We start from the raw sequence: 56693 nt of genomic DNA, 5'->3' as shown, positions 1-56693 counted from the left end.
CACCATGGCGATACTGCTGACGAGGTGGCCGAACCCGAGGAGGAAACTCGCCGCGAACCCGTAGAGCCACTTGTTCGACTGGTCCATGGCGTAACTGGCCGCGACCGGCCACCCGTGGCCCGGTTCGATGCCGTGAGCCACGCCGAGCGCGACGGCCCCGGCGAACAACCCGACTGCGTCACCCGGTATCATCGGTGTCCGGTCGTTGGTGAACCGCCCGTAAACGGGTTGTTATTACCGAATCGGGGTTCGCGTAATACGCCGAGCGAAACTCCTACGGGGGCTACGTGCCCCTCGCCGCGAACGAAATACCCAACCGCCCCGACGACCCACACCACCACATGCGAACCAGCCTCAACGTTCCCGACGACGTCCTCGCGGCCTTCGACGAGACGTGGCAGGCCGAAGGTATCGACTCGCGCTCGCGGGCCGTCCGCGAGGCCATGCGCGAGTACGTCGAGTCCCACGCCGAACTCGAATCCGCCGAGGGCGACGTGATGGCCGTCCTCGCCTACGACTACGAACACGACGCGGTGATTCACGACCTCCACGGCGTCCAGCACGAGTTCGGCGAGGTCATCACCGCGACCAACCACGTCCACCGCGGCGACTGGTGCATGGAGACCGCCTTCTGCGAGGGTCCCGCTTCGGAAGTCCGCGAACTGGTCTACCGCCTCCGGGACTTCGACGCCGTGGCGCGAGTCACGGTGATGGTGCTGCAAGCGGACAGATAGACCACGGGTCCGATAGCATCGTCGGCGGTGACCGCCGACACGCGTTTCCGTGACGTACTCTCCGTCTATTGCGTATCGAAGACGCGGCCGACCGTCTGAGAGACCCAGACGATTCCAGAGGGAGACTCCTACTCCCCCCGCTCGAACAACACCGCGAAGCACAGCACCGCGACCAGCAGGAGCGCCACGGCGAGTCTCGCGCGCCACGCGGGCGGCGTGAGCGGAACCGACCCCATGACGAACGCAGTCAGGCCAGCGAGTGCGACTCCGCCGGTACCGACTAGCAGCGACCCGACCGCGTGGGTCGCCTCACCGGCGCGCGTCTCGGCCTCGGACCCGACCTGTGCGCCGAGTTCCACCGCGTTGGTCCCGAGGTCGTGGACCACCAGCGCCGCGGCGACGCCCGCGAACACCGCCAGCGCCGACCCGCCGCCGTCGGCGACGACCAGCGACGCGACGAACAGCGCCCCGCCGGACACCGCGAACCCGCTCGCCGAGTCGGTGATAGCCCACGGCGCGACCGCCGTGGCGAGGACGTGACGGGCGGCGGCGACGGCGAACAGCGTGGCCGACATCGTTCCGGCGACTGTCGCCGTCAGGCCGACCGCTTTCGCCGTCTCCGCCCACTCCGGCCCAGCGAGACCTGCGAGCGCGTCGGCGGTCTGCGGGAGCGCGACCGCGAACAGGACCGCCGCGACGAGCGTCACGATTCCGCCCGCGGCGTGGGCCACCGACTGCGGCGGGTCGCTCCCCGCCCACGCGACGAACACGCCCTGCAGGCCCCGCGCGAGCAGGACGGAAACGAGGACCCCGAGGACCGCGGCCAGCGGGACGTGCAGGACCCCCGAGAACAGCACCAGCGCGACCCCGTCCCCGAAGACCGACAGCGAGTCGAGGAACGCCCCGAACCAGCGCGGTCCCCACGAACTGAGCGCCAGAATCACCTGCAGGGCGAAGACGGCCCAGTAGGACCGCGGCAGGTCCTCTGCCCGGAAGCCGAACCGCTCTACGGTCGCGGCCCGGAGGTCGCGGTTCTCGGGGAGCCACTGGTCCAGCACGGGCACCGCGACGTGGACTAACTCCACGACCAGTAGTAGTTCGATCTGAAGCACGACCAACAGCGCGAGCGCGCTCGACGCGACGACCGGGACGGCGTCGGTCCCGACGCGGAACAGGGCGCTGAACACGCCCGTGTAGAGCAGCACCGCGAGGACGGTCCCGACCGCCAGCACCGTCGCCGAGCGCCAGACGGCCCTGACGGCGGGGCGTTCGACTCGGTCGTCGAACGAGACGGTCGCGTTGACCGCCACCGCGGCGACTGCCGCGCCGACCAGCGGGGCCACCGCGCCGCCGTCGAGCAGGGCGACACCCGCGAACGCGGCGGTCCCCGCGACGATACCGACGCTCCCGACCGCCTGCCGCGCGTTCGTCTCCGACTGCGCTGCCCGGACCCCGAGCGCGGCCACGATAGCCCCGGCCGCAGTTCCGAGGACCGCATCGAGACTCCCGTCGGCGGTCCCGAGCGCGAGTCCCGCCAGTAGCGCCACCAGCACGGCGAGCGTCCCGCTGAACGGTGCGGCCCGCATCTCCGGGAGCAGTTCGGTCTCGGCGTCGTCCGTCCAGTCGCGCCGCGTCATCCGGACCACCTCGCGGTCGCCGCGGACACGGCGGCACGAATCGGTTCGTCGGGCGACCAATCGACGACTCGCACGCCGCCCCGTAGCCCAGCGAGTCGCTCCTCGCGTTCGATTCGGTCGATGGCTCCGCCCACCGTCCCCGACCCCGTCACGTCCGGACTGACGACCGTCACGGCGTGACCGTACGCCCGGAACCGCTCGGCGACTTCGACGGCGTAGTCGTCGGCCATCGGCGACAGGAAGACGACTTGGGCCGCGTTCGGCATCCGCTTGCGGAGCGTGTCGAACCGGTCCTCGTTGGCGCGGTTCCGACGCCGCTCGGAGAAGATGCCCTCGAGGCGGTCGGTCGGCGGCGCGGTCGATTCGAGTTCCGCCCGGACCCGGGCGACCTGCTCGTCGCCGCCCGCCGGGGCGAGGTACCGCTCGTCCGGACCGAATATCGAGAGACCGACGCGGTCGTTTCGCCGGGCGAACGCCTCCGCGAGTCGTTCGGCGGCGTACTCGGCGAGTTCCACGGCGTCGGGTTCGCCCGCCCGGCGCGCGACGAGGGCGGGCGTCCGGGCGTCCACGACAACCATCACGGTCGCGGCCCGCGTCTCGCGGAAATCGACCGTCGTGAGTTCGCGGCTCTTCGCGTACCGCTTCCAGTCGATTCGGCTCATCGGGTCCGACGACTGGTACTCGCGCGTGGCGTAGAACTCCACGCCCTCGCCGCCCGAGTCGGTCGTGACCTGTCCCGGATGCGACGACGTGTCGGCCGGGAGCGGAACGTCGTCGGCGCGGGTCTCGCAGGTAATCGTCGTGGCGGCGTCGGCCGCATCGCCCGGCGCGCGGGCGTCCCGCTCGGTCCGGCGCTCGGCGCTCCCGCTGACGTTCCGCGCCACGAGGTCGGTCCGGCCGAACTCGTGGGTGCCGCGGCGCGCTCGGACCTCGTAGGTGAACGTCGCCTCCTCGCCGGGACGGAGGCTGGTGCAGTGGCGCGGCGACCCCGAGACGACGCCGAGTCGCTCGGGCACTCCGTCCACGATTCGGAGGTCCGAAATCGGTTTCTCGCCCTCGTTCCGAACCGTCAGGGCGATTTCCACGTCGCTGCTCGGCAGGGGCGACCGCTCGGAGATGGCGCGCTCGACCGACACGTCGAGGTCGGGCGGCCGGGTGCCGTATCGGTAGGCGGCGTAGGCGAACCCGACGACTCCGGCGAGGAACACGGTCGTGTTCTTGGTGAGGATGCCGCCCGCTCCCGCGAGCAGGGCGACGGTGGTGCCGGGGTCCCACTGCGGGCCGATTCTGGTGGCGGACGGAAGACCGTCGGTCGGTTCGTCTTCGCGGCCGTCAGCCGAATCCTCGTGGTCGCCGTGCGCTGTGCCGTCGTCCTCGGCGTCCGTCGGTCGGCGTTCCTGTCGCTCGGATTTGTTGTTGGCGACGCGGAACGCCGCGACGTAGATGCTTCCGAGGATTCCCATCATCAGTACTGCGATGAGAGGAGTATTGCTCATCGCTCGGCCACCTCCAGTCGTGCGTCGCGGTTCCGCTCGCGTCCGTCGCCGTTCGCGGTCGCCGAACCGGGAGACCCGGTCCCGCTATCCGAGCCGGTCGGTTTACTGCGCTCGATGGTCTCTATCTCGGCGACAGCGCGGGTCGCCCATCGCTCGAACCGCTCGCCGCTGGCCCAGTCGCGGATGCGGGTCCGGAGCGGCGCGAGGCGTCGGCCGCCGAGGAAGGCGGCCGCCCGCGGGTCGTCGGTCCACGACCCCGCCGAGATTCGCTCGGCGGCGGTCTCCGAGTCGATGCGCTCGGCGTCGGCGACCACGGAAATCGCGGTCTCGCGGATTCGAGTCCGCACGTTCCGGCGTCGCGCGTAGAGGTCGTCGGTCTCGTCGGGGTTCGCGCCCAGCACCGAATCGACCGTCTCTCCGGTGGTCCGGTGTTCGTCGTAGTAGGCGCGCTCGGGCACTCGGCCCCGCGTTCGGCGGTCGAACCCGACGGCTCGCGGGCCGGACTCGCTGGACTTCCCCGTGGCGCTTTCGCGGAACGCGTTCGCACCGAGTAGTCCCGCGGCGACGCCGAACAGCAGAATCGAGACGGGCGAGGCGACGACGGTCGAAACAGGCCGGACCATCTCGGCCGGGAACAGCCATGGGAGGAAGGCGACGCCCAGCGCGAGCGCCAGCGACGCCCCGCCCACGACTGCGAGGGTCTGGGGCTGTTGGACTCTGGCGCTCGCTCGGCCGAGGAGTCGCGGAATCACTTCTCACCCCTCCAGTAGTCGCGGAGTCGGGAGAGCGCCGACCGGGCCGAGTCGGTCCGGCCGTCTCGGGGCAGGTCGCCGTACCGGACCTCCCGGAAGGCGTCGGTGAGGCGTCGGACCGCCTCGTCGGGGTACCCCCGCCGGGCGGCGGCCCGGGCGACTTCGCCGGGCGTCCGAGCGTCCCGGTTCCGGACCGCGACTCGGTCGCGCATCGTCTGCCACGCCTCCTCGACGGAGGGCGGGGCGGTGTCCTCGGGTTCGTCTCTCGGTGTCCCCCCGGCGTTTCCGCTGTCCTCGTTTCGGCTCCGTCCGCCGAAACTTGGCACGCTGACGTTCCCGAGACTGGTGAGGATGCCCGCTCCGGCACCGAGACCGGCGAGCGCCCGCGGAACCGCGGTGAACGTCACGGCGAGTCCCCGTGCGCCGATTCGGAGGGCGTCTGCGGTTCCGCGTCCGGCGGCCGAGAGGACGGTCCCGAAGCTACGGCCGACCTCACTGGTCAGGGCGGCGGCGTCGTCCAGCAGTCGGGGGACCGACGCCGAGAGACCGACGACCAGCGTCATGGTCCGGGTCGGGATGCCGCCGACCAGTTCGCCGAGCGGGGTGTCGCCGACGACGATTGTGAACGGGAGGATTCCGGCGGCCCCACTCAGCGAGAGCACGCCGGTCCAAAACCCGACGAGGCTGAGGACGCCGACCAGCGCCAGCGGGACGCCGACGAGCGCACCGAAGAGGTCGTCGCCTCCGCCGGTGTCACCGCCGCTGGCGGCGGTCGTGGTCGTCGTGGTCGTCTCGGTCGTCGTGCCACCACCGTCCGCGGAGTCGGCGTCCCGAGTGGTCGTGTCGAGTTGCGGGGTCGATTCGACGGTCGTCTGCTCGTTCGCGTCGGGACCGCCTCCGCCACCGGGCGGCGCGTCGCCGCCGCCGCCACCGACGCCGACGCCAGCGGGGTGATTCCCGAAACCGCTGGCGGGCAGGAGGGTAGCGGCGATGGCGACGGCGAAGACGCAGAGGGCGGCGAGGGCGGCGCGGCGGCGTTCGTGTGCCACGAATGAGGGGAAAACTTTCAGTCAAATATATCTTCCTCTCCGTCATAGCCCCAACCAGTCAGCCCTCCATGTCACGACACTCCGCATCGAACGACGGTCCGCCCGACGACTCAGCCCTCACGTACCGAATCGCGGTCACGTTGGCACTGGTGCTGGCCGCCGACGCGCTGTTCGTCGCGGTCGTCGCGTACCTCCTCAGGCCGTGGCTCCTCCCGCTATTCGGCGGTCGGTCGGCCGCCGGGCAGTCGCTCGGCGGACTGCCCGTCGCGTGGGTCGCGCTCGTCGCACCCGCCACGCTCGCGCTCGCGTGGGCGCAACTCCGGTACACGCGTCGAGAGGCGCTCGCGGCGGCCGACGCCCGACCCGTGGGCGAATCGGCGTACCCCGACCTCCACGCTCGCCTGCGCCGTCTCGCCCAGTCCGCCGACGTGACGCCGCCGACGCTCGCGGTCGCGGAGACCGACGCGGCGAATAGTTTCACGGTCGGCGACCTCCGCGGCGGGACCGTCGCGGTCTCGACCGGCCTGTTAGCCGCGCTCTCCGACGACGAACTCGACGCCGTGCTGGCCCACGAACTCGCGCACCTCCAGAATCGCGACGCCGCGGTGATGACGCTGGCGACGTTCCTCCCGGCGCTCGCCAACGACGAGTACTCCCTGTTCGAGGCGGTCTCCGCTCCCGTCCGGACGCTCGCGCTCGGCGTCGCCCTCGTCGGGGGGTACGCGGTCAGCACCGCACTGGTCGCCGCCCCGCCGTTCGGTGTCGAATCGCTCCTCGCGTTCGCCGGATTCGTCGCCTTCACGGTCCTGTTCGGCGGCGTCGCGCTCGGCCTGCTGGCGCTCCCGGTGGCCGTTCTGAGCGGCCGCCTCTCCCGGTACCGGGAGTTCGCCGCAGACCGGGCCGGGGCGCTGCTCGCGGGCGACCCCGCGGCGATGGCCAGCGCACTGGAGACGCTGGCAGACGACGCTCCCTCGCGGCCGACCGACGACGCGAGAGCGAGCGACGTTCGGTCTCCCGGCGCTCGGTCCGGCGTCCGGGAACTCTGCTTTCTCCCTCACGGTATCGCGGACGCGGACGCCGAGGACGGGGACGCTCCGCTCGCGGACCTGCCGGTCGAAGTGGAGACGCATCCGCCGACTGACGAGCGAATCGCACGCCTGCGCGACCTCGCGGCGGAGGGACCGGAGAGGTATCGGTAGGTCGTCGTCCCGTTTACGAGGTTACGCGGTCTGAATCGACCGGTGCCACGTCCGGCAGTTGCCGAGTTCACGCAGGAATACGCTGGCAGTGACGAGTTACGTACCGGGGTCCTGCTGGGAGAGGAGTCCGGTCGCCATCAGTCGTCGCGTGATGACGACGAGTCCGTTCTCGAACCCGCGTCCGAAAATCGCCCGTTCGGTCCGCGCTTCCTCGTTCATCGAACTCAGGAGAATCGTACTCTCGTCGACCAACAGCATCCGGCCGATAGCGGTGTCGTCACCGGCCGTGCCGTGGAGCCAATCGAGTTCGGACACGAACACCTCCGCGTCCGGGATGGCGTTCCGGAGTTCGCCGCTTTGGCCCGGCACGGCCGTCCCGATCAGCACGTCGAGGCCCCGCTCGGTCGCGTCGTTGAGTTTCTCCACGATGTCGTCGGTGACGATGGACGGCGAACTCACGACGAAGATGACCTCCTCCTCGGCGTCGTCGAGGAGTTGTAACATTCGGCTGGTGATGCCTTCGGTGCCCGACAGCGACCACACCTCGTGGGTCACCTTGCTGTCACTCTCGTTCGCCGGTTCGATGTCGTCGAGAATCTCCTGCAGTTCGTCAACGCGGGACTCGTACTGTCGTCGGAGGGTCTGGGTGGCCTCTTCGAGGGGGACTGCCCGGTACTGGCGCGGGTTCGTGTGCTGGATTTCGACCAGTCCCTGCGCTTCCAACACTCGAATCGCGTCGTAGACTCGCGTCCGGGGAACGTCCGCGATTTCGCTTATCTGTTTGGCCGTCGCCGTCTCTTTCCGCGTCAGGGCGACGAAACACTTCGCCTCGTACTCTTTCAGGCCGAGTTGCTGGAGCAGTCCAGCGGCCTGCGCTTGTTTGTCGGTATCGACCATGGTGTCCCAACCACCACCGGGTGAACCCCGGAGATACCTCCATTTCGTGTTCCTGTCCTTTAGTCATTGTCGTACAGTTCTCACACCAACTCCGCTCTCTGTAGCCTTTCACCTGTTCTACCACTGTCTTTCGTCCGTCGGCACTCCGCCGATAGTCTTCACTCACTTAATCACACAAACTATATAGGACGTGATATCGAAAACGAAAGTGGCACGCAGTCTGTAGTGTCCCAACCACTCGTCAACTGCGTGCTACGTCCTGCCACCTCGTGGCAGGATTCTAGTGAGAAGTGGTCAGTGTTCTCCGAGAGACGCTGGCCGTCGCGACGGATTTCGAGAGCCAATTATGGCTGGCTCTGTTGTGAGGAATCGGGTGACTGGTGCTTACAGACGTTTCAGACTCTTTTGCGCGGACGTGGGAGATTACACTCTCGAACGTGACGCCTGTGTGAATTCGGAATAACGGCGGACTAATCCGTCTTCCGACCATCCGTCATCGTATCAACTATCGACGACAGGACACGCTACAATGAACGACGAACCAGAGCAAATCGACCGCATTCTGAAGGTCCTCCGGAACAAGGAGCGTCGGAAGATAGTCGAACACTTCGCCAACAGCGATACCGACACCGCTTCGATGGAAGCACTCGCTGACCAACTCGCTCGGCTATCGGTCGAGACGGACGGGAGCGCGGAGTCGCCCACGGACGCGACCCGGACTCAACTCCACCACGTTCACCTCCCGAAACTGGAGGACCACGGCGTCGTCGAGTACGATTCGCGGACGGGCGACGTGCGATATCACTCCGACGAACGAGTCGAATCCATCGTGTCGTCTCTCGCGGACCTGTAGCGCGAACGCTTCTCCGGTAGCCGAGCAGTGTGGAAGTGTGAACCGAGTATCCGCGACGATGGACGCGTGAGTTCGACGGTCGTAGTACAGTGGCGAGCAAACAGTGAGATGTGGCGAGCGAATAGAGCGAACCGCCGACCGAACAACCGAATCACGTTACCGTCCGCGGAGGTCCCTGTCGGGGTCGCGCCCGAACAGGACCAGCGCGAACGCTATCGGCGACAGCAGACCGAGCAGGACGCTTCCGCCGACCGCGTACTCGTCTGCCGACAGCGAGAAGCCGCTCGACTCCCCGCCCGAGGCGGCCCCCGATGCTGCCTCGGAGCCGACGACGACAGCGCCCTTCATGCCCATCGCCTTGTGGGGCACACAGGCGTACTTGACGACGCCCGTCTCCTCGAACGTCTGGCTGAAGGTGTGGCCCTGCGAGTCGGTCATCTCGCTCTCGAAGGACCCGTCCTCGGCGGCGACGTTGTGGCTACCGCCCTTACCGGTCCACTTCCAGACCACTTTCGTGCCGGGGTCCACCCGGACGGCGGCCGGGCCGAACGCGAAGTTACCGTTGTTCCCTTTCGCGCCCACCTCAATCGTCACCTCGGATTTGCCGGTCTCGTCCACCACGCCGTCGTAGTTCGACACGCCGTCCAACCAAGACGACAGGCCGCTCTGAGCGGCGGCGGACCCGGGGAGTCCGGCCGCGGCGGCCGTCCCCGCGGCGGCACCTCTCATCACGTCGCGTCGCGTGCATCGTTGCGTCATGGCTTATCCCTCGTATCCGGCGTACTCCATCAGTTGCGCGAAGATGTCGGTGTCCATCGCCGACTCGTAGACGACGCCGTTGAGCATCCCGCCGGGGTAGCTCCGGCCGTTCATCACGTGGTTGACCTTGTGACAGTGCATCAGGTAGATGCCGGGTTCGGCGTCGGCCGTGAACTCGATGGTGTGGCGCTCGGCGGGCGCGATGTTGGTCACGTCCATGTCGTGGCGCGCGGCCTCCGGGACGACCCCGCCGTCCTTCTCGACCCGCTGGAACCTGTGATTGTGGATGTGCATCGGGTGAGACATGTACCCGCCGTTGACTATGTGGAGGCGGACCGACTCGCCCTGCTTGACGATTATCGGCGACCCGTCCTCGGGGTGGAGCGTCCGGGGCGCGGACTTGCCGTTGACGGTGAACACGTCGGGGTTACGCTTGCGCGGGTTGTAACTCGCGCTCTCGCCCGCCATCATCCGGGAGAGCGAGGAGTCCCACTCCTTGACCGTCATGAAGTACTCCCTGTCGGCGGGTTCGTACCCCTTGGGGTCCACGCGGAAGATTCCGAACATCCCCATCTCGATGTGTCGCGGGGTCTGGAAGTGGCAGTGGTAGAGGTGGGTACCGGGCACGTTGGCGGGTATCTGGTAGGTGTGCTTCTCGCCCGGTTCGACCGTGATACCCGTCGTCGTGGGCACGCCGTCGTTCTTCCACGTCTTCTGGACGCCGTGGAAGTGGACGGTGTGGGGCCGCTTCCCGCCGGTGTTGTCCAGCGTGACCTCCATGTCGTCGCCCTCGGTCGTCCGCAGGATGGGACCGGGGACGCTCGGGTCCCGGTCGTCGGCCTGAAACGCCCAGACTCTGGGGAGTTCGACCGGGCCGCCCATCGTGTCGAGCGGGTGGACTTCGTGCTTCGCGGGTTGGGTCTTGAGGGTCACTTTGCCGCCCTGCTCGTTCACGTTCACTACTTCCGGGGGACTCGTCGTGGGAAGGGAGTTCTGGGATTGCATGGCTCGCTGTCGGGTCGTCTGTTGGTCGCGTCCGCTCGGTGCCGTACATCCCGCCGCGGCGGCCAGACCGCCAGCGCCGGTCGCTTTCAGAAAGTCGCGTCGAGACGGACCGTCTCCGGGTGCTCCGATGTCGGTCATTGGTACACTTGCGACTTAGAGGGGCTACTTAAAGAGCGGCGGCGGTGATTCTCAGCGGCTGGGACGGAACTCGAACATGTTCGGCCCTGATAGAAACAATCGCAGTTGTGCTTAGAACCATAATAAATGTGTTAATTTCATAGGATTATAGATGGAAACCATGGCCAGAAATGTAGTCTAAGTAATAACATGGGCAAGACTACTACACCACAATACATGGGGGGATTATCCAAATTATTTTTAGCTCATACAAGTATAAAAATATATGTCGTAGAGGTATCTACTGGAGACTGAGGATGAAAGAAAAACCTCACTTCAATCGACGGAAAACGCTGAAAGCTATAGGTGCATCGACGATAGGACTGACGCAGTTGAGCAATTCTGTTTCAGCAAATACTAGTGGGAAATATGTCGGTTGGGCATACGACCCGCAGACGTTTGAGCATCTCGGAGAGGCGTCGGCGCAGTTCTCCGCCCGAAATGATCAACTCCATGGACTCCTTCGCGTTGGAGACAAAAAGTACAACCTATCTCAGGAGAGGAAAACGTACGAACGCCAAGCCGGAAAAGACGTTCTTCGGAGTTTTATAAAAAAGAAGCCCACACCCAACGCTCACAAGAAAGGACTGGCTTCCGCGGAGACAATTGAGGTACAAACGCTCTCGAAGGGAGGGATCACCGGCCGAATTAAGGATTCTTCCTTTGAGACGATCGCTTTCACTCTTGTCCCACAACGAACTGGGGCGAAATCTAGCCTTCGTGGTTTCATGAAAGATACTGAGCCGCGTGTGACAAACAAAACATCATATAGTGGAGTGACACCTGAAAGCAAATCGGGTACAACGTCGTCCCCTACGGCCACTTCTGGTTCAGTTTCTACTTCCAGTACCAGTAATTGCGTTGATGGAAGTGGCGAATACTCTGAACCGACAAATGTGAAGGTCCAAGATATGGAGAAGGCGGAAGGCACGGTTAAGTACGACTCGGATGGCTGGCATTACGTTAGCCACCTATCACCGGATAACCAGAACGAGACCCACTCATACTACGAAATCCCTAAAGGTGGGTCAAATAGATGGCATTTCAACTCCTACTTCGAGAAAGGTCTTCAATTTGACCAGAACTATCCTACGAGCCATGAGGAGTATTACTACGGGGCTCTCCCTGGGATGGTTAATTACCACATTGAACCATCCCAAAGCAACGAGGGTAACAATAGCGAAATTTGGTTCAATAACGAGGCTCCCAAAGAAGATGATGCCGGAAGTTGGGGTGGATTCGAAATTTACGCCGAGGCATCAATGGGCCCACTTTCTACCGGTATAAAAGCCGGTGTGCCCATTGGAGATAGCGGTGGAGTTATTTTTGACGAAAAGAACTACTACTACTCTGATTGGGAGATCGACGCAACAGCTCTCACGGAGTCCTGTGAAGGCGGTGTCTTCTTCGACGTAAATAGCACCGGTGGATCAACCGGCTGGGAGTACATGCAGGGACACTCAAAGGTACCAATAAGTTACTACCGACAGCACACAAATGATCCGGGTAGTGAGGTTTACTACTCGGAGACTGTGCAGGTTGATCACTACTTCAATGCCTACGTAGTTTAATTCCACTGTACTTTTTTGTTCTCCACACTATACCGGTATTCAAATGAAGTGCTATAGTCGCCGACGGTTGCTTACATCTATGAGTGTACCGATTAGCTCTTTCGGTGTTGGCTGTCTGTCGTTTCTATCAGATGCCAAAGTAGATGTCATAGTAATTAATGATAGCGGTAATGAACGAGATGTTAGAATTGCAGTTACAACAGAAGACGGAAATGAGGTCTTTGACCGAACAATCACCGTGGGACCTGATACTCACAAGAAAATCGAATCTGCTTTCAAAGGAGGAGAATATCGAGCGCGGGTTCAGGTGAATAATTCTGTAACACGAACAACACCGATAACGATGAATGGTTGTACTACCCAGAGATTCGTTGTTTCCCTTAGTCCTCAACAGGTGAGTCTCTCTCTTGATGACTGTTAACTGAACGGCCGTAAAACCGAGACGAGAGCCTGTTCTAAGTCGAACCAATTATGTATCGCCTTTGGAAACCATCGGTTAGATGGTTCGAGATCCGGTGGGCGTGGAGGACGCGCCCGACCTGCAGGCTATCCTCGATGCCCTCGACGACCCGGACTGCCGGGCCATCGTCAAGCAACTCGACGAACCCATGACAGCGAGCGAAATCTCGGACGCGACCGACATCCCGCTCTCGACGGTCTACCGGAAACTCGACGCGCTGACCGAGGCGTCCCTACTTTCGGAACTGACCGAAGTCCGGAGCGACGGCCACCACACGACGCGCTACGACTTGGACTTCGACGAGGTGTCGTTCTCGTTGACCGAGGACAAGGAGTTCGACGTATCGGTCTCGCGACCGTCGCGCACGGCCGAGGAACGACTCGCGGACATGTGGTCGGAGGTGCGCAAGGAGACATGAACGCGGACCTCGTCAGCGTCACGTCGCTCGTCGTGGCGCTCAAGACCATCACCCTCACGCTCGGCGGTCTCATCACCTACTTCACCTACCGGGCCTACCGGCGTACCGACTCGCCCGCGCTCCGGGCGCTCGCGCTCGGATTCGGCGTCGTCACGCTCGGCGCGTTCCTCGCGGGCATCGCCGACCAGATAGTCGGCGTGGACCGAACGACCGTCCTCGTCATCGAGAGCACGCTGACCGCGGCCGGATTCGGCGTCATCACCTACTCGGTGTACGTGGAGTGAGGTCGGCCGCCGTCACCCCGGACTCGACTCCCGGACGAAGAGGTAGACCGCGAGTCCGAGGAAGGTGGTGCTTATCGCGCCCGGGACGAGACCGACGCGCTCGTACTCCATCCCGCCCAGTAGCCAGAGGACTCCCAGCGTCGCGACGTAGACCGCCGCGAGCAGGTAGACCGTCGCGCGCCAGTACTCCGTGAAGAACAGCAGGATGCCCACGACGAACACTCCTGCGACGACGAAGAACTGCCGTTCGTCGGCGACGACGCCCAAGTAGACGTGAATTCCGGCGAGAGCGACCGCGAGAAGTAGGACTAGCCAATCGAACACGGTCTCGGTCTCGCCGTGAGTCCCACGCCCGATGCTCATGCGTCCGTCGTACGTGACGTGCCGCCAAATTCCTGTTCACGGGGTCTCGATCTGTTCGTGAGTCCGCTCTCGCTCGGGGAGTCACACCGTGGTGCTCCGTTCGGCGACGACGACAGTCTCGCCGTTCTTCACCGCGAGGACCGTCACCGTCACGCGGTCGCCGTCCGAAATCGTCGGTGACTTCCACTGCCCGACCGACCCGGAACTCACGGTCACGCCGTCGCCGTCCACCACGACCCGGTCTCCCACGCCGTCGAGTCCGACGACCCGGCGCTCGTCGCCGACCAGAATCTCGACTTTCAGTTCCTCCGCCCCGGCGGTCGCCAACCACGTCACCGCCACGCGGTCTTCGCTCGGCGAGTAATCGACCGTCGCGCTGGCGAACGTTCCCTGTTGGCTTCCGGCGAGACCGAACAACTGACTCCCCGCCGCAGTCGCCAGCAGTACCGTGATACCCACCAGCAGCACCGCGCCGATGGTGGGTGAGGTGGCGCGGTCCGCGGACAGCACGTCGGCGAGTCGGTTCCGTCTCATGGTGTCGTTCGTCTCTCGGGAGGAGGACCGAGTGTCACTTTGTTATGCACGAACTGTCGAGAGACAGCGTACGTCTGTCAGGACTCGACCTAGACTCGTTCGGAAGTACGCCGCCCGTACCCGCTCGTTCGCTACCGATTCCCGCGACCTCTCTTCTGTTCGAGAAGTTCCGGTCAAACACGCGACAGAAGCCTTCGTTTTACCAACCTCCCGCGTACCACATTATAAATAATTAACTACATATGCGATAGCGTGGTCCATCTATTCGCATGTCCGAGAAATCCAACATGTCACGGCGGTCGTTCCTCAAAGCGACCGGTGGGGCGGCATCGGCTAGCGTAATTGCGGGTACCGCGGCCGGGCAGGAGACGACCACGCAACAGGGCGGGGGCGGCGGCGGTTCTGGTGGGACGCTCAACCTCATCAATACCGGGACGATGAGTACGCTCGACCCCATCAAGGCGACCGACACCGCCTCCGGGCGAGTCATCCAGCAGATGTTCGACGCGCTGATGAACTATCCCGACGGAGCGATTGAAGTCCAGACGCAACTCGCGACGGGGTACGAGCGGTCCGACGACTTCACGACCTACACGTTCAACCTCAAAGAGGGCGCGCCGTTCCACGGCGACTTCGGCGAGGTCACGGCGCAGGACTTCATCTACTCGTGGGAGCGGTTGGCCGCCTCGGACAACTCCCGACGAGCGTACTTCATCCTCGACTCCATCGGGATCCAGCACGAGACCGACAGCGAGGGCAACTACAAGCCGGGAACGCTCGCCGTGGAGGCGGTAGACGACTATACGCTCCGGGTCACGCTGGAAGAACCGTTCCACGCCACGCTTCCGATACTGGCGTACACTTCGTTCGCGGCGCTCCCGGAGGGCATCCTCGGCGACATTCAGGGGTACGACGGTGAGATGGAGTACCAGACGTTCGCCACCCAGAACCCGATCGGGGCCGGTCCGTTCCAGTTCGAAACGTGGCAGTCCAACGACGAGGCCGAGGTCTCGCGGTTCCCGAACTACCACGGAGAGACCGCACAGGTCGAGGCCGTCAACTGGCGCATCATCGAAGACGACAACGCCATCTACACCTACGCGATGAATCGGAACGCGGACTACTTCCCGATTCCGACGCCGTTCTACGACCCGAACAAGGTCTCCGTGGAGAACACCGACGACAAGGGGCGCGAGACCGGGACGTACGGACCGGTCCGGAACGGTGCGACGGTGAACTATCTGGGCGTCGCCACTATCAACGCCTTCTACATCGGGTTCAACACGAACCGGGTCGAGAAACCCGCGCGGCAGGCCGCGGCGTACGCGATGAACCAACAGCAGGTCATCGAGCAGATATTCAAGGGCCGCGGACAGGCCGCCTACCACTTCACGCCGCCGAACATCTACCCTGGCGGCCCGGACGCCTACACCCAACACGCCGAGCAGAACTACCCGTACGGCTACAACCAGACCCAGATTCAGCAGGCCCGGCAGGTGATGGAGGACGCCGGTTACGGCCCGAACAACCAGTACGAGTTCACCTTCACCATCTACTCCGGGTCGGACACGTGGAACCAGACGGCCCAACTCCTGCGCGACCAGTTGGCCAGTGCGCATATCTCGATGAACATCGAGAGCGCGCCGTTCTCGACGCTCCTCCAGCGCGGCCGCGAGGGGAACCTGCAGGCGTACTCGCTGGGGTGGGTCATGGACTGGCCCGCGCCCGACAACTTCCTGCAGTTGCTCAACCCCCCGCAGACCGACACCTCGCAGGACGCGCCCATCTCGTACGTCAACTGGTCGGGTACTCCTGCGGCCAATCGGGCGGCCAGCGCCTACGAGCAGATAGAGGACAATCCCGCCCCGACCGACGAGGCCGAGGCGGCCCGTAACGAATCGTACGTCCAAATGGAGGAGGCCAACTGGGAGGACGTGGTGTTCCTGCCGGTCTATCACGAGACCGACGAGCGCTTCTGGTACCAGAACGTGGATATCTCGAAGTTCGGTGCCGCAGGGCCGAGTCGCCAGATGTACAACACGACCTCGATAAACTGACCCGACCCGCCGTTACCCGTTTTTTCGACGCGACGCTGACTCCTTCGGTCGAGCGATAGCTCGATTCTCCAGTCGGGTTAGAGTCGCCGAAACGGCACTCTACTCGACCGGCAACGACTCGACTGAGTGAGGAGAAAGCGGCGACGAATCGACCGACGGCACGGTGCGACCGACGTGACTCGAACGGGGGGCGACGGACCGACTCGGGCGGTGCGGATTACAGCGGTGTCCACTCGGTCGTGATATCCCGACCCGGGACGTGCCACCGTTGTTGGGCGTCGTGCCCTTGGTCGCCGGGGTCCACCGCTCGGAGTTCGATGATGGCGTCGGCCTGCGCGCCGAGCGACTGCACCCGGTCGCTCTCGTAGGCGTCCGGGAGCACGTAGTGGGCCATCCCGCGGTGGTCGCGGACGTGCCCGCCGACCATCTCCAGACACCGCCGGACGACGTCTACGCCGTGATGTTCGAGCAGCGGGACGAGCGAATCGACGCCGACCCGGAGGTCGGCCGGGGAGAGCACGTCGGCCGAGTCGGCGCTGTCTTCGATGGCCTCCACGAGCGCGGACTGCAGGCCGCGGAGTTCGGGGTCGGCGATACAGGTCTCCTGAATCCCGGCGAGTTCGGGGACGGTCGTCGCGTCGGCCGCGGCCGTAATCGACCGCGGCGCGCTCGCGTGATTCAGCAGTCGGGTCGTCTCGCCCAACGGACGCGGGGTCACGTCCGAGTCCGGAAGCCTGTCGGCGACGCTCTCCGGCGTGGCGTCGGTGACGGCCAGAACACGGTGGCGAAGCACCTCCGAGTCGCCGAGGAGTTGGGCGCTCGCGCGGGCGAACAACTCCCGCGGCGCGTCGCCGACGACCAGCAGATTACAGCCGGTCGCCTTGAGTTCGTTCAACAGACCCAGAAACGTCGTGAAGTCGTCCTCCGAGGGCGAGTCGTCCGGCGGCCCTCGTGGGGTGTATTCGTCCGTCGCCATGGTTTTGTTTATCACGTGTTCCACCCGTTGGGTTATAAATTTTCCCACCGAGAGTAGAATATATAAATTGGAGACGGCGATATTTACCGTTCTCCTGCGTCGGTCTAGCGGTTTGCGTCGGGGAAATTAGGTCGGAATGCGGCAGTTTAAATCGTCGTGGTGGACCGACAGTGGGGTTAGTTCTGATTTCGATTAATTTCCCTTTCCGATTCGAACCACCCACGTCAGAATCTGTACTCTGAGACCGTGGAACTAAGTATCTCCAAAACGACCACAATTCTGTAATTGTAGCTTACAGCCTTCGTATTTGTATATTACTATAGGTAAAATATAGAAAGTTAGATACTAAGGGCGGTTGAAGATAGGGGTGCAATGTCGAAAATGTCAGAGGTAACAGATTGGCTCGCAGCGAATCCGAAATTGATGGGTGCGCTATGGATGGCCACGCTCTTGCTCGCAGAAGCAGGACCTGTTGTCGCTAGCGGTGATGTAAAAATGGGTCCTTAATTATCTAGCAAGGCATCGGTCCACGTCAGTTCACCGTCCACAATCAATGGTTCTGAGATAGGCTGGAACTCCTTCTGAAGCCTGTCGAGTGTTACTTTCCACTGCTCCCCTGCTCCAACTGCAACGTGATGATGCGTAACTTCCGGAAGGTGTGTCCGGAAAGTGGCTCCGATACTGCAATTACGAATCGGATACGAATGAACTTCGACGACCATTTCATCGGTCTCAAAACAGTGTTCTGAGTCTTGACTGATGTGATACATACACGGAAGCATATTCTCACACTGCGCGAGTGTCACACCGGGGTCGCCAACTACCACGTAGTCCTTCCCGAGAGATGTATGCTCTCGCACGATTGTCATCGCGTGGCCGATGCTAAAGCCATGGAAGAACAACTCCGCCAACGTCTCGCCGACTTCTATCGCGCCCTCGTTCCACAGGTCGCCGAGACTCACCACGGCGGCGCTCGCGCCCGCCCGGACGAGTTCGACACCTTGGTCGTGGGACCGACAGCCGTTGAGTAGCACCGTCTTGGCGTTCGTCTCGTCGAGCGTCGCGGCGTCGAGGATTCCGTCCGAACACTGGAAGCCCAGTCCGTCGATGTGGCCGACGAAGTGGAACATGTCGCTCTCCTCGGCGAGCAGGTCGCGGAGTTCGTCGGTGGTGACGTCGAACTCGCTGCTAACGTCCGCACGCAGGTCGTCTCGGTCGTCGTAGATTTCGGCGGCCGACTCCAACTCCGCGCGCATCTCCGCGTCGTTGCAGACCACCGTTATCTCGACGCTCCCGTCCTCGGAATCGGGCGTCTCGTGCTCGAACGCTTCCTTCAGCAACTTCGTCCCCTCGACCGGCGTCCGGTCGCCTATCCACGCCTGTTCGAGCGCGTCCACGTCCGGGAGCGGCATGTAACCGCCTTCGCCCGGAACGCCGCGGGCGGCGTTCTCGTCACGGGCCGCGGTCCCGCTACCGAGCGGCGTGCCCTCCTCACCGTCCCCCTCGTTCTCGCGGGCCGACTCGGGGGTCTCCACCCCGTCGTTGCGGCGGACCGAACGCCGGAGGCTCGCCGACCGCAGGAAGTCCTCCTCGCCGTCCGCCGGTGTCGGATTCCGGACGAACGATTCCAACGCCTCGCCGGTCTGTCGCTGGGACTCCGTCGGCGACCACTGCTCGTCGCTGGACTGCTTCACGCGGACCAGCGACAGGTCGTTGACGACGTACGGCAAGAGTTCGACCGCGTCAGGGCCGGGGTCTTCCTCGACGTGCGTGATTCGGTGCCACGGCGATTCGACGGTCGCAATCGCCTCGTCTGACACCGCGAGGTACGCCCCGAGACGGTCGGCGGGCGGGGCGTCGTACAGCGCGCCGAAATCGAGGTCCGTGTGGGTCTCCAGCACGTCGCGCTCGTGGAGGTCGTCCGGATACAACCCTTCGGTTCTGGTCACGCAGTCCAGCAGTAAGACGCGCTTGAGTATCTCCTCGACCGATTCGCCGACCGACGCCACGTCGTCGCCGAGGTGTCGAATCTCTTCGGAGTCGGCCGTGAGTCTCGCGGTCTCGCCGGGGACGACCTCCGCGCCGAGATAGTAGGCCAGCGGAGCGACGGTGTAGACGTACCCGTACTCCGGCGGTACGGCAATCGTGATGCCGGTGTCCGGCACGTCCAACTCGTCGGGGATTACCAGTTCGTCCCCGCGCTCGACGCGCGGCGGGTGCCCCCGCAGGGTCGGCCACGCGCGCTCGGGCGAGGTCGTCTTGAGTGCGGAGGGGAACGCCGACACGGCCTCCATCATCGCTTCCGGGTCGTCCGGAACGGTAATGGTCGCGGCGGGGGAACTGTGGTAGGACCGCGCGCCGACCGTCACGGTCGTCTCGTCGCCTAACTCGATGACGACGCCGTCGTCGGTGGCGTCGATGCTCATCGCGCCGTCTATACGGAGGTAGATTTTTATCGGCGAGTGAAGTTCCAGCAGATACTCGTCCGCCGGGAACTCGGTCTTCATCGGGAGGTCGATGGAGGATCGGTGGTCGCCCTCGGGCGTCCGAACGTCCATCGGAACCGCGTAGGAGAACGAGAGTCGCCCGGTCCGAATCCGGCAGGCGGTGGCGACGGGGAACGCGAACTCGTCGGGGTCGGTCTCGGAGGGACTCACCGGCGAGTCCGTGCGCAACGAGAAGTGCCGTGTCTCTATCGGGTCGATGACGTCGAGGCCAGTCGCACCGGTGAGCGGACGGAACCTCGGATGCGTGGACATAGCTTGGCGGCCCCCTGAACTGTACGAGTAAACTCAGCCATCCCCTAAAAATCCTCGGTCACATTTCACGTCTCGTCGGGTCCGTTTCGTTCAGTCCGTTTACGTTTCGATTCCGTCAGCGACGCGTCGTCGTTATCGCGCGTTTCGTCCGTCTCGACGCGCTCTATCTCGTGGGTTCCGGCCGGAACTCGATATCGGCGCAAGAGGCGTTCGCTCGCGTCGGCCGAGTCTACGCTCCGGTCCACGGCGTAGGCCGAGTAGACGAGTCGGTCCCGCTCGACTTCCACGACCGCGTACCCCCAGTGACTGCTGTCGAACCACTCGACGTGAGGGTTCTGGGCCTCCAACGCCGACGCGATGGTCTCCGTCGAGGAGTCCGAGAGCGAACCCATCGCTTCGAGATTGTCACTGCTGACAGCGGGGGCCATGAACTCGACGCCCGCACGCTCGCCCGCTTCGGAGTCCGGCCCGTCTCCCGCGGCCGCAGTCAGGCGATACTCGGTCAGCAGGTAGGCCGCGAGGTAACTGTGCATGTCGCCGGTCAGCGCGACCACGTTCTCCACGTCGGCCTCCGCGAGGTGCGAGAGGACTCGCTCGCGTTCGGTCGCGTAGCCGTCCCACGCGTCGGCGTTGACCGTCACGCCGTCGCCGTCTACGAATCGGAAGGCGGCCGCCAGCACCTCGTTCGCCCAGAGCCTCCAGCGGGCGTCGGAGCCGGTCATCCCGTCGAGGAGCCACTCCCGTTGGTCGGCACCGAGCATCGTCCGACCGGGGTTCTCCGCGGCGACGTCGGCGGAGACCGTCGGGCCGGGACCGTCGGTGTCCGGCGGCCTCGAACGATACAGGCGCTCGTCGGTCACGAACAGGTCTACGAGGTCCCCGAACCGGAACGACCGATAGAGCCTGAACCCCTCCCGAATCTCGTCGGGTGCGAGTTCGCGCCCGTCTTCGCCGGAGGGGTCGTACTCGGCGCGCACCGGGACGTACTCGGTGTAGGCCCGGATACCGGCGACGTACAACCGGCGCATGAACTCGGGGTCGTGGCCCCGCGGATGACTGTTCGTCTGCGGGGCGTCGGCCTCGTAACTCCACCACCGGTCGTTGACGATTTCGTGGTCGTCCCACGTGTGAATCAGGGTGTGACGCCGGAGGGCGCGCCGGAGGAGTTCGTCCGAGCGGTACGTCCGGTAGAGGTGTCGGTAGTCGGCCAGTCCGGCGGCCTTCTGGCGTCCGCTCGGCAGGTCGATGGAGCGGTCGCCCGGCCCGTCACCGGCGTACTCGTAGATGAAGTCCCCGAGGTGGACGAGGAAATCGACCTCCGACTCGGCGATGCGACCGAACGCGCCGAAGTACCCGTGGAGGTAGTTGTTGCACGAGGCCACCGCGAACTCGACCGAGTCGGGACTCGCGTCGGGGGTCGGCAGGGTGCGACACCGTCCGACTTCGCTGGCGTCGCCGCCGTAGACGAAGCGGTAGAAGTACCGACTGTCGGGGCCTAACTCGCCGTCTACGTCCACGGTCACGGTGTAGTCGGACTCCTTCCCGAACTTGCTCGCCGGGACGATTCCCTCGTAGACGGTGCGGTCGAACCCCTCGTCTTCGGCAACCTCGACGACCAGCGGCGTCTCGCCGTCGTTCGCGTCGGGGTCGATGCGCGTCCAGAGCAGGACGCCGCTCGGAGTGGGACCGCCGCTCGCGACCGACTGGGGAAAGACCGACGTTGCTCGTTCGCGTTCGACCTCGAAGCGCTCGCCCGCCGCGACCGACTCCGGGACGACTCTGGCGGCGGCCGCGTTCGACGCGGAGAGCGCCGATAACGTCCCGCCGAGCGTCGCGGCACCGGCCGCCTCTAGCACGTCTCGGCGCGTCGGTTCTCGTTCTGGCACGGACCCGGTAACGACGCACGACGGTAAATAGGTGGTGAACAACTACCACGCCACTGACCCGACGCCCGAACCCGTGCTAATACTTATTATATAATCGGGTTATTTATCTACCCGTCCCTTCATGCCCCTTATATGGAACGCGCACTCGCCGTCGTCGACGCCGAAGAGTCCACCAAGGCCCTCGTGCGGGAGGCGGGCGAACTCGCCGCCGCGGTAGACGCCTCGCTGGTGTTGCTCCACGTCACGACGGACGACGAGTACGAGGAGAAGCGCCAGACGATGGAGTCGATTCCCAACGACGCGGTGGGCTACTCGGAGGAGAAGGCCCGCGAAGGGGCCGAGGCGTTCGCCGCCGACATCGGCCGCGAGGCGCTGGACGGCATCGACGTGTCGTGGGAGGCGGTGGGTGCGCTCGGAAACGAACAGACAGAAATCCTCGACGCCGCCGAACGCTACGACTGCGACCACCTGTTCATCGCCGGGAAGAAGCGTTCGCCCGCGGGGAAGGCGCTGTTCGGCGACCTCACGCAGTCCATCATCCTCAACTTCGACGGGCCGGTAACCGTGGTGACGGAGTAAGCCTCTTCCGCGGATTCCGGCGGTTCGGTGTTGGCGTCGCAGACTTTACTGCCAGAGTTAGACGATACGTATCTGCGGACAGACCACCGCGACAGTCACACCACTCCTGCACGTCTGCGGAGGTGACGCCAGCGTGTGGGGCCAACGATTTTCCGCCCCGGGGTCCTTTGACCCTGCATGAGCCTCTACGAGCGAGTCGCCGACCTGCCGCTCTCGGTCGACTCCGTCGAGTACGAGCGCCGGGAGCGAGAGACGAAGCGGTTCACGCGGGCCACGACCGTGGTCTCGCTCGCCGGGGACGGCGAGGTCGGGAAGGGCGAGGACGTGACCTACGACGCCGACCGCCACCCGATTCCGGACCGCTTCGACCTCTCGGGCGAGTTCACGCTCGACTCGTTCTCCGCGTCGCTGGCCGACCGCGACCTCTTTCCGGACGCCGAACAGGAGGTGGACGACCACTTCCGTCACTACCGGCAGTGGGCCTTCGAGAGCGCGGCGCTCGACCTCGCGCTCAGGCAGGCCGACACCCACCTCGGGGCGGAACTGGACCGCGAGTACGACTCCGTGAACTTCGTCGCCAGTCCCGTCCTCGGCGACCCTGCCAGCGCCGACCCGATTCGGCAGTGGCGCGAGCGCGACCCCGAACTGGAGTTCAAACTGGACGCCGACGACGACTGGACCGACGACCTCGTCTCGGACCTCGCGGACGCGGGCGTTCGCGTGGTGGACTTCAAGGCGCTCTACGAGGACGCCGACGTGGCCGGGAGCGCCGACCCGGCCCTCTACCGCCGGGTGGTCGAGGCGTTCCCAGACGCGATTCTGGAGGACCCCGCGTGGACCGACGACACCGAGTCCGCGCTCGACCCGGCCCGCGAGCGGGTGTCGTGGGACTATCCGATTACCGGCGTCGAGAGCGTGCGTGACCTCCCCTTCGAACCGTCGTGGCTCAACGTGAAGCCCTCGCGGTTCGGGTCAGTCGAGTCGGTGTTAGATACCGTCGAACACTGCGAGGAGCGAGGGATTCGGATGTACGGCGGCGGCCAGTTCGAACTCGACGTGGGTCGACGCCACCTCCACCTGCTCGCGTCGCTGTTCTACCCCGACTCGCCCAACGACGTCGCTCCCTCGGCCTACAACGACCCCGACCCGCCCGCGGACCTCCCCACGAGTCCCCTGCCGATTTCCGAGGTCCGCGGCTTCCGATAGGGTTACGCCGTCGAAATCTCGAACCGGGCACCGCCCTCGTCGCTCTCGCCGACAGAGACGGTCCACCCGTGTGCGTCCGCGATGCTACTGACGATGGAGAGTCCCAGCCCCGACCCATCGTCGGCCGTGGTGTGGCCGTGTTCGAAGTCCTTCTCGCGCTCCTCGGGCGGGATTCCCGGCCCGTCGTCCTCGACGTAGAATCCGTCGCTGGCGGTGAACGCCCCGGTTTCGTCGTCGTCACCGCTCGACTCCGACCCTTCGCGGGTGCTCTCGCTCCCGTCTACCGCGCCGACGCGGACGGTTACGTCGCCGCCGTGTTCCACCGCGTTCCGGAACAGGTTCTCGAACAGTTCCTGTAAGCGACCGGTGTCGGCTTCGACCTCGTCCAGTTCGTCCGTGACGTGGAGGGTCGCACTCCCCGTCGAGACAGTGGACCACGCGCGTCTGATGACGGTTTCGAGGTCTACATCCACGGTGTCGTTGGCGGCCTGCCCCTGTCGGGCGAGTGCGAGCAGGTCCCCGATGAGCGACTCCATCCGACCCAGCGCGGACGCCGTCTTCTCGAAGTGGCGGTCGTCGCCGGTCTCACGGGCGAGTTCGAGGTGCCCTTGTGCGACGTTGAGGGGGTTTCGCAGGTCGTGACTGACCACGCTGGCGAACTCCTTGAGACGGTCGTTCTGGCGCTCCAGTTTCTGTTTGCGCCTCCTTCGCTGGGTCACGTCGCGGGCCGACCCGAGGTGGCCGACTTCGCCGTTGTACGAGATGCCTTGCACGCTGAGTTCGACGTAGCGGACGTCGCCCGACTTCGTCCGGATGCGCAACTGGTAGTGGTTGCTCTCGTCGTCGGTGTCCCGTTCCTCGACGAGCGCCCTGACGCGCTCGCGGTCCTCCTCGTGGACGACTTCCCATATCGACGTTCCCAGCAGTTCCTCGCGGCTGTACCCCGTGAGTTCGCCGACGCGGTCGTTGACGAACTGGAACGTCTCCTCGCTGTGGATGAAGATGGCGTCGTGGCTCCCCTCCACGAGCGTTCGATACTTCTCCTCGCTCTCGCGGAGCGCCGACTGGGAGTCGATTCGAGAGATGACCTCTGTGACGTGGCTCGTCAGCAACTCCGCGAGTTCGAGGTCGTCCTCGTCGAACGCGTTGGCCTCGCGCGACCCGGCCTGAAACACGCCGTAGTCGCCGAGGGGGACGCTGAGGATGGACCGGTACTGCTGTTGAATCGGTTCGGCCTCCTCCATCGTGCGCACGTCTGGAATCAAGAACGACTCCCCGTTCTGGTACGTGCGACCAGCGAGTCCCTCGTCGGCCCCGAGCGCGTCGTAACCGTCGTTCGGCATCTCCGTCGAGGTCGCTTGGGGGACGAGGAACCCGTTCTCCGCCACGTCGATACCGCAGATGTCGAACTCCAGAATCCCCTCTGCGGCGTCCACGCCCAGACGATACACTTCCGCTTTGTCGTGGCAGGCCTCCATCTCGGAGGCGACCTCGTGTAGCTCTTCTATCTTCCGTTTCTCTTCGCGTAACTGTTCGCTCATGGTCGTGTTCGGGTCTGTTTGGACTGATGACGCTCCCGACCGGAGTCGTCGAATCCGCCCGGGTCGGCGGTCCGCGGCGGGACCCGGTTCGGATTGTCCGCTCGTTCGGCGACCGTCGTAGAGGCGTCTCCCGTCACGTCGCTGTCGGGGAGGCCTCGGCGACTCGTCGATTCGGAACTCGGCCAGCCGTCCCTCTGGGTCCACGCTGGACGACGCCTCGGTAAAGCGAGACCGGGTCGGGTTACCGGACCGACGGTACCGATCGACTCCACGACGATTGCCAAACGCGTCGAACTCATACCGTTATCTCGTCAACCTGATGTTACACTCCACGGTTAAAAAATAGGCGGTATCTACTGTCAAACTACGTCTATGAACCCGCTGTTACGTCGTCCGCGACGGCTCGGACCGTCTCGAACTCCTCGTCGGAGTACGCGACGAACCGCACGTCGGTCAACGATTCGGGGTCGAACGCCGCGAGTTCCTCACAGATGATTCGCGCGCCCTCCCGGAGTTCGAATCCGGCGACGCCGCACCCGAGCGCCGGTATCACGAGCGACCTCGCACCGCGCTCGTCGGCCGCTTCGAGGCTGTTGCGAGTCGCGTCGCGGATGCTTTCGGCGGTCGCCAGTCCGTCGCCGTAGTGGGGCATGGCCGCCGCGTGGACCACGTAGTCGGCGTCGAGACCGTAGGCGTCGGTGACGGCCACCTCTCCGAGGTCTATCGGGCCGTTCGCTCTGGCCGCCTCGTCGAGTTCGTCGCCCGCTCTCCGGCGGAGCGCGCCCGCTACACCGCTCCCCATACGGAGACTCGTCCCCGCGGCGTTGACCAGCACGTCCGCCTGCTGTTCGGCGATGTCGCCCCGAATCACGGTGAACTCCATGCTCGTGCGGTTCGTCCTCTGACACCAAGGAATTGCCGATGGCACCGTTCTGGAGTCGTGTCCCCCTGTGTCGTGACCGCCCGTCAGATAGATGTTACGGATTAGTTTACCGACGCCGTCTGCCGGAAAGAGGACAAAACCCATATATCCCGGCTGGATGTAACCGGTTGTATGCTGAACGAGTGGAAGACGCGACTCTCACGGCCGTGGGTAGTCCGCGCCGTGGTGTTGCTGGTCATCGTGTCGCTGCTTGCCCCCTCCGCGGTTTCCGCCCTCACGTACGAACCCTCCGATACGGACCTCCAGCGGGGGACCATCGAGTCCCCGGCCGAGGGAACGACCGTCATCTCGATTCAGGGGTTCAAGTTCAAAGGGCAGGCCAACGGGAAGAAACCCGCCCGCCTCGTCGGCGTCGGGCCGCGCGGCGACGTGAAGTGGATTCACGAGGGTGCCGACCTCGACGTGACGTGGTTCTACGACGTGGACCCCGTCAACGGGAGTAACCTCCTCGTCAGCGGGACCCGCAAGGGCGGCACCACCATCTACGAGTACAACCCGCAGACCGACGAAATCGTCTGGCGCGAGCGGTTCGACGATATTCACGACACGCACGACGCGGACCTCATCAACGGCGACCAACTCCTCGTCGCCAACATGCGCAACTACAACACCGAGAAACAGGTCAACGAGGACCGCATCTTCATCTACGACCGCAGTAAGGACGAGACCGTCTGGGAGTGGCAGTTCCGCAACCACACCGACTGGGCCAAGAGTCAGGGCGGCCAGTACGCCTCCGAAGACGGTAGCGGCGACGACTGGACGCACGTCAACGACGTGGACAAGATAGCCGAGGGCCAGTACCTCATGTCGCCCCGGAACATGGACCAAGTCATGGTCGTCAATCGCTCCACGAAGAACATCGACATGCGCCTCGGGAGCGACAACAACTACGAGGTGATGAACGAACAGCACAACCCGACCTACATGGAGAGCCAGAACGGGACGCCGACCATCCTCGTCGCCGACAGTCACGGCGACCGAGTCGTCGAGTACGCCAAGCGCGGCGGCGACTGGAAGCGCACGTGGGAAGTCGGGTCGCGCCAGAGTTTCAACTGGCCGCGGGACGCCGACAGACTCCCGAACGGGAACACCCTCATCGTGGACTCGAACAACCACCGCGTCGTCGAAGTGAACTCACAGGGCGAAATCGTCTGGGAGTTCTACGCACCGTGGGCACCCTACGACGCCGAGCGCATCACCTACGGTGACGAAGCCACCGCGGCCGAGAACCGGCCGACCATCGCCGACCAGAACGCCGAGGGGAAGTATCGCCTCACCGGAAGCGCAGGTCTCACCCCCGGCACCGGCCAGAAGTTGACCTTCTCGCAGTGGCTCTCGGCGGCGTTCGCCGGGACGCCCATCAGCGACCCCGTCGCGGAGTTCGCCAACCAGTGGTCGAAGATAGCGCCGTGGGTCCGTCCGGTCTGGATGGGTCCGTGGGACTTCGTCGGTGCCGTGGTCGCCGGACTCCTGCTCGTCGGATGGCTGTTCGGCGAACTCGTCTACAACCGCAAGCGCATCTCTAGCGGCGTGCGACGACGCATCGCCTGAAAACCGACCTCGGCTTTTCGTTACCGGGCCACGCTCGGATATCGGCTCAATCGCTGTCTCATTCTCCGGCGTCGCGTTCTCGCCGCCACCGCTGGCGGCAGTCGTCGCTACAGAAGTGGTAGGTCCGAGCGACCACGTCGCCGACCTCCGAGACGTCCTCGTCGCGGAACATCGGGTGCGGGTCGAAGAGGTCGAGGAGGTCGCCGCAGACGACGCAAGCGACGTACTGCGTCTCGGCGTCGCCCTCGTACTCGCCGTAGATTTCTGGCATGGACGAGGGTACGCCGCCGAGGTGTGTAGGTATACCGCCTCGTTACGTGGTTCTGAGACGTTTTCGAGGCGACGGTCGCAGTCGCCGTGCGGCAGGTGGCGATTCGCGGAACCGATTCTCGACCGGCCGATGGCTTGAGTGGCCGGTCGGTCGTACGCCCGCCATGAAGGCCATCACGGTGTCCGGCGAGCGAATCGAGTGCGACCAACTCGACGAGGGCCGCGAGGGATTGCTCCTCTACCACGGCGAGCGCGTCGTCGGCTACGTCCCCTACGAGCGACTGGAGTGCGTCACCGAGACCAGAAGCCCCGTGGCGTCGAGTTCCATCCGGTCCATCGGCTACGACGACGAGGACGAGACGCTCGAAATCGAGTTCCAGAGCGGCGGGGTCTATCGCTACGACGACGTGTCCCGCGAGACGTACGAGTCGTTCCTCGGGGCGCGCTCTCACGGGACGTACTTCCACGAGAACGTCCGCGGCCAGTACGACTACCACCGAATCCGGTGACCGCGGGGAGTCGGGAATGTCGAGAAGAGCGACGAGCGGCTATTCGGGTCCGGAACGCTCCGCTCCGGACGACACCGGTCCGGGATACTCGGTTCCCGGAGCGCTCAGCACGGGCGCATCCTTCGAGTCGCCGTCCTCGATTTCGACCGGGAAGCCGAACTCGGTCACGAGGTCCGCGCCGGTCCGGACGTGGTCGGTCACCTCGGGAATCGCGACCCGGCCGCCTGCCAGCGCGAGGAAGGCGACGAGTTGGTCGGCGGTGTGAGCGTCCACCGCGCCGCCTCGGTCGTCCTCGCGGAACGCCAGCGCCGACTCGGCCGCTCCCGAACCCACCTCCTCGGCCGGTTTCCCGCGCTCGCCGAGGGCGTCGAACCCCGCGGTCGTCTCCTCGTAGTCGAGGGCCACCGCGAGCGCCGACCCCGGCGAGTCGGTCTCGACGGACGAGACGGTCCGCTCGGTGACCGACACCCCGTCGTCCAAACCCTCCCGCAGGCGCTCGGCGGCGGTCGTCGCCTGTCGCTCGGCCACCTCTCCCTCCGCGAGGTCAGTCGACGCCTTCGAGTAGACGCGCACGCCTTCGAGCGACCCGCGGTCGGTCAGGTCGAGCGCGGACGGCGAGGAGGGGGCGAGCCACAGGGTCGCCCGGCCGCCGCCCACCGGGTAGAAACCGGACCGAGGGCAGTCCGCTGCCGCGAAGACGCCCGCTCGCCGGAGTAGCGGGAGTTTCACCCGACGGTAGTACGTCATCGTCGGCGACCACTTCACGTCGGTCCCGCCGGTCACGGTGACCGAGAGCGGTCGGCCGAGTCGGAGCGCGACCGGGAGGAGCGCGTCGAACAGCAGGGTCACGCTTCCGGCGGTCCCCACGTCGATTTCGACGTTCCCGCCGGTCGGCGTCCCGGGCCGGAACTCCAGTTGTTCGGCCCCCTGCTCCGCGCCCTCCACCGTGGCGTCGCAGACCGCCGCCGCGGCCCTGACCGCCGCGAGGTGCTGGGGCTTGAGCCCCGGCGTCGGCCGGTCGCCCCTGACGTTCTCCATCCGAAACGGCCGGTCGGCCACCATCGAGAGCGCGAGCGCGGTCCGGAGCAGTTGGCCGCCGCCCGCCGACCCGTCGAGTTCGAGCAGTTCGTCGTCGGTCATCGCTTCCTCGTTCGCGGAGGATACGCCGACCCGCGGCAAAGTCCTTTCCTCGAACGGGCGACAGAGTGGTCCGCCGTCCCAGCGTCCCGTGTCGACTCCCACCGGACTAACGTCCCGGTCTGTCCGTTTCGAAGGCCGTCCGTGACCTCCCCGATAGATTGCAGATGTGGGAACTGTTAGGACCGCTGAGCGCGTAATGAGACGGTGAGAGTACCATGACGAACGAACGCGTCCGAGAGCGTCCTGCCCGACGGCGAGTGAACCGAGTGCGCGAACTGGAGCGACGGATCGAGCGCCTCGAAGCGGAAGTTCGGTGGCTCCGCCGGGCGGTCGTCGCGACCGGGAAACGAACCGGCGCGATGCCGGTCGGGCCGTGCCCGGACTGCGGGCGCGGAGTCCTCCTGCGTCGCGAGAGCGAACTGGTCTGTTCGGCCTGCGAGTACTGTCGATACCTCTGAAGCGGGGGCGGTCGAACGCCGCGGGTTCCTCACGCTGGAAGACGGGCGGGGCGACTTCCGGCGTCAGCGTACGGCTTCGAGCGATTCTGCCTTCGACCTCGCACGCTCGGCCACGGACTCGGCCGCCGTGAACTCGATTCTCACCTCGCCGCCGCGATACGTCACGTCCGAGACGGACGCGCGGTCGTAGAGCCACGACACGAGGCTCATCGCGTCGCCGTCGTTCGGCAGGACGAGTTCGAAGTCGCGGCGGTCGGAGAGGCACCCGGCGATTCGCTCGCGGAGCGCGTCGAGGTTCCGGCCCTCGGTCGCGCTGACCGGGACGGGGGCCGCCGAGTCGGTCCCGAACTCCTCGGCGACCGCCGCCACGACCGCCTTGCGCTCGGCGAGTTCGTCGCCGTCGAGCACGTCGGCCTTGTTCAGGGCGGGGAGGAGTTCGCCTTCGGTATCCGCCAGTAGCTCGAAACTGGTTTCCAGCTTTTCGCGGAGTTCCGCGGGCGGGTCGCTGGCGTCGGCGACCAGCACCAGGCAGTCGGCGGATTCGGTCTCGGAGAGCGTGCCGTGGAACGACGCCACGAGTTCGTGGGAGAGGTCGCCGACGAATCCCACCGTGTCGGTGACGAGTGTCCGGTGACCGTCGATGGTCGCCCGCCGGGTGGTCGTCTCGAGCGTCTCGAACAGTCGGTCCTCGATTTCGGCGGTCGCGTCGAGGTCCGAGTGGTCGGCCCCGCTGGTCTCGTAGTCGAGGTCGTCGGCCAGACGGTGCAAGAGCGTCGATTTCCCGGCGTTGGTGTACCCCGCGAGGGCGACGAACTCGAACCCCTCCTCGCGGCGTCGCTCGCGCCGGGCCGTCGCTTCGTCGGCGAGCGACGAGAGTTTGCGGTCCAACTCGTCGATGCGGTCCAGCACGTCGTAGTACCGAGTCCCGGACTCGGTGAACTTGTTCATCGCCTGCTCCTCGGTTCGCTCCTTGATGCGGGGCAGGGTCCACGCTAACGTGGCGCGCTCGACCTGTAGTTCCGCGCGCTTGCTCCCGGCTTGCTCCTCGAAGATGGCGAGGACGAGGCGGTGTCTGTCGAGGATTTCGGTTCCCGCCGGACACGTCTCGGCGAGTTCGACCGTCTGTGTCGGCGTGAGTTCGTTGTCGAACACGACGACTCCGGCGCCGGTCTCGGCGACCGTCTCGGCCAACTCCTCGGCCTTGCCGCGACCGAACTGGAGCGAGGAGTCCGGCGGGCGAGTCTGGGTCAGTTCGGCGACGACCTCGTAGCCCGCGGCCGCTGCTAACTCCCGTATCTCCCCGGTGTCCGGACTGTCGTCTGCTGTGCGCTTGGCGATAACTGCGTCCTGAGATGGCATGGCGATTGAGTGGGTCTGGTGGTGGCGTTCGTCCGTCGCTTCCCCGACTGCTCTCGGTACGACGTACGAGAGGCGAGACGACCCGCACTCTCGGTCGCGGCGTTGGCTCGAATAGAGGTTGAACGGCCTCGTAGCGACTGAATCACGGACCGAACCGGGACCACGCCCTGCGGAGTCGCTGGCGGCGATTACGAACTCGGCGACGCGAGGCTACGGAATCTCGCGTGACGACTCGGCCGCGGACGTTCGTCCGGTCAGCGGCGAAGGAGAGAGAGCTTCATTCGACTGTCGAATTAGTTGTCCGGCACATATCATAAGTGTTCGGGTCGGGAGGGTACTGCAACGGTCGGTACTCGGGAACTCGGCAATGGAACCTATGGGGAACTACGTCGTACGTCGGACTCATGAACACCGCAGAGGTCCTCGTGGCCGGACTCGAAGCGGAAGGAGTCGAGTACGTGTTCGGGCTTCCGGGCGAGGAGAACGAGGCGACGATGTTCGCGCTCCGGGACTCCGAAGTCACCTTCGTCCCGGTGCGCCACGAACAGGGCGCGGCCTTCATGGCCGACGTGTGGGGGCGACTGACCGGCGACGCGGGGGTCTGCCTCTCGACGCTCGGACCGGGAGCGACCAACCTCCTGACCGGCGTCGCCGACGCCAACCTCGACAAGGCCCCGCTGGTGGCGATTACCGGGCAGGGCGGACTGGAGAGCCTCCACGTCGAGAGCCACCAGACACTCGACGTGGTGGACATGTTCGCGCCCGTGACCAAGTGGAACGCCCAGATTTCCGACCCCGGAATCGTCCACGAGTCGGTCCGGAAGGCGTTCAAGACCGCCGAGTACGAGAAACCCGGCGCGACCCACCTCGAACTCCCCGAAGACGTGGCCTACGAGGACTGCGAAGTCCGACCGATGGCCGAGCGGAGTCGCGTGCGGCGACCGGAACCCGACGCGCCCTCGCTCGACAGAGTGCGGGAACTGCTGGCCGACGCCGAGCGTCCCATCGTCATCGCGGGCAACGGCGCGGTCCGGACCGACGCCAGCGAGGAGTTGCGCGCGTTCGTCAGCGACTACGACCTGCCGGTGGCGGCGACCTACATGGGGAAGGGTGCGGTCTCCGACGACGACGACCACTCCCTGCTCACGCTCGACTCCGGCGACCACGAGGAGGCGTCCGACGCCATCGCGTCGGCCGACCTCGTGATAACCGTGGGGTACGACATCGCCGAGCACGACCCGGCGGACTGGAACCCGAGCCTCGATACCACTATCGTCCACGTGGACAGCGAACCGGCGGAGGTGTACGAACACTACAACCCGGACGTGGAGGTGGTCTCGGACATCCCGGCCGCGGTTCGGCAGTTGAGCGCCTGCTGTGGGGAAATCGACGCCGACTTCGAGACCGACTGGTACGACGACCTGCGCGACAACATCGTCGCGGACGTGACGCCCGACCACGAGGCGGGCGACCCCTTCACCGTCGAGACGGTCCTGCCGGTCCTCCGGGACGCGATGGACGCCGAGGACGTCCTGCTCTCGGACGTGGGGAGCCACAAGATGGCCATCGCGCAGAACTTCGTGACCTACGAACCCAACACCTGCATCATCTCGAACGGTCTCGCGTCGATGGGTGTCTCGGTGCCGGGCGGTCTCGCGGCCGACCTCGCAGTCGATTCGAACGTCGTCGCCGCGACGGGTGACGGCGGGTTCCTGATGAACGCCGCCGAAATCGAGACCGGGACCCGAATCGGGTGCGGGTACACGATTCTGCTCTTCCGCGACGACGAGTACCGACTCATCACCGAGGAACAGGTCGAACACCACGGGGAACACTTCGGCACGGAACTGGGGAATCCGGACTTCCAGACGTTCGCCGAGAGCTTCGGTATCGAGGCGTACCGCCCGGACGACTGGCAGGAGTTAGCCGACGCGCTCGGGGCGGCGATTCCCAGCGACGAACTGTCGCTGGTCGAGGTCGTGTTAGAGTAGCGAACGGTCGAACTCGCCGCCGAGCCAGCGGGCGGACGCCGGGAGACGTTCCGGGCCGAGACAACGGACTCATTACTGTGCGCGGTCCACTGGTAACCAGTGCAGTCCCCGGGATACGTGCGCAATCTCACGCCGCAGTCACAGGTCCTCTACGTCGGAGACGGGAGGCACGCCGCCGCGCGAGCGATTGCGGACCTCCGGGAGCGGACGACGTTCGAGGTGACTTCGGTGACGACCGCGACCGCGGTACTCGACCACCTCGAAGCGGGACCGGTATCGTGTATCGTCTGTGCGACCCCGCTCGCCGACGTGGACGTTCTCACGCTACTCGACGGAGTCCGAGACGTTTCGCCGGACGTCCCCTTCGTCGTCGTGAGCGAAACCGACGACCCCGACGTAGCGTCGGCGGTGCTGGCGTACGACGACACGGATTTCGTCCACTGGGGCGGGGAGTCGTATCGACCCCGCCAACTAGCCCGGCGCGTCGAGAACGCCGTCGACCGCTACCGAGCGAACCGGACGGCGAACTGGACGACCGCCTACTTCGACGCGCTGGTCAATCAGGCACCGGACGCGGTTCTGACCATCGACGCCGCGAACAGAATCGTGTTCGCCAACCCCGCGGTCGAGTCGGTGTTCGGGTACGCGCCCGGGGAACTCCTCGGCGAACCCCTGACGACGCTCGTCCCCGACCACCTCCGCCAGTCCCATATCGACGCCTTCCGACGCTATCAGGAGACCGGCGAGCGGACCATCGACTGGGACTACGTCGAACTGCCCGGGCGTCACCGCGAGGGCCACGAGGTCCCGCTGGCGCTCTCGTTCCGAGAGGTGGCCTCCGAGGGTCGGCGGTTGTACTCCGCCATCGTCCGCGACGTGACCGAGCGCAAGCGCGCCGAGGACGAGCGCCGCCTCCTCCACGCGACGACTCGCTCGGTCGCCGCGGCCGACACGTTCCTCGACGGTCTCGAAGCGACGATTGCGGAGGTGTGCGACGCGACGGAGTGGGCGTACGGCGAGGCGTGGGTCCCCTCGCAGGACCGGACGCACCTCGAACGAACCGACGCGGCCTACGCCGTCTCGGAGGCCTACGAACCGTTCAAGCGAGTCTCGAAACGGGCCTCGTTCACCGCGGGGGAGGGTCTCCCGGGGCGCGTCTGGGAGCGCAGCGACCCCGTCTGGATGGAGAACGTGGCCGCCCTCGCGCCGGACGTGTTCCCCCGAACGAACGAGGCCGAGGAAGTCGGATTGAAGGCCGCGCTCGGCGTGCCCGTCCTCGACGGAGACGACATCGTCGCCGTCCTCGCGTTCTACACGCCCGAGGCCAAGCCGACCGACGACCGACTCGTCGATATCGTCACCACCGTCGCGACGGAACTGGGCGAACTGATGGTCCGGAAGCGGGCCGAGGACGAACTCAAGCGCGAGAAGGAGTTCACCGAGAGCGCCCTCGACGCCCTCCCGGACATCTTCTTCACGCTCGGTCTCGACGGTCGGATAGTCCGCTGGAACGAGGAAGCGAAGACGGTGACGGGGTACGGCGACGACGAACTCGACGGTCTGGCCCCGACCGAACTGTTCACCGAGGACGGGGGCCAGCGCATCACCGACGCCGTCGAACGCGTCTCCGAGACCGGTTCCGCGCGGGTCGAGGCCGACCTCCGGACCAAAGACGGTCGCGAAATCGCCTACGAGTTCACCGCCGCGCTGCTTCGGGACGACGAGGGCGACCCGCTCGGCATCGCCGGAACCGGTCGAGACGTGACCGACCGGAAACGCCGGGAAACCGAACTCGAAGCGTCGCGGGAGAAGTACCGTAAACTGGTCGAAACCCACCCGACGCGGTCTTCCTCGTGGACGCGGAGACCGGGACGATTATCGACACGAACGACGCCGCGGAACGACTTCTCGGCAAGTCCCGGGAGGACATCGTGGGGATGCACCAGACGGCCCTCCACCCGCCGGAAGAGACCGATAGGTACCGCCGACTCTTCGATGCGCACGTCGAATCGGGCGGCGTGCTTCGGGAGTACGAGGACTACTACGTCGTGCGCGACGACGGCACCGAGGTACCGGTCGAAATCAGCGCCAGCATCGCGGACATCGGGGGCCGGACGATAAATCAGGCGGTGTTCCGGGACGTCACCCGCCGGAAGCAGTACGAGGAGACGCTGGCGGGACTTCGGGCGGTCACCCGCGACCTGATGGCCGCCGAGACCAAGACCGAAATCTGCGACGTGGCGGTCTCGACGGTTCGCGACATCCTCGACCTGAACGTCTGTGGCGTTCACCTCCTCGACGGCGACGAACGCGTGCTTCGTCCCGTCGAGACGACGGCCGAGGCCGAGGAACTGTTCGACGGCGTCCCCTGTTTCGAGGAGGGAGAAGGACTCGCGTGGCGCGTCTACGGGTCCCAGAGGCCGGAACTCTACGACACCGTCCCCGAGCAGACCGACGTTTACAACGCCGAGACGCCGGTCCAAACCGAGATGATTCTCCCGCTGGGCGAACACGGCGTTCTCACGGCGGGGTCGACCACGACCGAGGAGATAACCGAGGCGAAACTCGACCTCGCCAAGATACTGGCGGCGAACACGGAGGCCGCCCTCGACAGGGCCGACCGCCAACAGACCATCGAGCGCCAGCGCGACCAGTTACAGGCGGAACTGGAGGAGGTGTTCGAGCGCATCGACGACGGGTTCTTCGCGCTGGACGAGGCGTGGCGGTTCACGTACGTCAACGAACAGGCCGAACGACTGCTCGGCGCGGACCGGGCGGACCTGTTCAGCGGCACGATTTGGGAGGTCCTCCCCGAGATTCGGGAGACGGAAACCTACGACGCGTTCCACCGGGCGGTCGAGACCCAGAACAACGTCTCCCACGAGGAGTACGTCGCGGCGCTCGACGCGTGGTTCGAGTACCACGCGTACCCCTCCGAGAGCGGACTGTCGGTCTACGTCAGGGACATTTCCGACCGGAAGCGCCGGGAGCAGCAACTCGAACAGCAGAACGAGCGACTCGAATCGTTCGCCAGCATGCTCGCCCACGAACTCCGCAACCCACTCTCCATCGCCCAGATTTACCTCCCGACGGCCGGAGACGAGGACGAGACGGCGCTCGAACGGGTCGCCGACGCCCTCGACCGGATGGAGGACATGATAGACGTCCTGCTGGTGATGACTCGCGGTGTCGAGGCGTCCATCGACCCGGAAATAGTCTCTCTGCGCGAGGCCGCGAGCGAGGCGTGGGCGGACGTCGCCGCCGAGGGCGGCCGACTCGACGTGGAGACTGACGTCCGGGTCGAGGTAGAACGCCACCACCTCCAACACCTGCTCCAGAACCTGCTCCAAAATGCAGTGGAACACGGTTCGAAGGACGATTCGGCGGCGGACGACGGCGTGACGATTCGCATCGGCGCTCTGGAGGACGGGTTCTACGTGGAGGACGACGGGGAGGGAATCCCGGAAGCCGACAGGGAGCGAGTCTTCGAGGCCGGGTACACGACCGACGAGGTCGGAATCGGTCTCGGACTGACGTTCATCACGCAACTCGCCGAGATTTACGACTGGGAGTGTACCCTGACGGAGAGCGACGAGGGCGGCGCTCGGTTCGAGTTCTCGAACGTGACCCTCGCCCCGGCCGCGGACTCGTAGCCCCGTTTTCACTCTCTGGGAACGAGAGGGGGTTTATATCGTCCTCTCCGCGGAACCTCTAATTACGATGAACTCCGATGTTTCCTGCTCAGGTGGCGCAGTGGACCGACGAACGTTCCTGAAGGGTGCGGCGGGCGTCGCGGGCGTGACGGCCGCGGGCATCGGCGCGAGCGCGCCCGTGGCGGCCCAGTCGACCTTCGACGGGTGGTTGGACGGCGTGTCGAACTACGACGGCGTGGTGGACGAGACCGGCAAATCCGAGGTGACGGTCGAGGTGGGCGCGAAGGGGAACAACGGTAACTTCGCGTTCGGCCCGGCCGCCGTCCGGGTGGACCCCGGCGCGAAGGTAGTCTGGAAGTGGACCGGCAAAGGCGGTAGCCACAACGTCGTCGCCGAAGACGGGTCGTTCGAGAGTAAAATGACCGACTCGCAGGGTCACACCTTCAGCCAGACGTTCGATTCGAAGGGTGTGGTCAAGTACGCCTGCGTGCCCCACAAGGCCATGGGCATGAAGGGCGCTGTCGTCGTCGGTGACGTGGAGGTCGGCAGTTCCGGCGGCGGGTCCGGCGCGAGTGGTTCGAGCGAACCCAGCGCGACCGGCGGGTCGAACGCGTCTGCTGGGTCCGGCGGGTCGGGCCTCGCGGACACCCTCACGCTCGGGTTCGGCGGGGCGCTGGTCGTCGGCCTGCTCGGTCTCCCGCTGGCCGAGATTCGGAACCGGCGACGGGAGTAGTCCGCTACTCTATCGTCACGTCCACGTCTTCCTCGTTCCCGTCGGCGTCCTGCACCCACACCGTCTTCTTGTTCACGAACTCCTCGATGCCGTGGACGGCCAACTCGCGGCCGTACCCCGAGTCCTTCACGCCGCCGAAGGGGACTCTGGGGTCGGACTTGACGAGTTCGTTGACGAAGGTCATCCCCGCGTCGATGCGGTGGGCGACCTCCTCTCCCCTGTCCAAGTCCCGCGTCCATATCGACGCGCCGAGTCCGAGGTGGTGGTCGTTGGCGACTTCGACGGCCTCCCGTTCGTCCTCGACTTCGAAGACGGCCGCGGCGGGACCGAACACCTCCTCGGTGGCCGCCACCGAGTCGCGGGGCACGTCCGTCAGCACGGTCGGCGGGTAGTAGAACCCGTCTCGGTCGAGCGGTTCGCCCCCGAGTTCGAGGGTCGCGCCCTCCTCGACCGTCTGCTGGACCTGCTCGTGAACGTCCTCCATCAGGTCCTCGCGGGCCTGCGGACCGATGTCCGTCTCCTCGTCGGTGGGGTCGCCCACTGTCACGTCGTCCATCGCCGAGACGAACTTGTCGAGGAACTCGTCGTAGACGTCCGTGTGGACGACGAACCGCTTGGCGGCGATGCAGGACTGGCCAGCGTTGAGGGTTCGGGCCTGTGCTCCGGTCTCCGCGGCGGCGTCGAGGTCCGCGTCGTCCAGCACGACGAAGGGATCCGAACCGCCGAGTTCGAGGACGCTCTTCTTGAGGTTCTCGCCCGCGGTCTTGGCCACGGAGCGCCCCGCGCGGGCGCTCCCGGTGAGTGTGACCGCCTGCACGCGGTCGTCCTCGATGACTGACTCGGCCTCGTCCGAGTGGACGACGAGCGACTGGAAGACGCCCTCCGGGTAGCCCGCTTCCTCGAAGACTTCCTGAATCGCCTGCGCACACCCCGGAACGTTCGAGGCGTGTTTCAGCAGGCCGACGTTGCCCGCGGTGAGGTGCGGGGCCGCGAAGCGGAACACCTGCCAGAACGGGAAGTTCCACGGCATGACCGCCAGAATCGGACCGAGCGGTTCGTAGGAGACGGAGGCCTCGACGTGGGCCGGGCCGGGTCGGCGCTCGGTCTGGAGGTGTTCGGCCGCGTTCTCGGCGTAGTAGTCGCATACCCACGCGCACTTCTCGACCTCCGAGACGGCCGCCGAGAGCGGTTTCCCCATCTCTCTCGTCATCAGTTCGCCGTACTCCTGCTTGTTCTCGCGGAGGACGTCTCCGGCGTTCGCGAGGAGCTGCTGGCGCTTCGTGACGGGAACGTCTTTCCACGTCGCGAAGGTCTCAGTGGCGGTATCGAGCGCGGCGTCTACCTCCTCCTCGGAGTCGTCCGGTATCGGTTCGAGCGACTCCCCGGTCGCGGGATTGGTGCGGTCCATGACGGGCGAAGTACGCCCGCCAACAGGTTGTAGCTTCGGGCGAGTTCACTCCTCGGTGAGACGCCACGCGAGTCCGATCCACGCGACGAACATCCCGGCACCGACAGTCTCCGGAACCGCGAGTCCCGGGCCGACTCGCAGGCCCGCGGCCCAGACGACCCACGACGTGACGTGGGCGACGCCGAGCCAGATTGCCGCGAGTCCCGCGTTCGTCGCCCCGGCACGGACCCGTCCCGACCCGTAGAGGAACAGGCCGTAGGTCACGAAGAGATAGAGCGAGATGGCCGACGGGAAGTGGTAGGCGTGGCCCTCGGGGAACACGCCGACGAGACCCATCGAGACGGCCGCGAGACCGAACGCCGCGACTCCGGCCCGAGTCAGGTGTCGCCGGGCACCGAGACCGACTCGCGCGACGAAGGGGAGCGCGAGTAGCGCCCCGAGGACCAACCCGCCGTTGAAAATCGCCGCGGTCGGTGCGCCGGGTCGCCCGAGGTCCGAGAGGGCGCTCGACGCCCACGAGAACGACGGCGAGACGAGCGTTGCGACCAGAATCGCACCGAGCGTGACGAGCGGTGCGGCGACTCCGCAAGCCCGCGAGAGCGTATCGAAACGTGTCACGTCGTCCGATTCGAAGCACCGACAGTTAAAATGGCTCGGAGTTCGCCGCGAGCGTGGAGTCCTGCTGTCGTGGCGACGGTTCTCGACGCCGTTAGTTACTGCGTAACCCGCAGTGGTACGCACTGGACTCCAACTGCCACAGCACTGTGACGGCAACCGTGACCTGTCGTCCGACGGTCGCTGCTGGCGAGCCAATTAGGCTCAGACAGCACACTACAGGCCCGTAGGCGCCCGGGGTCTTCACGTTGTTTCGACTCGCCCGGCCGCTGGACGCTTCGGCGCATTTCGAGACGACGACAGTTCGGCGTCGCCGGGGACGGAGGCGTCCCGCGGTCCGGTTCCATTGTCGGGAGTTCGCCGGGCTAGGCAGTCTTTGTTCGGACCCAAAGCCGACCCTACCGTCACAAGATACTTATCGGATTTCGCCGAATTCCCCACGAGACCCGCACGACGGTCGAGTCTGCGGGGGGGGAGATGGGGAACTCATGACACGAACACGTACGAGTGTAGTACTGATAGCACTGCTCGTCGTCAGCGCGACGACGGCGGGCGTGACCGGAGCGGCGATGACCAGTGCGAAGAGCACGTCTCAGGCCCAAGACCAAGGACTGGACGAGGTACCGGCCGACTCGGGCGAGGTGTTCTGGCAGGGGCAGTTCCTGCGGTTCACCGCCGGTGAGGGGAACACCAGCGAAGTCTGGTCGATACGCCGGGTCCAGAACGGACAGGTCGGTGAACTCGCCACCGAGGTGTTGCTCGGCGGCAACGGGACGGCGGTGTTCGCCACGAGCAACCTCGACGGTCGGTACGTCGTCGTCGACGAGAACGGGCAACCGGTCGTCATCCAGGACGGCAACGTCGTGGGCGTCGGCAGCGTCGGCGAGGCGAGCTTCGAAATCGCCCAGCAGTCGCTCAACGCGACCTTCGGCGACACGGTGGTACAGAACGACGACAGTCCCGAGTCCCAGACCGACCTCCGAGTCCAATCGAACCGGGCGGGATACGGTCTCACGCTCCTCTCGGAGCAACTGAGCGCGTCCCAGTTGGCGGACGTGTTCCAATCTGTCGAGGTCCGGGACGGGAGCGCGGTCGTCACTCGTAACGTGAGCGGTGACGACGTGCTCGACGCCAACTTCACCGGCGTCGAACCCGGGACGTACAACGTCACGTTGATAACCGACGACGGAACGGCGCGCGCCGAAACCGCGATAACCGTGGTCGAACCCGTCGACGGAACCGCGTCGCTCTCGAACCGGACCGTCACCGAGCAGCGGGGTGACGTGGCCCGGTTCAACGTCACGTTCGACGGGGCCGACCGAGCGACGGTGACGATAGGCTCTCGGCAGGTCGGCTACCTCTCGCGGTTCACGGTCGTCGACGCGAACGGTGACGGCGTCGCGACCGTGGCGCTCGACACCTTCCGCGCCGGTATCGCGCCCAACGGGACCGGGGTCTCGGTGGTCGGCGAGGACGAGTTGACCGACTTCCAGATGGTGACCGACCCGACCCCCGGCCGACTCGACGCCGCGACGTACCCGGTCGAAGTGTTCGTCGGGGCGACGCGGAGCGACGTGGGGTCGATACGAGTGACCGAGCGCTCGACGCAGGGCATTCAGATCTGGACCGCGCCCGACCGCGCGAACGTCGGGTCCGCGGCGCAGATCGCCGAGGTCGCCACGCAGAACCAGACCGTGGCGAATCAGGACTGGGCCATCGTGCAGGTGCAGGCGTCGGGTCTCTACAGCTACGTCCAGAACATCTCGGACCTCAACAACGAGACGACGGGCCTGTCGATGAACCTGACCCGCGTCGGCGAGATAAACCAACCGGCTCAGGATGTCCCGCTCGAAGAGGCCAGACTCATCGTTGACGAGTCGGGCAACCAGTTCTTCCTGGTGCTCGATTCGAACACCTTGGAAGCTAACAGGACCTACCGAGCGAACTTCACGATTTCGGCGGCGAACCCCTACGTCTCGGCCGGGAACCAGACCTCGCTCGTGGCGAACTTCACGGTCGTGGAGCGCGACCTCTCGTTCGACCGGCCGATAGAGGTCCCCTCGGCGAGCGGTGCGACCATCTCGGGCACCAGCACCGCCGCGCCGGGCACGGAACTGACCCTCGAGGTCGCCAACACCGACCAGAACCCGTTCCTCAAGCGCCAGACTGTGACTATCTCCGAGGGCGGGACGTGGGAGGCGACGTTCGACTTCTCGGACGTGCCCGCGGGCACCAACTTCACGGTCTCGACGAACGACCCCGAGTCCAACGCGACCGGCGTCGTCGTCGGCGGCGGCGCGGCCGAGGCACAGGCCACTACGACGACCACTACCGAGGCCGAGGAAGAGACGACTCCGGTCGGTGAGGAGACGACGGAGGCCACCGGCGAAACTGACGCCGCGACCGGCGGCGACGAGACCACGACCGAGGCCGGTGGTGCGACGGGCGCGGAGACCGAGACGCCCGCGGCCGAGGGCGACACGACGACCACGACGACCGAGGAGACGACGGTCGAGGCGAGTGCGCCCGCGCCCGGGTTCGGGCCGGTGTCGGCGCTGGCCGGACTCGTCGCTCTGCTCGCGGGCGGTGCGTTCGTGGCCCGGCGGCGCTGACGCCCAGCCTTCGGCCCGACGCACTTCCTTCGACCCGACGAACTGATGTCACAATGACACGTATATTTCGCTCGAAGCACCGATTTCGGTGTCGCGCGCAGTCTCCGACGGCCCTCTCGGGCGCGCGTAATCCGACCTTACCACCGTCGCGTCCGACTGAACGCACGGTCCGTTTTTTGCCGGGGAGCGTCGCACCCCCGCCTATGACAACGACCGCCGCCATCGCCGACTTCGCGCTCGGTCTCGACTTCGAGGACCTGAGCGACGACACCGTGGACGAACTCCAGAAACGCGTCCTCGACTCCATCGGCATCGCCGTCGCCGCGATGGAGGAGGAACCGGTCGGCGTCGTCGGCGACACGGTCGCCGAGTTCGGCGGCGAGGGCTGTTCGCTCTGGGGCGGCGGCGACTCCGCTCCGGACGACACGACCGCGTCGCCGCCGGACGCGACGATGTACAACACCGCCCTCGTGCGCTACCTCGACTACATGGACTCGTTTCTCGCGCCGGGCGAGACGCCCCATCCGAGCGACAACATCGCCGGTATCGTGGCCTGCGGAGAGTACGCCGACGCGTCGGGCGAAGAGCTACTGACCGCCATTGGGGTGGCCTACGAAGTGCAGGCCGCGCTGGCGTGGAACGCGCCGGTCCGCGAACGCGGGTGGGACCACGTCACCCACACCGTGATTTCCGCTGCTACCGGGGCGGGCAAGATTCTCGGACTGGACCGCGAACAGTTGCGCTCGGCCGTCGGCATCGCGGGCACCGCGCACAACGCGCTCCGCGTGACCCGAACCGAGGGCATCTCGGAGTGGAAGGGCATCGCGTCGGCCAACGCCGCCCGAAACGCGGTCTACTCCGCGTTCCTCGCCAAGAACGGGATGGGCGGTCCCAAGAACCTCTTCGAGGGCCAGAAGGGGTGGAAGCAGACGGTCTCCGGCGAGTTCGAGGCCGAGTTCACGCCCGCCGAGCGCGTCCACGACGTGATGACCAAGAAGTACGTCGCCGAGACGTACGCCCAGTCGGCGGTCGAGGGCGTCGTCGAACTCGCCGAGCGCGAGGACATCGACCACGAATCGGTCGAGAAGATACGCCTCGACACCTTCGCGGGGGCGAAACTCATCATCGGCGGCGGCGAGGGGAGTCGCTACGAGGTCGAGACCAAGGCGCAGGCCGACCACTCGCTGCCGTACATGCTCGCGGCCGCGCTCGTGGACCGCGAGATGACCAACGATCAGTACGCCCCCGAGCGCATCCGGCGCGACGACGTGCAGGAACTCCTCCGAAAGGTGGAGGTCTCGGAGGACCCCGAACTCACGACGCGGTTCGAGAACGGCGAGATGCCCGCGGTCGTGGCGGTCGAGATGGCCGACGGCACGACGTACCTCGTCGAGAAAGACGAGTTCGAGGGCCACCCCAACGACCCGATGTCGTGGGAACAGATACGCCGGAAGTTCCACGAGACCGCGGGAGAGCGGTACGACGAAGCGAAGCGCGAGCAGATAATCGAGGCGGTGACTGAGTTAGAGGACCGCGACGTCGCGGAGTTGGTCGGACTGCTCGATTGAACCGGGTGGGACTCCCGCGGAAACATAACCTCCGAACACGTTCGGGACAACCCCTTCGCACGACAGCGCCCTCCGTTCGAACATGGGAACAACTAGTGACGACCGCGAACACGACGTGGACTTGGACCGGGACGTGGAACCGATAACGGACCGTGTCCACGACAACTCGTGGTCGGCGAACCTCGAAAAGCCCCACCACGCCGAGAGCCGGGACCTCGTGGTCGAACAGGCCGAGACCGCGGTCGAACACACCGCGGGCGGGAACCACGTCAACCTCGTGACCCACGGCGACCACGGCCACCCGGAGGCGTACCTCTACGACGCGCTCGACGCGGCCTTCGGCGACGACATCTCGTGGGAGTACGTCGAGCAGTGTGGCTGCGGCGGGCACGTCACCCGCGTCCACGTCGAATAGCGTCGGCCGCCGCGCTTCTCCTCGCCTCTCTTCGCTCCGTCCGTCCCCCGCTCGTGCTACTGCCGGACGTACAGCATCGCGACGCCCGCGACGAGGAAGAGGACGCCCCACCACAGCGAGTCCCCGGGCAGGGCCTTCAACAGGAGCGTGATGATACCGGACGTGACGAGCGACCAGCCCATCGTGGTTTGATAGGTCACGGGTGACGTACGGCACTGAGACGGATAGGTTCGTGGGTGGGTCACTCCATCTTCTCGCCGAGCGCCTTCGCCGCGAGGAGGACCGGGTCCCAGACCGGGCCGAACGGCGGCGCGTAGCCGAAGTCGAGGCTCCCGACTTCCCGGACCGTCAGTCGCGCGTGGAGCGCCGCGGCGACCGAGTTGATGCGGTGGGCCGCCCCTTCCGCGCCGACCATGCTCGCGCCGAGGAGTCTGCCCGAGTCGGCGTCGGCCGTGGCGTGGACGACGATGCGCGACCACCCAGGATAGTAGTGAGCGCGCGTGATGGTCGTGATGGTGGTCGAGACGGGGTCGAATCCGGCCTCGCGGGCCTGCTCGTCGTCGAGACCCGTTCGCGAGACTTCGCGGTCGAAGGCCTTCATCACGTTCGTTCCGACGATGCCGCCCGTCGGCGTCGGTGTGCCCGCGACCGTTCGCCCGACCGCGCGGCCCGCGCGATTGGCCGCGAGCGCGTACGGCCAGTGGACGCGTTCGCCCGTGAGCAGGTGGCGGGTCTCGGCGCAGTCGCCCGCGGCGTAGACGCGGTCTGCGTCGGTCCGACCGAACTCGTCGGTGCGAACCGCGTCGTTCGCGCCGAGTTCCAGTCCCGCCGACGCCGCGAGTTCGGTGTCGGGTTCGACGCCCACGTCGCTGAGAACCGCGTCGACTGCGGTTCGTTCGTCGTTCGTCTCCACCGCCGCGACCCGGCCCTCCTCGCCGTCGAGTCGTTCGACGGTGGTGTCGAGGTGGAGCGTCACGCCCCGCTCGCGGAGGTGGTCGGCCACGACGCCCGCCACGTCAGGCCCGAACACCGGGAGGACGTGGGGACCCGCCTCGAAGACGTGGACCTCGAACCCGCGGGCGACGAACGCCTCGGCCATCTCCAGTCCGATCTTGTTGGCTCCGACGACCGCGACGACTTCGGTGTCGTCCTCGGAGATGTGCGCACGGAACGCCGCGCCGTACTCCGATTCGACGGCCGGGACCGTCGCCGTTTCGCCCCCGTCTTCGTGGAGGACGTAACTCCGAAGCGCCCGGCCCGCTTCGAGATTCCGCACCGCGAAGACGCCGTCGAGGTCCGTCCCGGGGGCGTCCGGGAGCGCGGCCCGCCCGCCGGTGGCCAGCAACAGGTCGTCGTACGCTTCCTCGTACCGCTCGCCGTCGTATTCGACGGTGACGGTCCGACGGTCGGGGTCGATTCCGACCACCTCTTGCTGGCGACGCAGGTCGATGCCGCGTTCCTCCACGAGTTTCCGCGGTTCGACCACGACGAGGTCGCTGACGTCGGCTATCTCGCCCTTGACGTAGTAGGGGAGACCGCAGGCCCCGTAGGATACCCAGTCGCCGCGCTCGAACACCACGACCTCTCGGTCCGGGTCGTCCCGCTTGGCCTTCCCGGCCGCGCTCATGCCCGCGGCGTCCCCACCGACGACGAGGAATCTGTCGCTCATTAGTTGCGGAGGCTTCCACGGCGCAACACATATCCGTTTGCCCGGTCCGAAACTGTTGACGCAGAGTGTCGTCCGGGACAGGGCCATCCTATCGAACCGGATCTGCGAGCGTGACCGATTCGACGTCGTCGCGTCGCTGGCGAACAGTAAAGTGGCGGTTCGTCGTACCTTTCTCGGGGGGTTCGATGGACAGAGCATTCGACTTTCTGCACGTCAACGAACGGGAACCGAAACCGCGCGAGAAGGGTATCACCGAGATTCGAGGCCCGTACTACGACCCGATGGGGCCGCGCGAGTTGCGCGACATCCTCGACACGATGGGCGAGTACGTGGACATCTACAAGTTCTCCGGCGGGTCGTTCGCCCTGATGCCCGAGGACGCCGTGACCGAACTCGTCGAGACCTGCCACGAGTACGACGTGCAGGTCTCGACGGGCGGATTTATCGAGAACGTCCTCGTGAAGGACCACGACGAGGTCGAGCAGTACGTCGAGGAGGCCGGGAATCTGGGGTTCGACATCGTGGAGATATCGTCGGGGTTCATCGCCATCGACACCGACGACCTCGTGGCGCTAACCGAACTGGTGCAGGACCACGGCCTGAAGCCCAAACCGGAGATAAACGTCCAGTTCGGGGCGGGCGGCGCGTCGTCGGTCGAGGAGTTGGAGAGCGAGGAGGCCATCGACCCGGCGAGCGCGGTCCGAGAGGCCCAGCGCCACCTCGACGCTGGCGCGTACAAGATTATGGTCGAGTCGGAGGGAATCACCGAGCGAGTCCGGGAGTGGCGCACCGACGTGGCCTTCGAGATAGCCAACGAGGTCGGCATCGAGAACTGCGTGTTCGAGGCGGCCGACCCGGCGGTGTTCGAGTGGTACATCAAGAACTTCGGCCCGGAGGTCAACCTGTTCGTGGACAACTCTCAGATCGTCGAACTGGAGTGCATGCGCTCGGGTCTCTGGGGGAAGAAGAGTTCGTGGGGTCGGGTCACGTCTTACGACCGGGAGACCTGAGACCGACCTCGGGGCGCAGAACCCGCGGTCCAGAATTCATCTCTCATTGACAGTAGTCACCAGTTAACAAAGCGTTTAGGTTCCCCCGGTCCGTGTCTAAAGACATGTTCCGCGTCGGGACGGCGAGCGTCGGAGGCGGGTTCCGCCACAGATGAGACTCAGCTATCAGCACGCGAACCCGTCTACCGGCGGCGGTTCCTACCTCCTCCGATTTCGAGACGCGACCCGCGAACGGACGGCCTGCGTCCTCGTCGACTCGGGCGTCGGCGTCGATATCGACTCGCTGTTGGCCGACGACGAGTATCTGGTGGCGGTTCTCCTCACCCACGCTCACCTCGACCACTACGCGTCGCTCGCCGACTCGCTTCGCGACGGTGCCCGGGTGTACGCCGCCGAACCGACGGCGAACGTCCTCGAACACGTGTTGACCGAAGGCGAGAAGAACTACGAAATCGGGACCACCGACGGCGTTCTCGACGCCGTCGAACCACTCGACGGGTGGGAGACGCTCGTGGCGGACGTGGAGGTGTCCCCGGTTCCCGCGGGCCACGCGCCCGGCGGGTCCGGGTTCGTCGTGCGATTCGGCGACGGGTCGCGGACCAACCACCTCCTGTTCACGGGCGACTTCACGACGCGACGCGTCGCGGGCTACCCCGGTTTCCGGACCGACCTGCCGGTCGATATCGACGCGCTGTTCGTCAACGTCTCGACCACCGACGACTTCGAAGAGACGCTCTCGGAGTCGCTGTACACCCTCGTAGAGCGCGCGCAAGCCGGGTCGTCGGTCCTCGCGACCGCCAGCGCGCTGACGGCGGTCCACTACGCCTACCTGCTCGGCCACCTCGGCGAGCGGTTGGGCGACCCGATTCCGGTCACGCTCGCGGGCCAGTGCGCCAAACTCTACGCCGACCTCGGCTACGACGTGCCGACCGTCGAGGCGGTCCCGGTGTTCGACTCGGCCAGCGACCTGCTCGAACGCGGCACCGTCACCTTCGCGGGACCGGAGGTTCCCACCGAAGGGAGCGCCCGCCGCCTGTTCGGCGTCGTCGAAGACGACTCGGCGGCGACGGTCGTCCAACTGACCGGCGGGGCGACCACCCCGGTAGACACGGCGACCTGCACGGTCTACGACTTCGAGGTTGTCAACCACCCACCGCTCCCGGCCATCGACGAACTGGTCGAGGAGTTCGACCCCATTCACGTCGTCGCGGGGCACGGCCCGCGCCGCGCCCTCCGGAACTTCAGGGGGCGCTACGACGAGCGATTCGTCTGGGCCAGCGACGACGAACGCGAGCAAGTCCTCTACGAGGACGGCCGGTGGTCGCCGCCGCCGTGGCTGAGCGAGACCGCGGTCCAGTCCATCCGCGCCCGCGACTGGCGGGCGAACGGCGCTCGGTTCGGCGAACTGGTGGAGCGCGAGGAGTCGCTCCCCGCCGTGGTTCGAGTCGCCGACCCCGACCTCGGGGCCGAAGGCGTCGAAGTCGAGCGGTTCGAGGACCGGTTCGGAGAGCGCGACGACGCGACGCACTCGACGGAAACCGGAACGGATGGTGCCGCGTCGAAAGCGGTGGACACCGAAACGTGCGGGCGACGAGCGGACGGGTCGAACGCGGGCGAACCGGAGGCGACCGAACCGGAGACGGCCGAGTCAGGGCTATCAGATTCGGCGGTCCCGGACGCGGCCGTCACCGAGACCGAGCGGTTCCGACGCGAGGTTCTCGGCCGACTCGACGACCTCGAACCGACGGTCAGCGGCGCGCGCCTCCGCGCTCGCGTCGTGGACGGCGGCGACGACGTTACGCTGCTGCGCCTGCTGGACGACGCCGACCTCGAACACGGCGAGGAGGTCGCGCTGGTCCTCACCGAGAGCGAGCGCGAGTGAACGACGCGGTGGCGCGCAGGGCCTCGGACGCGGACGGACGCCGTTCCGCGAACGGTCCGCGGACGCGGAACGGCCGCACGAATGAAGAGACCCCTCGTGGTTGGGACGTACAGGGATGTCTCAGGCCGAGAAACTCAGGGTCGGCGTCATCGGCGGCGGCTACATCGGAACCACGGTCGGACGGCTCTTCGAACAGGACCCGCGCTCGACGGTGACGGCGCTGGCGGACCTCAGTCAGGAGACCCGTCGAACCGCGGGCGAGACGCTCTACGTCGGAGACGGCTCCCAGTACGAGGACTACCGCGAGATGCTCGACGCGGAGTCCCTCGACGCGGTTCTCGTCGGGACGCCCCACACCCTCCACTACGAGATGGTGACGGCGGCGCTCGACCGAGACCTCCACGTCTTCTGCGACAAACCGCTCACGACCGACCTCGGCGAGGCCCGGGACCTCGCCGACCGCGCCGAGTCGAGCGATCAGGTGTTGATGGTGGGCTACCAGCGCCACCTGAACCCGGCGTTCCAGACCGCCCGCGAGCGCTGGGAGGGCGACCTCTCGCCGGACTTCCTCAGCGCCGAAATCACCCAGAACTGGATATCGCGGTTCGAGGGCACGTGGCGGACCGACCCCGACCTCTCGGGCGGCGGGAACCTCTACGACACGGGCAGCCACCTCATCGACGCGGTGCTGTGGACTACGGGTCTCGTCCCCGAGGAGGTCAGCGCCGAGATGGTGTTCGCCGACGAGGAGGGCCGCGTGGACCAGCGCGCCATCCTCACCGTGGAGTTCGCCGACGGCGCGCACGGCACCATCTCGGTCCACAGCGACGCGCCGTGCGTCCGCGAACATATCCACATCTGGGACCGCGAGGGCGCGGTCTACCTCGAAGGTCGCCAGTGGGAGGAGCGCGAACTGGAGGAAATCGAGTCCGACTCCACGACGGTCATCCCCTTCATCGACCGGAGTAAACAGCGCAACAAGGCCGAAGCGTTCGTCAACTGCGTGGAGACCGGCGAGCGACCGCCCGCGACGGCGAGGGACGCGCTGGCGGTGACCGCGCTCACCGAGGCGGCCTACGAGGCGGCGCGGAGCGGCGAGCGGGTGGCGGTGGAGTTGGAGTAACTCGGGCTACGAACGTCGCATTCTCTAACTTTCGATTCTCACTGGAAGATCGTCCGGATGGAACGCGTCCATAACGCATCTGCACTAAATGATAGATATACTAAGTAACTCCGAAGTGTTCTCGGGATGACTACTCAGTCTGATGAACGAACGGGAACGAGACAGTTTACTCGACCGTATTCACCAGTCGAGCGGCACCATCGGTCGCTCGATGCCCGAGACGGTCACGCTAGACGGCGAATCAATTCCGCTCCGGAAGTTCTACATCGAGGTGTCAGGTCGGGAGGAGTTGCGAGGGGAGGACCGCGAGTCCGTCGAGGAGGTCCTCTCATACTTACGTCGGGAGCGGTCGGTCCGCATCAAGCGAATTCGAAACCGGGAGGTCGATTACGAGACGGGGAAGGCGCTGGTCCCGGAGATACAGGACCTCGACCGGGCCATCAACGCGTTCGAATCCCTCGAGGACCCGTCGTACGAGGAACAGGTCCGGCGGGAGAAAATCGAGTCCGCGCGGGAACTGGTCGAACTCATGCGCGACCTCGGCAAACTGTGAGCCGTCAGTCTACAGAGAGTTCCTCTGTGACCTCCCGCACCGCCCGTTTCGCCTCGACCTTCCCGTCGTAGCGCGCGCGCTCCGGCGCGACGTCCACCACGTCGTCGCGGACCTCGCCGTCCATCTCCGCGGGCACCGGCACGTCCAGCAGCGAGCAGGCCGTGGGCGCGAAGTCCGTGAGGTCCACCGTGACGCTGGTCTCTTGCTTCACCGGGCCGCCCCACGCATAGAAGATGCCGTGCATCTCGTTCATCGAGGTGTGCGACCCGGTCTTGGGCGGGTCGGCGAACACGCGCTTGGTCTTCATCGTCTGGGGGTACTGGATCTGATAGCCCGGAGCGGGCATGCAGACGAGGTCCGGGCGGGTGTCGGCGTACTCGTCGCCGTACACGTCCTCGCCGTAGAGGACCGAGTCGATGACTCGCTCCCCGCGCTCGGGGTGTTCGACGGCGAGCAGTCGCTCGCGGAGGCGCTCGCGCACCTCGTCGTACTTGTGGTCGGGGATGGCTCCCTCGTCGTGGTCGTCGGTGTTGAGGTATATCTGGCCCCCGCTGGCGACCGTGAAGGCCGCGGTCCGACTCCAGTCGATGTCCTTCCGGGAGATGGTGAGCAGTTCCGCGAGGTCCGGTCCCGACCCGTCGCCGTTGGTCCGGGCCACCCCCATCTTGAGCTTCGAGAACAGGTTGAGTTCGCTCATCACCGTCTCCACGGCGTCGTAGACGTGGTTGTAGCCGAACTGCTTCAGGCGCGTCCACGGTCGGGACTCCAGTTCGAGGTAGCCCGCCTGATGGAGCCACGAGTTGAGGTTGATGGTCTTGTAGACCGGCCCGTGACCGTGGTCCGACAGCACCATGAGGGTGTCCTCGTCGTCCATTCGCTCCATCACCCACCCGAGGAACTCGTCGTAGAGTTCCAGCAGTTCGAGGGGCTTGTCGTCGTACTTGCGCGCCACTTCGGGGTCGTGCTTGGGGTGGGTCTCGTCCAGCACGTGGCCGAGGACGTGGAGGACGTTGTCCGGTCCCGAGAACACCAGCGAGTGGAAGTCGCAGGGGTACTCCTCGACGAGGAGTTTGGCGACCTCGACGCGGTTCTTCTCGATTTCGAAGAAGTTGTCCAACAGTCCTTGCAGGTTCGCCTCGTCGGTGCCGTCGTCGTACCCCTCGTAGGGGTCCACGTCGTACTCGCCGACGCGCTCCTCGATGTCGGCCTGCAACTCGTCGGGGAAGGCGTACGACCCCGAGGAGGGCGTCGTGATGTTGTCCGAGATGTGGAACCCGGAGGTCCGCGAGGGCGGGTAGCCCGGCATGACGTTCATCACGCCCGACCGGTGGCCCTCGGCGTCGAGGTACTCCCAGACGGGCACCGACTGCTCGCGGAGGGTCTCGGCGTTGACGAAGTCGGTGGCGTACCCGCCCTCCTCCTTGAGCATGAAGTTGTAGACGCCGTGGTTGCCGGGGTTGCGGCCCGTGGCGAACGAACTCCACGCTATCATCGACAGCGGCGGCACCGTCGAGCGCGTCGTCCCGTCGGTGCCCTCGGCGCGCATCCGTCCGAAGTTGGGGAGCCGTCCGGCGTCGATGCCCCTATCGACGAGTTCGGGCGGGACGCCGTCCAACCCGAACACGTAGACTGAGCCGTCGCTCATCGTCACTTTTCGAGGTACCCCAGTTGTTCGAGGCGGTCCTCCACCACGTCGTCGTCGGCGCTGTCCGCGCCGCCGTCGGCCACGTCGCCGCGCTCGATTTCGGCGGCGGTCGATTCGAGGACGTAGGCGGCGAGTTCGTCGGCGTCGTCGAAGCCGTCGAGTCGGTCGGCGAGCAGTTCGTAGCGGTCGCTGAGGTCGGTCGGTAGCTGTATCGTTGACATAGTTATCTGTTCCTGCTTGAGAACGAAGGTATCGGTCGACGTCGTTTCAGGAGGCGAACGAGGAAGAGCACGACCGCGAGTCCGTGCTTCACGGGGTTGTGGGTCTGCCCTTCGAGGTTTTCGTACCGGGCGTCGATGGCCCGTTCGGTGATGGTCAGTCCTTCGTTGGTCGCCGAATCTATCATCTCGCTCTCGACGCCCATCCCGTCGGTCGTGATGGAGAGTCGTTCGAGCGACTCGGGGGAGAACGCCCGGTACCCGCTCTGGGTGTCGGTGAGGTCCGACCCGGTCACGCGCGAGGTGCAGTAGTCGAGGACCAACTGGCCGACCCTGCGATAGGCGGGCGTCTCGTCGCGAGCGTCGTCGGCGAGGTAGCGACTCCCGATGACCATGTCGGCGTCGCCTTCGACCACCGGTTCGGCGAGCGTGGGGATGTCCGTCGGGTCGTGCTGCCCGTCGGCGTCGAGCACGACGAGCGCGTCGCAGTCGGTCCGCCGGGTGTGTGCGAAGAGGGTGCGGACCGCGGCCCCTTTCCCCCGGTTGGACTCGTGGCGCAACACGGTCACGTCCGCCTGCGCCAGAATCGCGGGAGTCCGGTCGGTGCTCCCGTCGTCCACGACCACCACTTCGTCGGCCCACCGCTGGACGCCGAGGACGGTACTCCCGATGGCGCTCTCCTCGTTGTACGCCGGAATGCCCACGACGAGGTGAGCGTTGCCGAGTGACTCCGCGACGGTCCGGGCGGTTCGACCGCCCTCCGCGACCTGTAAACTCATGATTCCTTCGGCGTATCCATCCGTTTCCCGGCACTTTGTTGTCCAGCGACTATACCGGGATAGTGGGTATCTTCCCGAGTATAAGTCGGCCGTACGGCGGTTCGTGTGATTACCGATTGGTACTGGTTGCCTAGGCTATCGGAAACCGAGTGTTTCCCGCCCGTCGGTCGGGGGACCCTACGAACTCGCGAACTCACAGTAACGCAGGCACCGTCGAAACCCCTCCACTAGTTCGAGGAAATCAGCGGTCGGGATGCGACTCGGTAATTTCAGGATACCGAGCCATCGTGCCACCGTCGGTCAGACGACAGACTCGTAGACGCCTTCGATACGCTCGGCCATCCGGTCGAGGCTGAGGTGCCGGACGGTCTCCCGACCGTTCGACCGACGGGGGTCAGCGAGAACGTCCGCCAGTGCCTCGACGAGTTCGTCGTCGTCCTCCGAGACCGCGGACGGCGAGACGCCGTCGAGTCGGTCGGCCACGTCGCCGACGTCGGTCGAGACGACCGGGAGGTTACAGCTCAGCGCCTCCTTGACGGAGTTGGGCGACCCCTCTCGCTTCGAGGTCAGCACGAGCGCGTCGGCGGCGTTCATGTACGTGGCCACTTCGGCGTGGGGGACGCCGTAGACGACCTGCAACTCCACGTCGGTCTCGACTCGCTCGCTCGCTCGCTCGACGATTCGACGCGCGCGGGAGTGGTTCTTCACGTCCTGCGAGGGCGGATACGGGAACAGGACGTGGCGCGCGTCCGGGTCCCACCCTACCTCGGCGCGGGACTCGTCCTTCGGCCGGGGCGCGAATCGGTCCATGTCGATACCGTGCGGGACGACGTGGCAGGGTTCGCCGAGTTCGCGCGCCATCTCGTCGGACATCACGATGACGGCGTCGCAGTAGCGCGCGCACTGTTTGGACAACCACCCGTACTCGCCCATCAGGTCGGTTCCCCACAGCGAGAGGACCACCGGGAGTCGGACCTGCGCGAGCGCGGCCGGGGCGGTCAGACCGTAGTTGGCGTGGACCACGTCGTACCCCTCCAGCGACTCGTTGATGACCTGCGGGACGAACCGGAGGTAGTCGCCGACCGACCGCTCGGTCACGTCCTCGCGGGCGACGTGGTCGCCGGGCGGTTTCATCGTGGCGCAGTTCACGCCGCGGCGCTCCAGCACCTTCGTCTGTTGCTGGAAGAACCGGGCGTCCTCGTTCGAGACCAGATTGAGGACGTTCACCGTCTCCCTCCCTCGGTCCGAGCGCCGTCGTCTCGCTGTCCGACGGTTCGTTCCGCGTCGTCGTCGCCCCGGCCGCCGTCGCTCCGAAGCGTCTCCGTCCCCAGCGCCACCGCGCGGTCGGGGCTGGAACCGCGGGGAACGACGCCGTCGACTCCGGCGATGCTACCGGACGAGGCTCCGCCGGTCGCACCGACCGTCTCGGCCACGTCGAGGACCACCTCGGTGAGGTTCACCTTGTCGTCGAGGTAGTCGTCGCGCAGGGTCCGCCAGCGCTCGTCGGCACCGTCGTCGGCGAGGATGTCGGTCGCGGCGTCGAGCACCGCGTCGAACGCTTCGAGGTTGTATATCAGCCCCGCGCGTTCGAGGTCGAGGAAGTTGCCCATGTCGTCGTCGCCGACGAAGGAGTTCGAGCGAATCGCGGGGGTGCCGAGGAGCGCGGCCTCCGTCACCATCGTCTGTGTGTCGGCGACCAGCAGGGAGGCCTCGGCCAGCGCGTCGTGGAGCAACGCCGGATGGAGGTCGAAGGACCGGGCGGGAGCGTCGTCGAGGTCCATGTCGCCGCCCTCGTCGGAGACGAAGACGGTCGCGTACTCGGCGAGGCGCTCGACGAGTTCCCGGCGCTTCTCGGGCGTGAACCCGGCCTCGCCCACGTCGTGGTGGGATCCGAAGGCGTTGAGTCGGACGATGGCGAACGTCTCGTCCGGGCCGACGCCCAACTCCTCGCGCACGTCGGTCTGCGGTTCCCACTCCTCGGGGTGGAGGTAGGCGCACTCCTTGAACCCCCGAAACTCGTAGTGTTCGTCGCCGAGGTCCTTCTCGAAGGTGTGGGGCGTCAGCACCGCGTCGGCCAACGGGACGGAGATAGCGTGGTCGAGGTCGGTGTTGTCCGAGTCGTCCACCAGCACGACCGGAACGCGGGCGACGGTCCCCGCCAGCGCGGCGTAGGCCCCGCGGCCGAAGACGCAATCCGGGTCGTAGCGGAGGGTCCGCTGGACGATGTTGACGGCGTGCTTCGGCAGTTCGCGCACCAGCGAGAACTTCTCGGTCTCGCATCGACCGTAGCGTTCGTACGACACCTCGTAGTAGTCGAGCAACGCCTCGGTGCAACCGTAGTCGCGCGCGAGTACGAGCGTCTCGTGGCCGCGTTCCTCCAGTTTCGAGACCGCGCGCCTGTACTGGTGAACCTGTGCTGGCGTGTTGGTGAAGAACAGATACTTCATGGTAATCTCGTTCCGGCGGAGACCCGCGCGTGGCTCCGGGGTCAGTAGTGAGACGTTGCGCTCGAACGGCCATTGTTATACGGAGCCTGAAGCCGCCTGACCGACGGTCGCAGTTCGGTTCGGGTCGGTGAACGGACCGGTCGGACCTAGTGTATCGGTGTGCTCTACGCCCCGATTTCGAACGAATCTGAATTTACCGGCCATCAAGCTTATAATTACAGAGAAGCTATCGACTTTCGTAAGTCATGCACGACCTGACTGGTTTCCAGCGGGACTTGTTGTACGTCATCGCGGGGAAGGACGAACCGCACGGCCTCGCAATCAAGGACGAACTCGAATCGTACTACGAGAAGGAGATTCACCACGGCCGACTCTACCCGAACCTCGACACGCTCGTCGACAAAGGGCTGGTAGACAAGGGCCAGCGCGACCGGCGAACCAACTACTACGCGCTCACCGACCGCGGTAGCCGCGAAATCGAGGCCCGCCGCGAGTGGGAGACGAGCCACCTCGGCGAGAAGTCTTCGATAACCGCGTAGTCCCGCGTCAGCGACTCCCTTTTCGGCGCCCTTCACTCGCTCGTGCGACTGGCAGTTATTCTCGCGTCGGTCGAACCGCGAACGTCTCGACAGTCCCGACTTCGGGTCGCTCCGACGCCGAACAGGTTGAGCGTCGGAGCTGTCATCAGACGCAACTTTCTGAGCCTCGACTGATGGGTCCACCGGTATGTCGGGTTCGAATCGTCTCCGAAACACTGACGCGAGGCCATTCGAATCCCCGAGTCCTCGATTCCGCCGAGTCGGCAACAACGCACTTCCTGCCGGACGCCCTCCATCCGGACATGGCAACTATCGTCGGCGTCGAGGGTGACGGTGGAGTCGTGCTCGCGGGGGACCGCCGACTCACGCGCGGCGGAACGGTGTCGAGCGAGCGCAAGCGCCACGTCTTCG

Annotated in this window: 53 protein-coding genes and 1 pseudogene (2 of these 54 only partly in view); 27 read left to right on the top strand and 27 right to left on the bottom strand. The window is 65.8% G+C overall.

Annotated features, from left to right (window positions below):
- Positions 1-192, bottom strand: partial view of a hypothetical protein gene (locus NGM06_RS19790; protein WP_254270133.1) — the 5' end (the start) only. The gene continues 768 nt to the left of window position 1, outside the view; 192 of the gene's 960 nt are visible here — the first part of the coding sequence; the start codon lies at positions 190-192; its stop codon lies beyond the left edge, outside the window.
- A 149-nt stretch (positions 193-341) separates the two neighbouring features.
- Between NGM06_RS19790 and NGM06_RS19785 the strand changes: the two genes are divergently transcribed.
- A complete protein-coding gene (locus NGM06_RS19785; RefSeq protein WP_254270132.1) occupies positions 342-734 on the top strand; it encodes a CopG family ribbon-helix-helix protein in 393 nt (130 codons plus the stop codon).
- Positions 735-862: 128 nt separating this feature from the next.
- Here NGM06_RS19785 and NGM06_RS19780 read toward each other — a convergent pair whose 3' ends face one another.
- From NGM06_RS19780 to NGM06_RS19765, 4 genes are read right to left on the bottom strand one after another with little or no spacing between them, the layout of a single operon-like run.
- Positions 863-2371: a DUF7519 family protein gene (locus NGM06_RS19780; protein ID WP_254270131.1), complete on the bottom strand. Its 1509-nt coding sequence runs from the start codon at positions 2369-2371 to the stop codon at positions 863-865.
- A complete protein-coding gene (locus NGM06_RS19775; RefSeq protein WP_254270130.1) occupies positions 2368-3867 on the bottom strand; it encodes a DUF58 domain-containing protein in 1500 nt (499 codons plus the stop codon). The genes NGM06_RS19780 and NGM06_RS19775 overlap by 4 nt, the downstream gene beginning before the upstream one ends.
- On the bottom strand, positions 3864-4619 hold the full coding sequence (locus NGM06_RS19770; RefSeq protein ID WP_254270129.1) for a DUF7269 family protein: 756 nt from the start codon (positions 4617-4619) through the stop codon (positions 3864-3866). Before NGM06_RS19770 ends, NGM06_RS19775 begins: the two co-directional genes overlap by 4 nt.
- Positions 4616-5668, bottom strand: coding sequence for a DUF4129 domain-containing protein (locus NGM06_RS19765; protein ID WP_254270128.1), 1053 nt, complete (start codon positions 5666-5668; stop codon positions 4616-4618). The genes NGM06_RS19770 and NGM06_RS19765 overlap by 4 nt, the downstream gene beginning before the upstream one ends.
- Before the next feature lie 68 nt (positions 5669-5736).
- On the opposite strand from NGM06_RS19765, the gene NGM06_RS19760 reads away from it, so the two are divergent.
- Positions 5737-6867, top strand: coding sequence for a M48 family metalloprotease (locus NGM06_RS19760; RefSeq protein WP_254270127.1), 1131 nt, complete (start codon positions 5737-5739; stop codon positions 6865-6867).
- A gap of 96 nt (positions 6868-6963) precedes the next feature.
- Here the strand turns inward: NGM06_RS19760 and NGM06_RS19755 are convergent, their stop codons facing one another.
- On the bottom strand, positions 6964-7764 hold the full coding sequence (locus tag NGM06_RS19755; RefSeq protein WP_254270126.1) for a TrmB family transcriptional regulator: 801 nt from the start codon (positions 7762-7764) through the stop codon (positions 6964-6966).
- A 529-nt stretch (positions 7765-8293) separates the two neighbouring features.
- On the opposite strand from NGM06_RS19755, the gene NGM06_RS19750 reads away from it, so the two are divergent.
- A complete protein-coding gene (locus NGM06_RS19750) occupies positions 8294-8617 on the top strand; it encodes a DUF7344 domain-containing protein (protein WP_254270125.1) in 324 nt (107 codons plus the stop codon).
- A gap of 156 nt (positions 8618-8773) precedes the next feature.
- On the opposite strand, the gene NGM06_RS19745 is transcribed toward NGM06_RS19750, so the two are convergent.
- Both NGM06_RS19745 and NGM06_RS19740 read right to left on the bottom strand, forming a co-directional pair.
- A complete protein-coding gene (locus NGM06_RS19745) occupies positions 8774-9376 on the bottom strand; it encodes a halocyanin domain-containing protein (protein WP_379793618.1) in 603 nt (200 codons plus the stop codon).
- A 3-nt stretch (positions 9377-9379) separates the two neighbouring features.
- Entirely contained in the window at positions 9380-10519 is a 1140-nt protein-coding gene (locus NGM06_RS19740; RefSeq protein ID WP_254270124.1) for a multicopper oxidase domain-containing protein, read from the bottom strand.
- Positions 10520-10815: 296 nt separating this feature from the next.
- Here NGM06_RS19740 and NGM06_RS19735 point away from each other — a divergent pair, with 296 nt between their 5' ends.
- The 4 genes from NGM06_RS19735 to NGM06_RS19725 all read left to right on the top strand — a co-directional run bounded on the left by NGM06_RS19735 (position 10816) and on the right by NGM06_RS19725 (position 13291).
- A complete protein-coding gene (locus NGM06_RS19735) occupies positions 10816-12129 on the top strand; it encodes a hypothetical protein (RefSeq protein WP_254270123.1) in 1314 nt (437 codons plus the stop codon).
- Between the two features lie 43 nt (positions 12130-12172).
- Complete coding sequence (locus tag NGM06_RS24530; RefSeq protein WP_465260984.1) at positions 12173-12550, top strand: Ig-like domain-containing protein; 378 nt, start codon at positions 12173-12175, stop codon at positions 12548-12550.
- A 79-nt stretch (positions 12551-12629) separates the two neighbouring features.
- Entirely contained in the window at positions 12630-13007 is a 378-nt protein-coding gene (locus NGM06_RS19730) for a winged helix-turn-helix domain-containing protein (RefSeq protein ID WP_254270122.1), read from the top strand.
- Positions 13004-13291, top strand: coding sequence for a DUF7521 family protein (locus NGM06_RS19725; protein ID WP_254270121.1), 288 nt, complete (start codon positions 13004-13006; stop codon positions 13289-13291). Before NGM06_RS19730 ends, NGM06_RS19725 begins: the two co-directional genes overlap by 4 nt.
- 12 nt (positions 13292-13303) lie before the next feature.
- Here the strand turns inward: NGM06_RS19725 and NGM06_RS19720 are convergent, their stop codons facing one another.
- The gene (locus tag NGM06_RS19720; protein WP_254270120.1) at positions 13304-13654 is read right to left on the bottom strand and encodes a hypothetical protein; all 351 of its coding nucleotides are present in this window, start codon (positions 13652-13654) and stop codon (positions 13304-13306) included.
- 81 nt (positions 13655-13735) lie between these two features.
- Positions 13736-14188, bottom strand: a complete 453-nt coding sequence (locus tag NGM06_RS19715; RefSeq protein ID WP_254270119.1) for a type IV pilin N-terminal domain-containing protein — start codon at positions 14186-14188, stop codon at positions 13736-13738.
- 269 nt (positions 14189-14457) lie between these two features.
- On the opposite strand from NGM06_RS19715, the gene NGM06_RS19710 reads away from it, so the two are divergent.
- The gene (locus tag NGM06_RS19710; protein WP_254270118.1) at positions 14458-16245 is read left to right on the top strand and encodes an ABC transporter substrate-binding protein; all 1788 of its coding nucleotides are present in this window, start codon (positions 14458-14460) and stop codon (positions 16243-16245) included.
- 217 nt (positions 16246-16462) lie between these two features.
- On the opposite strand, the gene NGM06_RS19705 is transcribed toward NGM06_RS19710, so the two are convergent.
- Complete coding sequence (locus NGM06_RS19705; RefSeq protein ID WP_254270117.1) at positions 16463-17221, bottom strand: DUF7504 family protein; 759 nt, start codon at positions 17219-17221, stop codon at positions 16463-16465.
- A gap of 372 nt (positions 17222-17593) precedes the next feature.
- Between NGM06_RS19705 and NGM06_RS24480 the strand changes: the two genes are divergently transcribed.
- Positions 17594-17728: a DUF7503 family protein gene (locus NGM06_RS24480; RefSeq protein ID WP_438267636.1), complete on the top strand. Its 135-nt coding sequence runs from the start codon at positions 17594-17596 to the stop codon at positions 17726-17728.
- Here NGM06_RS24480 and NGM06_RS19700 read toward each other — a convergent pair.
- Both NGM06_RS19700 and NGM06_RS19695 read right to left on the bottom strand, forming a co-directional pair.
- Positions 17725-19980 (bottom strand): CHAT domain-containing protein, encoded by a 2256-nt coding sequence (locus NGM06_RS19700; protein ID WP_254270116.1) that lies wholly within the window; start codon positions 19978-19980, stop codon positions 17725-17727. The genes NGM06_RS24480 and NGM06_RS19700 overlap by 4 nt on opposite strands.
- Before the next feature lie 65 nt (positions 19981-20045).
- On the bottom strand, positions 20046-21866 hold the full coding sequence (locus tag NGM06_RS19695; protein WP_254270115.1) for an alkaline phosphatase D family protein: 1821 nt from the start codon (positions 21864-21866) through the stop codon (positions 20046-20048).
- Between the two features lie 132 nt (positions 21867-21998).
- On the opposite strand from NGM06_RS19695, the gene NGM06_RS19690 reads away from it, so the two are divergent.
- On the top strand, positions 21999-22445 hold the full coding sequence (locus tag NGM06_RS19690) for a universal stress protein (RefSeq protein ID WP_254270114.1): 447 nt from the start codon (positions 21999-22001) through the stop codon (positions 22443-22445).
- Positions 22446-22622: 177 nt separating this feature from the next.
- Positions 22623-23651, top strand: a complete 1029-nt coding sequence (locus NGM06_RS19685; RefSeq protein ID WP_254270113.1) for an enolase-like domain-containing protein — start codon at positions 22623-22625, stop codon at positions 23649-23651.
- A 2-nt stretch (positions 23652-23653) separates the two neighbouring features.
- Here the strand turns inward: NGM06_RS19685 and NGM06_RS19680 are convergent, their stop codons facing one another.
- Positions 23654-25192: a PAS domain S-box protein gene (locus NGM06_RS19680; protein WP_254270112.1), complete on the bottom strand. Its 1539-nt coding sequence runs from the start codon at positions 25190-25192 to the stop codon at positions 23654-23656.
- 370 nt (positions 25193-25562) lie between these two features.
- Positions 25563-26075 (bottom strand): macro domain-containing protein, encoded by a 513-nt coding sequence (locus tag NGM06_RS19675; protein ID WP_254270111.1) that lies wholly within the window; start codon positions 26073-26075, stop codon positions 25563-25565.
- A 171-nt stretch (positions 26076-26246) separates the two neighbouring features.
- Here NGM06_RS19675 and NGM06_RS19670 point away from each other — a divergent pair, with 171 nt between their 5' ends.
- Positions 26247-27686 carry an aryl-sulfate sulfotransferase gene (locus tag NGM06_RS19670; RefSeq protein ID WP_254270110.1) on the top strand — a complete coding sequence of 480 codons (1440 nt, stop codon included), beginning with the start codon at positions 26247-26249 and terminating at the stop codon, positions 27684-27686.
- 58 nt (positions 27687-27744) lie between these two features.
- On the opposite strand, the gene NGM06_RS19665 is transcribed toward NGM06_RS19670, so the two are convergent.
- Positions 27745-27957, bottom strand: coding sequence for a DUF7576 family protein (locus NGM06_RS19665; RefSeq protein WP_254270109.1), 213 nt, complete (start codon positions 27955-27957; stop codon positions 27745-27747).
- Between the two features lie 163 nt (positions 27958-28120).
- Between NGM06_RS19665 and NGM06_RS19660 the strand changes: the two genes are divergently transcribed.
- Positions 28121-28465 (top strand): KTSC domain-containing protein, encoded by a 345-nt coding sequence (locus tag NGM06_RS19660; protein WP_163523015.1) that lies wholly within the window; start codon positions 28121-28123, stop codon positions 28463-28465.
- Between the two features lie 39 nt (positions 28466-28504).
- Here NGM06_RS19660 and rtcA read toward each other — a convergent pair whose 3' ends face one another.
- Positions 28505-29605 (bottom strand): RNA 3'-terminal phosphate cyclase, encoded by a 1101-nt coding sequence (gene rtcA, locus NGM06_RS19655; protein ID WP_254270108.1) that lies wholly within the window; start codon positions 29603-29605, stop codon positions 28505-28507.
- Positions 29606-29820: 215 nt separating this feature from the next.
- Between rtcA and NGM06_RS19650 the strand changes: the two genes are divergently transcribed.
- Positions 29821-30063 (top strand): hypothetical protein, encoded by a 243-nt coding sequence (locus tag NGM06_RS19650; RefSeq protein WP_254270107.1) that lies wholly within the window; start codon positions 29821-29823, stop codon positions 30061-30063.
- Positions 30064-30126: 63 nt separating this feature from the next.
- Here NGM06_RS19650 and hflX read toward each other — a convergent pair whose 3' ends face one another.
- Complete coding sequence (gene hflX / locus NGM06_RS19645; protein WP_254270106.1) at positions 30127-31422, bottom strand: GTPase HflX; 1296 nt, start codon at positions 31420-31422, stop codon at positions 30127-30129.
- Positions 31423-31826: 404 nt separating this feature from the next.
- Here hflX and NGM06_RS19640 point away from each other — a divergent pair, with 404 nt between their 5' ends.
- The 4 genes and pseudogenes from NGM06_RS19640 (at position 31827) to NGM06_RS19625 (ending at position 37799) form a co-directional block, all read left to right on the top strand.
- On the top strand, positions 31827-33413 hold the full coding sequence (locus NGM06_RS19640; protein ID WP_254270105.1) for an acetolactate synthase large subunit: 1587 nt from the start codon (positions 31827-31829) through the stop codon (positions 33411-33413).
- A gap of 99 nt (positions 33414-33512) precedes the next feature.
- Positions 33513-35195, top strand: a pseudogene (locus NGM06_RS19635) (PAS domain S-box protein); the annotation flags it as partial.
- A gap of 71 nt (positions 35196-35266) precedes the next feature.
- Positions 35267-37066, top strand: coding sequence for a PAS domain S-box protein (locus NGM06_RS19630; protein WP_254270104.1), 1800 nt, complete (start codon positions 35267-35269; stop codon positions 37064-37066).
- A 100-nt stretch (positions 37067-37166) separates the two neighbouring features.
- Positions 37167-37799, top strand: a complete 633-nt coding sequence (locus NGM06_RS19625; RefSeq protein ID WP_254270103.1) for a halocyanin domain-containing protein — start codon at positions 37167-37169, stop codon at positions 37797-37799.
- Positions 37800-37803: 4 nt separating this feature from the next.
- Here the strand turns inward: NGM06_RS19625 and NGM06_RS19620 are convergent, their stop codons facing one another.
- Positions 37804-39207: an NAD-dependent succinate-semialdehyde dehydrogenase gene (locus NGM06_RS19620; protein ID WP_254270102.1), complete on the bottom strand. Its 1404-nt coding sequence runs from the start codon at positions 39205-39207 to the stop codon at positions 37804-37806.
- 45 nt (positions 39208-39252) lie between these two features.
- Complete coding sequence (locus NGM06_RS19615) at positions 39253-39825, bottom strand: DUF998 domain-containing protein (protein WP_254270101.1); 573 nt, start codon at positions 39823-39825, stop codon at positions 39253-39255.
- Positions 39826-40310: 485 nt separating this feature from the next.
- Here NGM06_RS19615 and NGM06_RS19610 point away from each other — a divergent pair, with 485 nt between their 5' ends.
- The 3 genes from NGM06_RS19610 to NGM06_RS19600 all read left to right on the top strand — a co-directional run bounded on the left by NGM06_RS19610 (position 40311) and on the right by NGM06_RS19600 (position 44417).
- Positions 40311-42434, top strand: a complete 2124-nt coding sequence (locus NGM06_RS19610; RefSeq protein WP_254270100.1) for a BGTF surface domain-containing protein — start codon at positions 40311-40313, stop codon at positions 42432-42434.
- A gap of 203 nt (positions 42435-42637) precedes the next feature.
- The gene (locus tag NGM06_RS19605; protein ID WP_254270099.1) at positions 42638-44002 is read left to right on the top strand and encodes an MmgE/PrpD family protein; all 1365 of its coding nucleotides are present in this window, start codon (positions 42638-42640) and stop codon (positions 44000-44002) included.
- Between the two features lie 82 nt (positions 44003-44084).
- Complete coding sequence (locus tag NGM06_RS19600; RefSeq protein ID WP_254270098.1) at positions 44085-44417, top strand: CGCGG family putative rSAM-modified RiPP protein; 333 nt, start codon at positions 44085-44087, stop codon at positions 44415-44417.
- Positions 44418-44473: 56 nt separating this feature from the next.
- On the opposite strand, the gene NGM06_RS19595 is transcribed toward NGM06_RS19600, so the two are convergent.
- Together NGM06_RS19595 and NGM06_RS19590 are read right to left on the bottom strand one after the other, a co-directional pair.
- Positions 44474-44617, bottom strand: coding sequence for a hypothetical protein (locus tag NGM06_RS19595; RefSeq protein ID WP_254270097.1), 144 nt, complete (start codon positions 44615-44617; stop codon positions 44474-44476).
- Positions 44618-44658: 41 nt separating this feature from the next.
- On the bottom strand, positions 44659-46086 hold the full coding sequence (locus NGM06_RS19590) for an FAD-dependent oxidoreductase (RefSeq protein ID WP_254270096.1): 1428 nt from the start codon (positions 46084-46086) through the stop codon (positions 44659-44661).
- Between the two features lie 185 nt (positions 46087-46271).
- Between NGM06_RS19590 and NGM06_RS19585 the strand changes: the two genes are divergently transcribed.
- The 4 genes from NGM06_RS19585 to NGM06_RS19570 all read left to right on the top strand — a co-directional run bounded on the left by NGM06_RS19585 (position 46272) and on the right by NGM06_RS19570 (position 50654).
- Positions 46272-47096 (top strand): phosphosulfolactate synthase, encoded by an 825-nt coding sequence (locus NGM06_RS19585; RefSeq protein WP_254270095.1) that lies wholly within the window; start codon positions 46272-46274, stop codon positions 47094-47096.
- Positions 47097-47247: 151 nt separating this feature from the next.
- Positions 47248-48978, top strand: a complete 1731-nt coding sequence (locus tag NGM06_RS19580; protein WP_254270094.1) for an MBL fold metallo-hydrolase — start codon at positions 47248-47250, stop codon at positions 48976-48978.
- Positions 48979-49093: 115 nt separating this feature from the next.
- A complete protein-coding gene (locus tag NGM06_RS19575) occupies positions 49094-50101 on the top strand; it encodes a Gfo/Idh/MocA family protein (RefSeq protein ID WP_254270093.1) in 1008 nt (335 codons plus the stop codon).
- A 142-nt stretch (positions 50102-50243) separates the two neighbouring features.
- Positions 50244-50654, top strand: coding sequence for a DUF5788 family protein (locus tag NGM06_RS19570; RefSeq protein ID WP_254270092.1), 411 nt, complete (start codon positions 50244-50246; stop codon positions 50652-50654).
- Positions 50655-50658: 4 nt separating this feature from the next.
- Here the strand turns inward: NGM06_RS19570 and NGM06_RS19565 are convergent, their stop codons facing one another.
- The 5 genes from NGM06_RS19565 to NGM06_RS19545 form a co-directional block, all read right to left on the bottom strand.
- Positions 50659-52299, bottom strand: a complete 1641-nt coding sequence (locus tag NGM06_RS19565) for an alkaline phosphatase family protein (RefSeq protein ID WP_254270091.1) — start codon at positions 52297-52299, stop codon at positions 50659-50661.
- 2 nt (positions 52300-52301) lie between these two features.
- Positions 52302-52520: a hypothetical protein gene (locus tag NGM06_RS19560; RefSeq protein ID WP_254270090.1), complete on the bottom strand. Its 219-nt coding sequence runs from the start codon at positions 52518-52520 to the stop codon at positions 52302-52304.
- A 2-nt stretch (positions 52521-52522) separates the two neighbouring features.
- Complete coding sequence (locus tag NGM06_RS19555) at positions 52523-53296, bottom strand: glycosyltransferase family 2 protein (protein ID WP_254270089.1); 774 nt, start codon at positions 53294-53296, stop codon at positions 52523-52525.
- A 300-nt stretch (positions 53297-53596) separates the two neighbouring features.
- Positions 53597-54523 (bottom strand): glycosyltransferase family 4 protein, encoded by a 927-nt coding sequence (locus NGM06_RS19550; protein ID WP_254270088.1) that lies wholly within the window; start codon positions 54521-54523, stop codon positions 53597-53599.
- Positions 54520-55743: a DUF354 domain-containing protein gene (locus tag NGM06_RS19545; RefSeq protein ID WP_254270087.1), complete on the bottom strand. Its 1224-nt coding sequence runs from the start codon at positions 55741-55743 to the stop codon at positions 54520-54522. The genes NGM06_RS19550 and NGM06_RS19545 overlap by 4 nt, the downstream gene beginning before the upstream one ends.
- A gap of 245 nt (positions 55744-55988) precedes the next feature.
- On the opposite strand from NGM06_RS19545, the gene NGM06_RS19540 reads away from it, so the two are divergent.
- On the top strand, positions 55989-56282 hold the full coding sequence (locus NGM06_RS19540; RefSeq protein WP_254270086.1) for a PadR family transcriptional regulator: 294 nt from the start codon (positions 55989-55991) through the stop codon (positions 56280-56282).
- Positions 56283-56584: 302 nt separating this feature from the next.
- Positions 56585-56693 carry the 5' end (the start) of a 20S proteasome subunit A/B gene (locus tag NGM06_RS19535; protein WP_254270085.1) on the top strand. 434 nt of this gene lie beyond the right edge of the window, so 109 of the gene's 543 nt are visible here — the first part of the coding sequence; it begins with the start codon at positions 56585-56587; its stop codon lies off the right edge, out of view.

Origin of the sequence: Halorussus aquaticus (assembly GCF_024218795.1) — an archaeon.
Taxonomy (GTDB): domain Archaea; phylum Halobacteriota; class Halobacteria; order Halobacteriales; family Haladaptataceae; genus Halorussus; species Halorussus aquaticus.
Note: the sequence above shows the minus strand (reverse complement) of the source record. Positions and strands in the feature narration are given on the sequence as shown.

Coding starts and splice junctions, on each gene's coding strand:
- NGM06_RS19780 (WP_254270131.1), bottom strand. CDS start 2,371: ATGACGCGGCGCGACTGGACGGACGACGCCGAGACCGAACTGCTCCCG.
- NGM06_RS19700 (WP_254270116.1), bottom strand. CDS start 19,980: ATGTCCACGCATCCGAGGTTCCGTCCGCTCACCGGTGCGACTGGCCTC.
- NGM06_RS19650 (WP_254270107.1), top strand. CDS start 29,821: ATGACGAACGAACGCGTCCGAGAGCGTCCTGCCCGACGGCGAGTGAAC.
- NGM06_RS19710 (WP_254270118.1), top strand. CDS start 14,458: ATGTCCGAGAAATCCAACATGTCACGGCGGTCGTTCCTCAAAGCGACC.
- NGM06_RS19735 (WP_254270123.1), top strand. CDS start 10,816: ATGAAAGAAAAACCTCACTTCAATCGACGGAAAACGCTGAAAGCTATA.
- NGM06_RS19660 (WP_163523015.1), top strand. CDS start 28,121: ATGAAGGCCATCACGGTGTCCGGCGAGCGAATCGAGTGCGACCAACTC.
- NGM06_RS19560 (WP_254270090.1), bottom strand. CDS start 52,520: ATGTCAACGATACAGCTACCGACCGACCTCAGCGACCGCTACGAACTG.
- NGM06_RS19690 (WP_254270114.1), top strand. CDS start 21,999: ATGGAACGCGCACTCGCCGTCGTCGACGCCGAAGAGTCCACCAAGGCC.
- NGM06_RS19640 (WP_254270105.1), top strand. CDS start 31,827: ATGAACACCGCAGAGGTCCTCGTGGCCGGACTCGAAGCGGAAGGAGTC.
- NGM06_RS19715 (WP_254270119.1), bottom strand. CDS start 14,188: ATGAGACGGAACCGACTCGCCGACGTGCTGTCCGCGGACCGCGCCACC.
- NGM06_RS19725 (WP_254270121.1), top strand. CDS start 13,004: ATGAACGCGGACCTCGTCAGCGTCACGTCGCTCGTCGTGGCGCTCAAG.
- NGM06_RS24530 (WP_465260984.1), top strand. CDS start 12,173: ATGAAGTGCTATAGTCGCCGACGGTTGCTTACATCTATGAGTGTACCG.
- NGM06_RS24480 (WP_438267636.1), top strand. CDS start 17,594: ATGTCGAAAATGTCAGAGGTAACAGATTGGCTCGCAGCGAATCCGAAA.
- NGM06_RS19555 (WP_254270089.1), bottom strand. CDS start 53,296: ATGAGTTTACAGGTCGCGGAGGGCGGTCGAACCGCCCGGACCGTCGCG.
- NGM06_RS19720 (WP_254270120.1), bottom strand. CDS start 13,654: ATGAGCATCGGGCGTGGGACTCACGGCGAGACCGAGACCGTGTTCGAT.
- NGM06_RS19545 (WP_254270087.1), bottom strand. CDS start 55,743: ATGAAGTATCTGTTCTTCACCAACACGCCAGCACAGGTTCACCAGTAC.
- NGM06_RS19680 (WP_254270112.1), bottom strand. CDS start 25,192: ATGAGCGAACAGTTACGCGAAGAGAAACGGAAGATAGAAGAGCTACAC.
- NGM06_RS19605 (WP_254270099.1), top strand. CDS start 42,638: ATGACAACGACCGCCGCCATCGCCGACTTCGCGCTCGGTCTCGACTTC.
- NGM06_RS19540 (WP_254270086.1), top strand. CDS start 55,989: ATGCACGACCTGACTGGTTTCCAGCGGGACTTGTTGTACGTCATCGCG.
- NGM06_RS19760 (WP_254270127.1), top strand. CDS start 5,737: ATGTCACGACACTCCGCATCGAACGACGGTCCGCCCGACGACTCAGCC.
- NGM06_RS19750 (WP_254270125.1), top strand. CDS start 8,294: ATGAACGACGAACCAGAGCAAATCGACCGCATTCTGAAGGTCCTCCGG.
- NGM06_RS19685 (WP_254270113.1), top strand. CDS start 22,623: ATGAGCCTCTACGAGCGAGTCGCCGACCTGCCGCTCTCGGTCGACTCC.
- NGM06_RS19705 (WP_254270117.1), bottom strand. CDS start 17,221: ATGGCGACGGACGAATACACCCCACGAGGGCCGCCGGACGACTCGCCC.
- NGM06_RS19565 (WP_254270091.1), bottom strand. CDS start 52,299: ATGAGCGACGGCTCAGTCTACGTGTTCGGGTTGGACGGCGTCCCGCCC.
- NGM06_RS19670 (WP_254270110.1), top strand. CDS start 26,247: ATGCTGAACGAGTGGAAGACGCGACTCTCACGGCCGTGGGTAGTCCGC.
- NGM06_RS19620 (WP_254270102.1), bottom strand. CDS start 39,207: ATGGACCGCACCAATCCCGCGACCGGGGAGTCGCTCGAACCGATACCG.
- NGM06_RS19570 (WP_254270092.1), top strand. CDS start 50,244: ATGAACGAACGGGAACGAGACAGTTTACTCGACCGTATTCACCAGTCG.
- NGM06_RS19730 (WP_254270122.1), top strand. CDS start 12,630: ATGGTTCGAGATCCGGTGGGCGTGGAGGACGCGCCCGACCTGCAGGCT.
- NGM06_RS19785 (WP_254270132.1), top strand. CDS start 342: ATGCGAACCAGCCTCAACGTTCCCGACGACGTCCTCGCGGCCTTCGAC.
- NGM06_RS19575 (WP_254270093.1), top strand. CDS start 49,094: ATGTCTCAGGCCGAGAAACTCAGGGTCGGCGTCATCGGCGGCGGCTAC.
- NGM06_RS19600 (WP_254270098.1), top strand. CDS start 44,085: ATGGGAACAACTAGTGACGACCGCGAACACGACGTGGACTTGGACCGG.
- hflX (WP_254270106.1), bottom strand. CDS start 31,422: ATGCCATCTCAGGACGCAGTTATCGCCAAGCGCACAGCAGACGACAGT.
- NGM06_RS19585 (WP_254270095.1), top strand. CDS start 46,272: ATGGACAGAGCATTCGACTTTCTGCACGTCAACGAACGGGAACCGAAA.
- NGM06_RS19745 (WP_379793618.1), bottom strand. CDS start 9,376: ATGACGCAACGATGCACGCGACGCGACGTGATGAGAGGTGCCGCCGCG.
- NGM06_RS19775 (WP_254270130.1), bottom strand. CDS start 3,867: ATGAGCAATACTCCTCTCATCGCAGTACTGATGATGGGAATCCTCGGA.
- NGM06_RS19665 (WP_254270109.1), bottom strand. CDS start 27,957: ATGCCAGAAATCTACGGCGAGTACGAGGGCGACGCCGAGACGCAGTAC.
- NGM06_RS19580 (WP_254270094.1), top strand. CDS start 47,248: ATGAGACTCAGCTATCAGCACGCGAACCCGTCTACCGGCGGCGGTTCC.
- NGM06_RS19755 (WP_254270126.1), bottom strand. CDS start 7,764: ATGGTCGATACCGACAAACAAGCGCAGGCCGCTGGACTGCTCCAGCAA.
- rtcA (WP_254270108.1), bottom strand. CDS start 29,605: ATGACCGACGACGAACTGCTCGAACTCGACGGGTCGGCGGGCGGCGGC.
- NGM06_RS19610 (WP_254270100.1), top strand. CDS start 40,311: ATGACACGAACACGTACGAGTGTAGTACTGATAGCACTGCTCGTCGTC.
- NGM06_RS19675 (WP_254270111.1), bottom strand. CDS start 26,075: ATGGAGTTCACCGTGATTCGGGGCGACATCGCCGAACAGCAGGCGGAC.
- NGM06_RS19590 (WP_254270096.1), bottom strand. CDS start 46,086: ATGAGCGACAGATTCCTCGTCGTCGGTGGGGACGCCGCGGGCATGAGC.
- NGM06_RS19740 (WP_254270124.1), bottom strand. CDS start 10,519: ATGACCGACATCGGAGCACCCGGAGACGGTCCGTCTCGACGCGACTTT.